This window comes from Mucilaginibacter pocheonensis (assembly GCF_031456535.1).
GTDB classification, from domain to species: Bacteria; Bacteroidota; Bacteroidia; order Sphingobacteriales; family Sphingobacteriaceae; genus Mucilaginibacter; species Mucilaginibacter pocheonensis.
The window spans coordinates 519,045-576,715 of record NZ_JAVDUU010000004.1 but is presented as its reverse complement, the minus strand read 5'-3'; the positions used below and the strand labels follow the sequence as shown (position 1 = coordinate 576,715).

The 57,671-nt window shown below is 43.3% G+C and carries 43 protein-coding genes (1 of these 43 only partly in view); 37 read left to right on the top strand and 6 right to left on the bottom strand.

The annotated features are described in order from the left end of the window. Window positions 1-29: 29 nt before the first annotated feature. From J2W55_RS20610 to J2W55_RS20485, 26 genes are all read left to right on the top strand, one after another. Window positions 30-596 carry a gluconate 2-dehydrogenase subunit 3 family protein gene (locus J2W55_RS20610; RefSeq protein ID WP_310100276.1) on the top strand — a complete coding sequence of 189 codons (567 nt, stop codon included), beginning with the start codon at window positions 30-32 and terminating at the stop codon, window positions 594-596. 90 nt (window positions 597-686) lie between these two features. After that, complete coding sequence (locus tag J2W55_RS20605; RefSeq protein ID WP_310100273.1) at window positions 687-1,838, top strand: Gfo/Idh/MocA family protein; 1,152 nt, start codon at window positions 687-689, stop codon at window positions 1,836-1,838. A gap of 6 nt (window positions 1,839-1,844) precedes the next feature. Then, window positions 1,845-2,897 carry a sugar phosphate isomerase/epimerase family protein gene (locus J2W55_RS20600; protein ID WP_310100270.1) on the top strand — a complete coding sequence of 351 codons (1,053 nt, stop codon included), beginning with the start codon at window positions 1,845-1,847 and terminating at the stop codon, window positions 2,895-2,897. Window positions 2,898-3,078: 181 nt separating this feature from the next. Next, window positions 3,079-4,386, top strand: coding sequence for an MFS transporter (locus J2W55_RS20595; protein WP_310100268.1), 1,308 nt, complete (start codon window positions 3,079-3,081; stop codon window positions 4,384-4,386). 137 nt (window positions 4,387-4,523) lie between these two features. Continuing rightward, on the top strand, window positions 4,524-4,967 hold the full coding sequence (locus J2W55_RS20590; protein ID WP_310100265.1) for a c-type cytochrome: 444 nt from the start codon (window positions 4,524-4,526) through the stop codon (window positions 4,965-4,967). A 29-nt stretch (window positions 4,968-4,996) separates the two neighbouring features. Further along, on the top strand, window positions 4,997-6,247 hold the full coding sequence (locus J2W55_RS20585) for a nucleoside permease (protein WP_310100263.1): 1,251 nt from the start codon (window positions 4,997-4,999) through the stop codon (window positions 6,245-6,247). A 5-nt stretch (window positions 6,248-6,252) separates the two neighbouring features. After that, window positions 6,253-7,146 carry a hydroxypyruvate isomerase family protein gene (locus tag J2W55_RS20580; protein WP_310100259.1) on the top strand — a complete coding sequence of 298 codons (894 nt, stop codon included), beginning with the start codon at window positions 6,253-6,255 and terminating at the stop codon, window positions 7,144-7,146. A gap of 50 nt (window positions 7,147-7,196) precedes the next feature. Continuing rightward, complete coding sequence (locus J2W55_RS20575; RefSeq protein WP_310100256.1) at window positions 7,197-8,072, top strand: sugar phosphate isomerase/epimerase family protein; 876 nt, start codon at window positions 7,197-7,199, stop codon at window positions 8,070-8,072. Between the two features lie 18 nt (window positions 8,073-8,090). Beyond that, window positions 8,091-8,864 carry a 3-keto-disaccharide hydrolase gene (locus J2W55_RS20570; protein WP_310100253.1) on the top strand — a complete coding sequence of 258 codons (774 nt, stop codon included), beginning with the start codon at window positions 8,091-8,093 and terminating at the stop codon, window positions 8,862-8,864. A 151-nt stretch (window positions 8,865-9,015) separates the two neighbouring features. Continuing rightward, window positions 9,016-9,810 (top strand): NIPSNAP family protein, encoded by a 795-nt coding sequence (locus J2W55_RS20565; RefSeq protein WP_310100250.1) that lies wholly within the window; start codon window positions 9,016-9,018, stop codon window positions 9,808-9,810. A gap of 237 nt (window positions 9,811-10,047) precedes the next feature. Continuing rightward, window positions 10,048-11,292, top strand: coding sequence for an efflux RND transporter periplasmic adaptor subunit (locus J2W55_RS20560; RefSeq protein WP_310100247.1), 1,245 nt, complete (start codon window positions 10,048-10,050; stop codon window positions 11,290-11,292). Window positions 11,293-11,401: 109 nt separating this feature from the next. Beyond that, on the top strand, window positions 11,402-12,859 hold the full coding sequence (locus J2W55_RS20555) for a TolC family protein (RefSeq protein ID WP_310100245.1): 1,458 nt from the start codon (window positions 11,402-11,404) through the stop codon (window positions 12,857-12,859). Between the two features lie 56 nt (window positions 12,860-12,915). Then, complete coding sequence (locus J2W55_RS20550; RefSeq protein ID WP_310100242.1) at window positions 12,916-13,581, top strand: ABC transporter ATP-binding protein; 666 nt, start codon at window positions 12,916-12,918, stop codon at window positions 13,579-13,581. A gap of 22 nt (window positions 13,582-13,603) precedes the next feature. Then, window positions 13,604-14,839 carry an ABC transporter permease gene (locus J2W55_RS20545; protein ID WP_310100239.1) on the top strand — a complete coding sequence of 412 codons (1,236 nt, stop codon included), beginning with the start codon at window positions 13,604-13,606 and terminating at the stop codon, window positions 14,837-14,839. 23 nt (window positions 14,840-14,862) lie between these two features. Next, a complete protein-coding gene (locus J2W55_RS20540; RefSeq protein WP_310100236.1) occupies window positions 14,863-16,053 on the top strand; it encodes an ABC transporter permease in 1,191 nt (396 codons plus the stop codon). Between the two features lie 21 nt (window positions 16,054-16,074). Next, window positions 16,075-17,445: a sigma-54-dependent transcriptional regulator gene (locus J2W55_RS20535; protein WP_310100233.1), complete on the top strand. Its 1,371-nt coding sequence runs from the start codon at window positions 16,075-16,077 to the stop codon at window positions 17,443-17,445. Further along, the gene (locus tag J2W55_RS20530; protein WP_310100230.1) at window positions 17,429-18,730 is read left to right on the top strand and encodes a sensor histidine kinase; all 1,302 of its coding nucleotides are present in this window, start codon (window positions 17,429-17,431) and stop codon (window positions 18,728-18,730) included. The genes J2W55_RS20535 and J2W55_RS20530 overlap by 17 nt, the downstream gene beginning before the upstream one ends. Before the next feature lie 124 nt (window positions 18,731-18,854). Beyond that, the gene (locus J2W55_RS20525; RefSeq protein WP_310100227.1) at window positions 18,855-20,429 is read left to right on the top strand and encodes an MFS transporter; all 1,575 of its coding nucleotides are present in this window, start codon (window positions 18,855-18,857) and stop codon (window positions 20,427-20,429) included. A 120-nt stretch (window positions 20,430-20,549) separates the two neighbouring features. Beyond that, window positions 20,550-21,860 (top strand): hypothetical protein, encoded by a 1,311-nt coding sequence (locus J2W55_RS20520; RefSeq protein WP_310100224.1) that lies wholly within the window; start codon window positions 20,550-20,552, stop codon window positions 21,858-21,860. 18 nt (window positions 21,861-21,878) lie between these two features. Next, complete coding sequence (locus J2W55_RS20515) at window positions 21,879-24,080, top strand: outer membrane protein assembly factor BamB family protein (protein ID WP_310100221.1); 2,202 nt, start codon at window positions 21,879-21,881, stop codon at window positions 24,078-24,080. 108 nt (window positions 24,081-24,188) lie between these two features. After that, window positions 24,189-25,406: a glycoside hydrolase family 88 protein gene (locus J2W55_RS20510; protein WP_310100218.1), complete on the top strand. Its 1,218-nt coding sequence runs from the start codon at window positions 24,189-24,191 to the stop codon at window positions 25,404-25,406. 28 nt (window positions 25,407-25,434) lie between these two features. After that, window positions 25,435-26,040, top strand: coding sequence for a TMEM175 family protein (locus J2W55_RS20505; protein ID WP_310100216.1), 606 nt, complete (start codon window positions 25,435-25,437; stop codon window positions 26,038-26,040). Window positions 26,041-26,193: 153 nt separating this feature from the next. Further along, window positions 26,194-26,799 carry an RNA polymerase sigma factor gene (locus J2W55_RS20500; RefSeq protein WP_310100213.1) on the top strand — a complete coding sequence of 202 codons (606 nt, stop codon included), beginning with the start codon at window positions 26,194-26,196 and terminating at the stop codon, window positions 26,797-26,799. 91 nt (window positions 26,800-26,890) lie between these two features. Then, window positions 26,891-28,102, top strand: coding sequence for a FecR family protein (locus J2W55_RS20495; RefSeq protein WP_310100210.1), 1,212 nt, complete (start codon window positions 26,891-26,893; stop codon window positions 28,100-28,102). A 284-nt stretch (window positions 28,103-28,386) separates the two neighbouring features. Then, window positions 28,387-31,791, top strand: coding sequence for a TonB-dependent receptor (locus J2W55_RS20490; protein ID WP_310100208.1), 3,405 nt, complete (start codon window positions 28,387-28,389; stop codon window positions 31,789-31,791). Window positions 31,792-31,814: 23 nt separating this feature from the next. Then, the gene (locus J2W55_RS20485; RefSeq protein WP_310100206.1) at window positions 31,815-33,347 is read left to right on the top strand and encodes a RagB/SusD family nutrient uptake outer membrane protein; all 1,533 of its coding nucleotides are present in this window, start codon (window positions 31,815-31,817) and stop codon (window positions 33,345-33,347) included. Window positions 33,348-33,389: 42 nt separating this feature from the next. Here J2W55_RS20485 and J2W55_RS20480 read toward each other — a convergent pair whose 3' ends face one another. Further along, window positions 33,390-34,004: a trimeric intracellular cation channel family protein gene (locus tag J2W55_RS20480; RefSeq protein WP_310100204.1), complete on the bottom strand. Its 615-nt coding sequence runs from the start codon at window positions 34,002-34,004 to the stop codon at window positions 33,390-33,392. Between the two features lie 67 nt (window positions 34,005-34,071). Further along, window positions 34,072-35,307, bottom strand: a complete 1,236-nt coding sequence (locus J2W55_RS20475) for a dicarboxylate/amino acid:cation symporter (protein ID WP_310100200.1) — start codon at window positions 35,305-35,307, stop codon at window positions 34,072-34,074. Window positions 35,308-35,367: 60 nt separating this feature from the next. On the opposite strand from J2W55_RS20475, the gene J2W55_RS20470 reads away from it, so the two are divergent. Then, entirely contained in the window at window positions 35,368-35,949 is a 582-nt protein-coding gene (locus tag J2W55_RS20470; RefSeq protein WP_310100197.1) for an HD domain-containing protein, read from the top strand. A gap of 11 nt (window positions 35,950-35,960) precedes the next feature. Next, window positions 35,961-36,839 (top strand): YitT family protein, encoded by an 879-nt coding sequence (locus J2W55_RS20465; RefSeq protein ID WP_310100193.1) that lies wholly within the window; start codon window positions 35,961-35,963, stop codon window positions 36,837-36,839. Between the two features lie 226 nt (window positions 36,840-37,065). Here the strand turns inward: J2W55_RS20465 and J2W55_RS20460 are convergent, their stop codons facing one another. From J2W55_RS20460 to J2W55_RS20445, 4 genes are all read right to left on the bottom strand, one after another. Continuing rightward, window positions 37,066-38,109, bottom strand: a complete 1,044-nt coding sequence (locus J2W55_RS20460) for an adenylate/guanylate cyclase domain-containing protein (protein ID WP_310100190.1) — start codon at window positions 38,107-38,109, stop codon at window positions 37,066-37,068. Then, window positions 38,109-38,486, bottom strand: a complete 378-nt coding sequence (locus J2W55_RS20455) for a response regulator (protein WP_310100185.1) — start codon at window positions 38,484-38,486, stop codon at window positions 38,109-38,111. The genes J2W55_RS20460 and J2W55_RS20455 overlap by 1 nt, the downstream gene beginning before the upstream one ends. 45 nt (window positions 38,487-38,531) lie before the next feature. Further along, on the bottom strand, window positions 38,532-39,884 hold the full coding sequence (locus J2W55_RS20450) for an ATP-binding protein (RefSeq protein WP_310100183.1): 1,353 nt from the start codon (window positions 39,882-39,884) through the stop codon (window positions 38,532-38,534). Between the two features lie 138 nt (window positions 39,885-40,022). Next, window positions 40,023-40,898 carry a helix-turn-helix domain-containing protein gene (locus J2W55_RS20445; protein ID WP_310100181.1) on the bottom strand — a complete coding sequence of 292 codons (876 nt, stop codon included), beginning with the start codon at window positions 40,896-40,898 and terminating at the stop codon, window positions 40,023-40,025. 145 nt (window positions 40,899-41,043) lie between these two features. Here J2W55_RS20445 and J2W55_RS20440 point away from each other — a divergent pair, with 145 nt between their 5' ends. The 9 genes from J2W55_RS20440 to J2W55_RS20400 all read left to right on the top strand — a co-directional run. Beyond that, window positions 41,044-44,286: a DUF1553 domain-containing protein gene (locus J2W55_RS20440; protein ID WP_310100180.1), complete on the top strand. Its 3,243-nt coding sequence runs from the start codon at window positions 41,044-41,046 to the stop codon at window positions 44,284-44,286. Between the two features lie 5 nt (window positions 44,287-44,291). Next, window positions 44,292-45,806, top strand: coding sequence for a DUF1501 domain-containing protein (locus J2W55_RS20435; protein ID WP_310100177.1), 1,515 nt, complete (start codon window positions 44,292-44,294; stop codon window positions 45,804-45,806). 139 nt (window positions 45,807-45,945) lie between these two features. After that, a complete protein-coding gene (locus tag J2W55_RS20430) occupies window positions 45,946-47,055 on the top strand; it encodes a twin-arginine translocation signal domain-containing protein (RefSeq protein ID WP_310100172.1) in 1,110 nt (369 codons plus the stop codon). Beyond that, window positions 47,010-48,386: a DUF2231 domain-containing protein gene (locus J2W55_RS20425; RefSeq protein ID WP_310100170.1), complete on the top strand. Its 1,377-nt coding sequence runs from the start codon at window positions 47,010-47,012 to the stop codon at window positions 48,384-48,386. Before J2W55_RS20430 ends, J2W55_RS20425 begins: the two co-directional genes overlap by 46 nt. A 211-nt stretch (window positions 48,387-48,597) precedes the next feature. Beyond that, window positions 48,598-50,547, top strand: a complete 1,950-nt coding sequence (locus J2W55_RS20420; protein WP_310100167.1) for a glycoside hydrolase family 97 protein — start codon at window positions 48,598-48,600, stop codon at window positions 50,545-50,547. A gap of 23 nt (window positions 50,548-50,570) precedes the next feature. Then, on the top strand, window positions 50,571-52,862 hold the full coding sequence (locus J2W55_RS20415; protein WP_310100164.1) for a glycoside hydrolase family 95 protein: 2,292 nt from the start codon (window positions 50,571-50,573) through the stop codon (window positions 52,860-52,862). A gap of 6 nt (window positions 52,863-52,868) precedes the next feature. Next, window positions 52,869-54,929 carry an alpha-galactosidase gene (locus J2W55_RS20410; RefSeq protein WP_310100161.1) on the top strand — a complete coding sequence of 687 codons (2,061 nt, stop codon included), beginning with the start codon at window positions 52,869-52,871 and terminating at the stop codon, window positions 54,927-54,929. 45 nt (window positions 54,930-54,974) lie between these two features. Next, a complete protein-coding gene (locus J2W55_RS20405; RefSeq protein ID WP_310100159.1) occupies window positions 54,975-57,179 on the top strand; it encodes an alpha-galactosidase in 2,205 nt (734 codons plus the stop codon). A 235-nt stretch (window positions 57,180-57,414) separates the two neighbouring features. Continuing rightward, window positions 57,415-57,671: the start of an alpha/beta hydrolase family protein gene (locus J2W55_RS20400; RefSeq protein ID WP_310100156.1), read on the top strand. Its footprint extends 826 nt past the window's final position; only the first 257 of its 1,083 coding nucleotides appear in the window; it begins with the start codon at window positions 57,415-57,417; its stop codon lies beyond the right edge, outside the window.

The window sequence follows — 57,671 nt, the reverse complement described above, 5'->3', positions numbered from 1 at the left end:
CTCACTAATTCAATAAATCAATAATAATCATGAATAGAAGAGAAGCTATAGGAAGGGTTGGTTTGATACTTGGGGGTACGGTAATAGGAGCCGAGTTTTTTATCTCGGGCTGTAAGTCAACCTCAAAAAAAGTTAACGAACTGTTTGATCAGGATAACGTTGCTTTTTTTAACGAGGTTGGCGAAACCATTTTACCTGCTACCAATACCCCCGGCGCTAAAGCGGCCGATGTGGGCAATTTTATGGCATTAATGGTTCAGGATTGCTACAAACCGGAGGACCAGAAAATATTTGTTAAAGGTATTGCTGACCTTGACGAAGCCAGTAAAAAGAAGTTTGGCAAAAAGTTTATGGAAGCCGATGCAAAACAACGTACCGAGCTGCTTACCAGCCTTGATGCCGAGCAAAAAGCTTATACTAAAACCAAAAAGCCGGAAGATCCTAACCATTATTTCAGGATGATGAAAGAACTTACTTTGCTGGGTTTCTTCACATCAGAAGTTGGTGCAACCAAGGCCCTGCGTTATGTGGCCGTACCCGGACGTTATGATGGCTGTGTCCCTTATAAAAAAGGCGATAAAGCCTGGGCTACATAAAAAATTAGTTATTAGTTGATGAGGTGAGTGGAGAATGGTTATGAACTAAGCAACCACTCACCAGCCAACTTAATCAACCCCCTACCAAAAATGAAATTAAGATTAGGAATGATCGGCGGCGGTCAGGGCGCGTTTATTGGCGCTGTGCACCGTATTGCCGCCCGTATTGATGGCGAATATGAACTGGTTTGCGGCGCTTTTAGCAGCAACGCAGAGAAGTCGCAGGCCAGCGGTTTATTGCTGGGGCTGCCAGCCAACCGCATATATAATTCGTATACCGAGCTTATTGAAAAAGAAAAACAGTTGCCAGAGGATGAGCGTGTACAGGTGATTAGTATTGTAACACCAAATCACGTGCATTTTGACCCTACAAAAATGGCGCTGGAAAATGGTTTCCATGTTGTTTTAGATAAGCCTATGACCTTTTCACTGGCCGAAGCTAAGGAACTGGAGAAAGTAGTAAAGGCAACTGGTAAACGGTTTTGCCTTACCCACACCTATACAGGCTATCCTATGGTTAAGGAAGCCAAGCAACTAATAAAAGCGGGAAAATTAGGAACTATCCGTAAGGTGTATGTTGAGTATCCCCAGGGATGGCTCAGCAGCTTTCTGGAAGGCGATGATAATAAACAGGCTTCATGGCGCACTGACCCTGGTAAAAGCGGTATCGCCGGAGCCATGGGCGATATAGGCACTCATGCCTTTAACCTGGCCGAGTATGTGACCGGTTTAGAGGTTACCCAAATTTGCGCCGATATCAATATTGTAGTTGAAGGCCGCAAACTGGATGACGATGGCGCGGCACTGCTTAAATTCAATAACGGCGCAAGTGGTGTGCTTACCGCTACGCAAATTGCAGCAGGCGAAGAAAATAATGTTAAAATTCGCGTTTATGGTGAAAAAGGCGGGTTAGAATGGCATCAAAGTGACGCCAATTCGTTAACGCTGATGTATACTGATAAACCAATGGAAGTATGGCGCACCGGCGGTGGCTACACCAGCTCGTTTGCCCAGCATAATACCCGTACGCCCGCGGGCCACCCCGAAGGTTACCTGGAAGCATTTGCCAACCTGTACCGCAATTTTGCCCTAACGGTAAAGGCAGGTATCGAAGGCAAAACCGCTTCGCCCGAAGAATTGGATTATCCCGGTATAAAAGAGGGCGTAAGGGGTATGGCATTTATTGAAAATGTAATAGCATCTGGCAAATCGGATAAAAAGTGGACTGAATTTTCTATTTAAAAAATTATGACAACTATAAAAGGACCAGCCATATTTATAGCGCAGTTTATAGGCGACGCGGCACCATTTAACAGTTTGGAGTCTATTTGTAAATGGGCAGCCGGCCTGGGTTACAAAGGCGTTCAATTGCCAACCAATGACAGCCGGTTTATTGACCTGCAAAAAGCCGCCGAAAGTAAAACCTATGCCGATGAAATAAAAGGCATTGTAAATGCAGCGGGATTGGAAATAACAGAACTATCAACCCACCTGCAAGGGCAATTGGTTGCGGTTAACCCTGTTTATGATTCGCTTTTTGATTCTTTCGCACCCGAGGCCTATCATAACAACCCGGTTGAAAGACAAAAATGGGCCGTGCAGCAGGTAAAATATGCAGCACAGGCTTCCAGAAATTTAGGGCTTAATGCTTCCGTTACTTTCAGTGGAGCCTTGCTTTGGCCAATGATGTACCCATGGCCGCAACGGCCAGCAGGTATTGTGGATACTGGCTTTGACGAACTGGCCAAACGCTGGACGCCTATACTGGATGTGTATGAAGAGAACGGCATCGACCTTTGCTATGAGATACATCCGGGCGAAGATCTGCATGACGGTATCACTTATGAAATGTTTTTAGATAAAGTAAACGGCCATAAAAGAGCAAACCTGCTGTATGATCCGTCGCATTTGGTATTGCAATGTCTTGATTATCTGGAGTATATTGATTTATATCACGAACGCATCAAAATGTTCCATGTAAAGGATGCTGAATTTAACCCTACCGGCAGGCAGGGTGTTTACGGCGGTTACCAGAATTGGATAGACCGTGCCGGGCGTTTCCGCTCATTGGGAGACGGACAGGTTGATTTTAAAGGCATATTTAGTAAACTAACCCAGTATGATTTTAAAGGATGGGCGGTGTTGGAATGGGAGTGTGCACTAAAGCATCCTGAAGATGGCGCCAGAGAAGGCGCAACATTTATTAAAGACCACATCATCAGGGTTACAGAGCGGGCATTTGATGATTTTGCTGCATCAGGTTCTGATGACGCATTTAACCGGAAGACGCTGGGAATATAAACAATAAAAGCGTGCATTGTGAACGATAGCAGGGCAATCGCATATTGTGCAGGTTTAACTTGCACAGTTCGCGATTGCTTCGTTGTTCCTCCCCGCAATGACATAAGTTGATAAGCGAGAAAAATAAAAGCCTATATTTGGTATACCAATTAACCAATTAACAAAACCTAATTATCTTTAAATGCAAACCATTAACCGTACACAGCTTTTCAGGGCCAGTTGCCTATCCCTGTTGGTAACATCATTATCATTTGGCATACGTGCCGGCATCCTCAATGATCAGGGTGTAAGATTTCATTTGAATGCCTCAGAGCTGGGCACCATTGCTGCAACGGCATTTTGGGGTTTTCCACTGGCTATTATAGTTGGCGGGTTCATTGTTGATATCATCGGCATGAAGAAATTGCTGGTATCGGCCTTTATTTTTCATTTAATAGGCATCCTGCTTACCATTTTTGCTAACGGATACTGGACTTTGTTCCTGTCTACCTTAATGATTGGCATTGCCAACGGTACGGTCGAAGCTTCTTGTAATCCTTTGGTTGCGTCATTATACACAGATAATAAAACCACTAAGCTTAATCACTTTCACCTTTGGTTTCCGGCGGGTATCGTTATTGGCACCCTTATCGTGTTCGGGCTGGATACAACGCTCGCACATGGTGCATCGCCAAAGCCATACTGGATATCACAACTGGAAGTAGCCCTTATGCTTATTCCAACACTTATTTACGGTTTCCTTTTTTCTAAGTTAGAATTCCCGGTTACGGAAAGAGTATCGGCGGGTGTAAGTACCAGCGAGATGTACAAGGCGCTGGTTAATCCATTGTTCCTGTTCATGATCGTGTGTATGTTTGGTACAGCAATTACAGAATTATTTACCAACCAATGGACGGATGTACTGTTTAAAACCGTTACCGACAATGCTATCCTGATCCTCACTTTTGTAGCTTCTGTACAAGTGTTGGGCAGGGCATTCGCGAGTCCTATTGTTCACCGTTTGGCTCCGCAGGGCGTATTGCTTATTTCGGCGGTTCTGTCGGCGCTGGGTATTTATCTGATGGTTCACCTGCATGGTGATGCTATATATTTAGCAGCTGTTGTTTTTGGATTAGGGGTTGCTTTTTTCTGGCCTTGCATGATAGGCTTTGTAGCAGAGAACCTGCCACGCACCGGAGCCGTAGGATTAAACCTGATGGGTGGAGCGGGTATGTTTGGCGTATCAATTTATATGATATTTATGGGTGGATATTATGATGGCATTATGGCTCAGAAACTTCCGCCCGGGGCCAGTTTAGATGCCTATCGGTCTGCAGCAGCGGGTACAGATATGGCTAAAGCTTTTGATGCGGCCCGGTCGGCTGCAGGGCCCGAAGTGTTAAATACTACGCTTATTATCCCTGTGGTACTGATAGTTGCATTTGCCGGGTTAGTATTTTATATGCGCGGAAAGAAAAAAAGTGCACCTTTAAACACAGTTACTGTGTAAAAAGTACACCATTTTAGTATAAAAATTGTATTTTTCGCTCACATTAATCACAATTAAAATCAGTCATAAAACCGTCAGAAACAATAAACTAAAACAGATATGATACTGACAGGTTATTATTAAAAACAAAATTACGTATGAAAAAGGCATTTTTTATTCTTGGTATCTGCGCGGTAATCAGCGCATGCGGCGGCAATTCATCACAAAATTCGGGTGGTAGCGACAGTACACAGGCAGCAAATCAAACTGCAAAGGCAACCAACTCTGACGCTGATACCAACGCTACAAAAACCGGTACCGAAAGTGCGGGCGGATCAGCAGGTTCAGCAAAAGGCGAAAGCTTAATAGCCGCAGCAGATTGCAATACCTGCCACAAGGTTGATACAAAGGTTATTGGGCCGGCATTTCAGGATGTTGCAGCTAAATATCCTGCTACTGAAGCAAATATTGAAACACTTGCCAAAAAAGTTATTGATGGTGGCAAAGGTAACTGGGGCGATATTCCAATGACTCCACACCCAACCGTGTCATTAGAGGACGCGAAGGAAATGGTTAAATACGTTTTATCGTTAAAAAAATAACCTGAGTTTATCCACCTTATAAAATAGTTATGACCACTGGAATCAGGGTAAAACTTTCTGCAATGATGTTCCTGGAGTTTTTTATCTGGGGAGCATGGTTTGTTACGATGGGTACATATTTAACGGTAACATTAAAAGCTACAGGTACTCAAAACGCAGGCGCTTATGCAACACAATCATTAGGAGCCATTATAGCTCCTTTTGTAATAGGGCTTATTGCCGATAAATACTTTTCGGCACAAAAAATATTAGGGGTATTGCACTTGCTTGGTGCGGCATCTCTTTTTTATGCAACTACTATTACTGATTTTGGCAAGTTTTATCCGAATATATTGTTTTACATGATCATTTACATGCCAACACTGGCATTGGTAAATTCGGTATCATTTAAGCAAATGCAAAACCCGAGTAAGGAATTCCCGCCCATCAGGGTATTTGGGACTGCAGGGTGGATTGTTGCCGGGTTGATCATCGGCTGGCTTGGATGGGAAAAGACTGGCTCACTGGTGCTTACCTTCAAAATGGCCGCCGGGGCTTCTTTTATTTTAGGCTTGTTAAGCTTTACTTTGCCTGATACCCCTCCTGTAAAAAAAGGCCAGAAAACATCCTTCGGCGACATTATTGGCCTTGATTCTATTGGTCTGCTCAAAAATAGGTCATATCTTACTTTTTTTCTGGCATCGGTAGCAATATGTATCCCGCTGGCATTTTATTACAATTTTACCAACCCCTTTTTAAATGAAGTAGGTATGACAGCTGCCGCCGGTAAACAATCCATGGGGCAAATGTCAGAGCTGCTGTTTATGGCTGCAATGCCTTTGTTCTTTGTAAGGCTTGGAGTAAAGAAAATGCTTGCGGTAGGTATGTTAGCCTGGGTATTGCGTTATATATTCTTTGCTTATGGCAATGTTGGCACTAATTACTGGATGCTGATAGCTGGCATTGTAATGCATGGTATCTGTTATGATTTCTTCTTTGTTACCGGACAAATTTATACCGATAATTTGGCCGGCGAACGTTTTAAAAGTGCAGCGCAAGGTTTTATTACTTTGGCAACTTACGGCGTAGGGATGCTTATCGGTTCTTACATTTCAGGACCAATAGTTGATAACTGGAAAACATCAGCCACCACACATGATTGGCAAACTATCTGGCTTATACCAGCCGGAATTGCAGCTGTGGTATTAATACTATTCCTGCTATTATTTAAAGATAAAACCAGCATGGCAACTCAAAAGGGTTTAGATATACAGGAGCCCTCTGCACAAACCGAGATATAAACAACATGGCATCAAATCAAAACAGAAGATCGGCTATCAAAAATATGCTTGCCGGTACCGCCGCTATAACTGCGTCGGGCGTAATTACTTCATTTACACAAAAAGAACAACACAAAGAGATGTTACCCGATACTCTTAAAGGCAATATTAACCATGCGGTATGCCGGTGGTGCTATGGCGATATTACGGTTGAACAACTTTGCGTAGCTGCTAAAGACATTGGTATTAAAGGTATTGACCTGGTTGGCCCTGCCGATTGGCCAACGCTAAAAAAGCATGGCCTGTACTCGTCTATGTGTAATGGTGCAGAAATTAACCTGACCGATGGTTTTGGTGATAAGCAGTTCCATGCCCAGTTGCAAAAAAACTATTCAGAAATGATTCCGAAGGTTGCTGCTGCCGGTTATAAAAATCTGATCTGTTTTAGCGGCAGTCGCCGTGGTAAGGACAATGAAACCGGATGGAACAATTGTGTAGAAGGTTTGAAGCCTTTGGTTGCCCTTGCCGAAAAACATAATGTTGTGCTGGTAATGGAGCTGTTGAACAGTAAAATTGACCATAAGGATTATCAGTGCGACAGGGTATCCTGGGGCGCAGAGCTTTGTAAACGACTTGGATCTGAAAACTTTAAACTGCTGTATGATATTTACCATATGCAGATAGATGAAGGCGATGTGATCCGTAACATCCGCGAACATCATCAGTACATAGCGCATTACCACACAGGAGGTGTACCCGGTCGTAATGAAATTGACGATACCCAGGAACTTTATTATCCAGCTATTATGAAAGCTATTGTAGGAGTGGGGCATAAAGGATATGTGGCGCAGGAGTTTATCCCGAAGCAGCCAGATCATATCGCCTCGTTACGCAAGGCGGTACATATTTGCGATGTTTAAACCTTACGCACTGAATTTGCTCTAATACTACATAAACCAAACGAATATACATGACAACCAGAAGAACGTTTTTAGCACAGGCAGGATTAATTACAGCAGGTGTGATGATAAAACCAAATTTTTTATCGGCCAAAGGTAGCAATGGCGCCGGGCTGCAATTATATAGCTTACGCGATCAGTTACCAAAGGATGTAAAAGGTGTAATAGCCAAGGTAGCTAAAGCCGGGTATAAAGAAGTTGAAACATTTGGGTTTAATAAAGAAACCGGCTATTGGGGCTTACCTGGTAAGGACTTTAGTCAGTTACTTAAAGATAATGGCCTGCGCACCCCAAGCGGTCATTACGGGCTTGATCAATACTTTGGCGAAGGCAAAACTGACGACCTGAAAGCTTATATTGAAGTGGCTAATACCATAGGACAAACCTATATTATCATCCCTTCGTTAAATCATAATTTTATAAAAACGGTTGACGATTGTAAGGCGGTAGCCGAAAAGATGAATAAGATTGCCGAGATCTGTAAAGCATCAGGTTTAAAACTGGGTTACCATAACCATAACTTTGAATGGCATCCTGTTGGCGATACTACTTTTTACGATGTAATATTGAATAATACCGACCCCAAGCTGGTAAGCATGGAAATGGACCTATACTGGGTGGTTCGTGCCGGACAGGACCCTGTGGCCATATTTCAGAAACATCCCGGCCGTTTCACCTTTGTACATATCAAGGACAGGGATAAAACCAACGCTAACCTGAACACCGAAATTGGCAATGGTGATATTGATTTTAAAACTATCTTAAGTAAAGCCAAACTTGCCGGTATTAAACACTTTATTGTTGAGCAGGAAAACTATACCAACATTGATCCTTACGTAAGCATCACCCAAAGTGCATCTTACTTAAAAAATACGCTTCACATTTAAACCAATTATAATATCTATATGAAATATTCAATTATATTAACAGCGCTTTTGACCGGCAGTTGCTTTATGGCAAATGCGCAGCAAACAGCAAAACCCGAAGACACCGAAACCTGGGAGCCGATACCAAAAGTGGTTACTCCGGGGAAGGTGTTAGGCGAAGCCCCATCTGACGCTATCGTTCTTTTTAATGGTAAAAACCTTGACGAGTGGGTATCTACAGAAGATAAGACCCCCGCTCAATGGAAAGTTAAAAGCGATGTTTTAACCGTTGATAAAACTAAAGGTAATATTGAAACCAAAAGATCATTTACCAATTACCAGCTGCATATTGAATGGCGCGTTCCGGCAAATATTACAGGAAGCGGTCAGGGACGCGGTAACAGCGGTATATTTTTAGCATCATTAGGTAAAGGCGATGCTGGCTATGAACTGCAGGTTTTAGATTCCTACAATAACAAAACATATGTAAATGGTATGGCCGGCAGTCTTTACAAGCAGGCTATCCCTTTAGCAAACCCAGGTCGCAAACCAGGTGAGTGGAATGTGTATGACGTGGTTTGGACAGCACCTGTATTTAACGAAGATGGTTCTGTAAAATCGCCAGCTAAGGCAACTGTATTTTTTAATGGCGTAGTGGTTGAAAACAACTTTGAACTTTGGGGGCCAACCCAATACATAGGCAAGGCAACTTATGAGGGTAAAAAACATGGCGCCGCGCCAATAAAATTACAGGCACACGGCGACAAAAGTGAACCGCTTAGTTTCAGAAATATTTGGGTTCGTGAATTGTAACCTGTCCGTTATTGATATTAAAAGGCCTGTAAATTTAACTTACAGGCCTTTTTTATAAATGTATCACAATCAGCCCTAAATGAAATAAAAATGTGACAATCACTTTTTTATAAATGTGGCGAAATTAATTGATTTGAAACTATCTTTATACATGAAATCACTTTACAAAACCCGTTACTCGCTGTTCACGATCATTCTGTTTTTTGTCCTGGGCATGTCGGCATCATCTGCTTTTGCGGCCAAGAAATATTATTATCAGCTTAAAATATATCATTACAAAACCCAGGCACAGGAAGGCCGTATTGAACGTTATTTGGAACAGGCTTACATACCCGCGTTACACAGGACGGGCATTAAAAATGTTGGTGTATTTAAACCTGTAAAACAGGATACCGCGGACATGCGCATTTATGTTTTTACTCCATTTAAATCCGTGGATAAGCTAATTAATATTGACAAAGAATTGTATGCCGACACCAAATATTTAACCGACGGTGAAGATTACATAAATGCCGATTATAAAGAGGCTCCTTATAACCGTATTGAAACATTGGTATTGCAGGCATTCCCTGGTATGCCTGCACCGGCGGTACCCAATTTAACTGGTAATAAGGCCGATAGGGTATATGAGCTGCGCAGTTATGAGAGTGCCACCGAAAAATACAATTTTAATAAAGTGCGTATGTTTAATGACGGCGACGAAGTGGGGCTTTTTAAACGTCTTGGCTTTAATGCCGTATTTTACTCAGAAGTTATAGCCGGCACACATATGCCCAACCTCATGTACATGACCACTTTTAATAATAAACAAGATAGGGACAAGCATTGGGAAGCTTTTAATAATGACCCGTACTGGAAATCCCTGTCGGCAAAGGCCGAGTATAAAAATAATGTTTCGCATGCGGATATAACGTTCCTTTATCCAACCGCTTATTCTGATTTTTAATCTCCCCGCAATATATTTATTTCAGCTTCAGCGTTTCGCTGAATTCTATATTCAGGATAGTAAAAAGCCGTAGTTTTTTTAAACTACGGCTTTTTTATGCCCCGATCCAATTGTCCATAAACAAAAAAAGTGTCCGGAATCGATCACTTTTTGAAAATAAAAAAACTACAACTTGTTGATAATTAATTATTTAATGTTGGTATAGCTCTTGCAAAATCCTTGTTCAAAAGTACAGCAATGGATAAGGAAATTACGCTTGAGGTAACATCACAAAAAAGAAAAAAAGCGGCGCTGGTTGGGTTCATTGTTATAGCAGGCTTAGTGCTGGCTATATTTACGTTGCGGAGCTTCATCAAGTCGTCAATAAACCGGTCTGAAATTACCACTGCTGTAGTTGAAACAGGTAATATTGAAAATACCATCAATGCTACTGGCGAGGTGCTGCCGGAGTTTGAAGAGATCATCACCAGCCCCATAAACGCTTCTATAAAAAACGCGTTAATGGATGCCGGCAATAAAGTAAATGCCGGCCAATCCATTATTACTCTTGATAAATCGGCAACTCAAACCGAGTATGAAAAGCAAAGGTTTCAGTTAGAGTCAAAACGCAATGAGATCAGTAAGCTAAAGCTTGATCTCGGGAAAAGTTTTTACGACATCCAGTCTAATAATGATATTAAACAACTGCGTATCAGCGATCTGACCGATGCCGTTGAAAATGCCAAACGCCTGTACAAAGCGGGAGGCGGTACACGCGAAAATATTGAACAGGCCGAACTTAATTTAAAAGTAGCCCGGTTAGAAAAAAAACAACTGGAAAATGAAATAAAGAACAAGCAGCAAACTATGCGCATAGAGATCAAGGAGGCCGAAATAGCCGCGGCTATTCAAGCAAATGATCTGAACGAACTGTTGCGTAAACTGAAGCTGGCTAATGTGGTGGCCACCCGCAAAGGGGTAATCACTTATGTAAACAAAAACATTGGCGCCAATGTACATGAAGGCGAAACGTTGGCCCGCATTGCCGATTTGGGTAGTTTTAAAATTCAGGGCAGTATATCTGATAACTCCCTTGATGATTTGCATGCCGGTATCCCGGTAATTATACGTATTAACGATAATCAATTACGCGGTCACGTAACCAACGTATCGCCTTCCATCCAAAACAGTATCATCTCTTTTGACATACAACTTGACGACCGCTCCAATAAGCTGCTTCGTCCGAATATGAAAGTAGATGTTTTCCTGGTGACCGCAACCCATAATAAAGTTATGCGGGTAGCCAATGGCCCGGCATTTAAGGGCTCTAATCTGCAGGATATTTTTTTAATAAACGGCACAAAGGCCATCCGACGGACAGTTCACATTGGCCTTACCAATTTTGATTTTGTAGAAATAAAAGACGGCGTAAAACCCGGCGATGTAGTGATCACCTCAGATATGAGTGAATATAAAAACTCAACAGAAATAACTATTAACTGATATAAGCCACTCAGCTCCCCGTGGGAAGGGAGTTCTTCATAACATTAAATCCTCCTGCCGGTTGGTGGGAGGGTTTGAGTGGGTATCAGAAGATATATAATTAGAAAGAATGAAATTTTTATATACTATATTATTATTAACAATAAGTTCGGCTGCATTTTGTGGCGGCGCTAACGATACGCTGCGATTAACACTGCAGCAGGTGGTTGAGCTGGCCAAGGCAAACTCCATAGCGGCCAAACAGGCCGCCACCGTGCGCGAAACCAAATACTGGGAGTATCGTACTTACAAATCGAACTACCAGCCGCAACTGGCTTTGAGCGGTACCCTGCCTGATTTTAAAAAAACCTTTTCGCAAACACTACAGCCTGATGGTACCATATTGTTTCAGCCGGTTCATAACGATAATTCGGCGTTAAAGCTTGATTTTAGCCAAAGCATTACCGCTACGGGCGGTACCATTTACGGCACAACCCAAATGCAGCGTTTTACTGATTTTGACAGGCATAATATACTGTACAATGGTGTTCCGTATAGCATTGCATATGCACAGCCGCTCTTTCAGTTCAACAAGCTAAAGTGGGACAAAAAGATAGAGCCGTTAAAATATAACGAGAGCAAACAGGCCTATATCGAAGCTCAGGAGAATATAGCCGTTACGGTTGAGGGATATTTTTTTGATCTGTTGCTGGCTCAGGTTAACTTGCACGTTGCCGAAACCAACTACACCAACACCCAAAAAATAATGGCCATAGCCAATACAAAATTTGAGTTAGGAAAAGTATCAAAAAACGACATATTGCAATTAAAATTAGAGCTTATTAACGCTAAAAAGGCCGTAGGGACTGCCAAACGTGATATAGAGGTTGCTACTCTTAACCTCAGAAGCTATACGGGGCAGGAGGGCGATAGCAAAATTGTACTTATGGTACCCGAAAATATAAGCCGCATGAGTGTAAACTCAGACAAGGTTTTGGCCGAGGCCTATGCCAACCGCTCTGATGCTATAGCCTTTTTAAGGCGTATTGCCGAAGCCAAAAGGGACGTGGCCAAAGCCAAAGGCGAAACCGGCCTGACCGCCACGCTTAATGCTAATCTGGGGTTTTCAAATACATCTTCCAGCATTACGGGGGTATATAATAACCCGCAAAACCAACAAATAGTGCAGCTAACCATGTCTGTACCAATACTTGATTGGGGCAGGTCAAAATCGCGTACTAAAACGGCATTGGCCAACCAGCAGCTTGTTGAATATACGGTAGAGCAGGATAAGCAAACCTTTCAACAGCAGATAATAACCCAGGTATCGCTTTTTAATGTGATGAAAGAACAGTTGGTGTACACCGCCGAAGCAGATAGTATAGCATCGGAGAAATATCATATAGCCAGTGAACGCTATGTGCTGGGCGACTTGAGTATTACTGATCTGGGCATAGCCTTTCGCGAAAACGACCAGGCCAAGCGCGACTATATAACTTCGCTCCGTGATTTTTGGGGGGCTTATTATCAGTTGCGCTACCTGTCATTATATGACTTTGAAAACAATCAGAAAATAACTTATCAATAAATTAAAAACCACTTGTTTACAATGACTAATCCACTCACCATTCACCACTCACTAATATGATACGTTTACAAAACATTGAAAAAGTGTACCGTACAGACACTATTGAAACCCTGGCTCTTAATAGCATTAACCTTGATGTTGCCAAAGGCGAATTTTTATCCATCATGGGTCCTTCGGGCTGTGGTAAAAGCACATTGCTCAATATCATTGGTTTGCTTGATGCGCCTTCAAAAGGCGAGATCAAAATAAGCGATCAAAAAACCGATCATTTATCTGATAAACAGTTGGCGCAGTTCAGGAACAAAAAGCTGGGCTTTATTTTTCAGAGCTATCACCTTATTAATGACCTGCAGGTACTTGACAATGTGGAGCTGCCGCTTTTGTACCGCAGCACAACCGCTAAACAACGTAAAGCGCTGGCTACCGAGGCATTGGAAAAGGTTGGCCTTGCTAACCGCATAAAGCATTTCCCTACCCAGTTATCAGGCGGGCAAAGACAGCGTGTGGCTATAGCGCGTGCCATCGTAGGTCGCCCTGAAATTATACTGGCCGATGAGCCAACCGGAAATCTTGACAGCGCTATGGGTAACGAGATCATGGATATCCTGATCAATTTAAATCGGAACGAAGGCACTACCATTGTTATGGTAACACATGATGAAAATATGGCTCATAAAACCCACCGGTTGATGCGTTTGTTTGACGGCTCGCAAGTTCAATAAATAACTGCTTAAAATTACCACCATGCTTAAAAATTACTTTAAAATAGCTATAGCGGTATTGCGCAGGCGTAAGTTCTTTACGTTTATCAGCTTGTTCGGCATCAGCTTAACGCTTACCGTACTGATGGTGCTTGCCGCTTTTATTGAAAAGCTTACCAATCCGGCTTACCCGGCAGATAAAAATAATCGGTCACTGTATATCAAGCGGTTAACTTATACTTCAAAAAAGGGATGGATAAATAGTAGCGGATCGTCGTTTTATTTTTTAACCCACTATGCAGGCAGTTTAAAAACACCGGTTAAATTGGCTATTGTTTCCAGAAATAACTCATCTAATGCTTATGTGAATAATAAAAAAATAGTTATCGATATTAAGTACACCAATGCCGACCTATGGGATATAGCCAATTACCAGTTTGTTGAAGGTAAACCATTTACCACCGATCAAATTAAAAAGGCCGACCGTGTAGCTGTGATCTCTGAGCGTACCCGGAAAGAGTATTTTGGCGATGTTGCTACAGTGGTTGGTAAATTCATTGAAGCTGACAATATAAGCTACAGAGTAACCGGCGTGATTAAGAGTGTCCCCGAAATAGAAGAAGTTTTTTATGCCAATATGTTTCTGCCCTATACCGTAGCTAAGGACGATTATAGAAATAAAGAGTTTATGGGAAACTACTCAGCGGTATTGCTGTCGCCCTCTGAACAGATGGTAAAAAAGATGCGCACAGAGTATGAACAAATGGTTGCCAGGATACCATTGCCTGATAAGACGTTTGATGCCCTGCACTCCAACGCCGACTCGTATTTTGAAACCTATACCAGGCAACTTTTTGGCAATCCTGATAGCACGGGGTATGTACGCTTTATTGTTTATACAAGTTTATTTGCTTTGCTGTTTATGTTGCTGCCTACTGTAAACCTGATTAACGTAAACATTACACGCATTATGGAGCGATCTTCCGAAATTGGTGTGCGCAAAGCTTTTGGGGCCTCATCAAAAACATTAGTTTATCAGTTAATTGTGGAGAATATTATACTCACCATATTCGGTGGCATTATTGGCGTTATACTTACCATGATCATTTTGCAGCTTATTAACAGCAGCGGGCTACTACCCGATCTGGATTTGACCATTAACCCTTTGGTATTACTTTATAGTTTGCTAGCCTGTTTGTTTTTTGGCCTGCTATCAGGTGTGTACCCGGCCTGGCGAATGTCAAGACTTGATGTAGTAATGGCCTTAAAGGAGCAATAATTTAACCTTTAATCAGAAATTTTATGATAAAGCATTTATTCAAACTCATCTGGAATAAAAAGAAACAGAATTTTTTATTGATCACAGAAATGTTCATTTCGTTCCTGGTGATCTTTGGGGTGTTTGCCTCGTTGGTATATTATTATCGTAACTACAAAAAGCCAATGGGTTTTACTTATGATAATGTGTGGGTTATTAATTACCAAAATGCTAAACAGTTTCACAGTACTGATTCGGTACTGCAGTACTATGCAACCCTTGTCGCTATGTTGAAAAATATGCCACAGATAAAGGCGCTTAGTTTTGCATCCGGTAATGTTCCGTTTACCAGTAGTATCAATACAACCGGACTTAATTATAAAGGAAGAAACTTAAGTCCGGTTAACTTTTATCAAACCGGCGATGGCTATCGTGATGCCTTCAATTTGAATTTGCTGGAAGGGCGTTGGTTTAATCAGCAGGATCAGGTAAGTACTTACAGGCCGGTTGTTATCAATGCTGCGCTCAGGGAACGTTTATTTGGAAATGGCCGGGCTGTTGGGCAACTGATAAATGATAATGCTAATTCTGTTGTAAAAAAGATAAAGATAATAGGCGTTGTACAGGATATGAAAGATAAGGGCGACTATTTACCATCAGGCATGGCACTTTATAATCGTATCGATACCGGCGCGATGCGTTATATGGGGCAGCTGATCATAAAAGTATCGCCCAATGCCGATGCCGCTTTTGAAAGCAAGCTGTATAAAACTGTGGCCAGTTACATGAAAGATGCATCGGTTGAGATCGAGCATTTTTCAAAAAAGCGGGAAAACACCAACAAGAGTACTTTAATACCCATAATTATACTTTGCATTATTGCCGGTTTTTTGATCATTAATGTTGCGCTGGGGCTCTTTGGGGTTTTATGGTACAACATCAATCGCCGCCGAGGCGAGATTGGCTTGCGCAGGGCGGTAGGTGCCACCGGCAGTTCAGTTTCTGCACAACTGATTCAGGAGTCGATGATCCTGGCAACTTTCGCTCTCATTATAGGAACTTTCTTCGCGGTGCAGTTCCCTATATTGAACGTGTTTGATATTGCGGCAAGTACCTACATCATTGCTATTGTACTGGCTGTGCTATTTATTTATCTGCTGGTTTTCCTATGTTCGTTGTATCCGGGCAAACAGGCCGCTGCAATTTATCCGGCGGTAGCTTTACATGAAGAATAATTACGATATTAACCTGCTATTATGATATTGGTTATTGATGATGACATAGCTGTACGAACCTCGCTGACGCTGTTGCTGAAAAGCGAAGGGTATGATGTGCTGTGTACTGAAAACCCTGGAGATGCTTTAAAGACAATCAGGAAAAATACTCCGGAACTTATAATTCTTGATCTGAATTTTTCCATAGATACTTCGGGGAGCGAAGGTATGGCCCTTCTTGAAAAAATAAAGCAGATAGGGACTATTCCTGTAATATTAATAACCGGCTGGGGCAGTATTGAACTGGCCGTAAAAGGAATGAAAATAGGAGCCAGTGATTTTATTAATAAACCCTGGAGTAATGAGCACCTCTTGCAATCTGTTAAAACTTTGCTTGATCTGCAGGGTAGTAAAACCGAACACCGCACGCGCAAACAATTAGACAAAACCTATAATTTTCAGCACATTATTGGTGAGGATCCTAAAATGCTGGATATCCTTGAAACCATAGGCCGTGTAGCGCCAACAGATGCCTCTATCCTGATCATGGGTGAAAGTGGTACTGGTAAAGAGCTGATTGCCGAGGCTATTCATCAGAACAGCTTAAGGCGTAATAAACCATTTATCAAGGTAAACCTCGGAGGCATATCAACTTCATTGTTTGAGAGCGAGATGTTTGGCCATATTCGCGGTGCCTTTACTGATGCCCGCTTTGATAGGATGGGCCGCTTTGAAATGTCAAACAAAGGCACTATTTTTTTGGATGAAATTGGTGATCTGGACGCCAGCAGTCAAGTAAAATTGTTACGTGTACTGCAGGACCGCACTTACGAGGTGCTGGGCAGCAGTCGCACCAAAACTGTTGATGTAAGAGTAGTTTGCGCCACCAACAAAAACTTGAACGAAATGGTGGGCAAGGGTACTTTTAGGGAAGACCTGCTCTATCGCATCAACCTGATCACCGTTTACCTGCCCGCCCTGCGCGAGCGACCAAAGGATATCCCATTATTGGTTAATTTTTTTATAAATAATTTAAAAGAGATCTATAACAGACCGGGATTATCAGTAGCCGCCAGCGCTATGAAATGGCTGCAGCAGTTACCCTTGCCCGGCAACATCAGGCAACTGAAAAATTTGGTGGAACGTTCAATACTAGTTAGTAAACACAATGAATTGAGTATTGATGACTTTCGGTCGCAGCTGGAGCTGTCGCCGGTAAAAAAAGGAAACGCGCAATTGCCCGGCGTGGGTACCCTAACGCTGGAAGAGGTAGAGGTTGAGATGATAAAACGGGCAATGGATCATCATAAAAATAAAATAAGCAGGGCAGCGGCGGCCCTGGGGCTTACGCGTAGCGCCTTGTACCGCCGGTTAGAAAAATACCAGATCCCATTCGATGAAACTGAGGACTAAATATGTTTTATTTGTTGTTATACTGCACCTGATAACCTTGGTGCTTACCTATTTTATTTTCGATCAAAACAAAATTTTCTTTATTGTTTCAGAGGTATTTATCATCGTTTCTTTAATAATATCGTGGCAGCTTTACCGGCAATTGATACAACCTTTAAAGTTACTTATGCAGGGTGTTGATGCCATTAAGGATAAAGATTTTAATGTTAAATTTTTATCAACCGGTAAGCATGAAGTTGATGAACTGATAAATGTTTATAATCAAATGATGGATGAGTTAAGAACGGAGCGTACCCGGCAGGAACAGCAACATTTTTTTTTGGAGAAACTGATACATACATCCCCAACCGGTATCATTATACTTGATTTTGATGACCGCATTCAGCAGGTAAATCCCAAAGCTTTACAATTACTAACTGCAAATGAAGAGCAATTACAGGGCAATTCCATTCATGAGTTGCAGCATCCGCTGTTTAAGCAGATAGGAGAACTAAAATCAGGAGAAACGGTAGTAGCCAGGTTTGATGGTGTGAGCTCGTTCAAACTCCAAAAATCGCACTTTGTAGACAGGGGATTTTCGCGTCATTTTATTATGATCGAAGATTTGACAGCCGAAATTCTGGCGGCCGAAAAAAAGGTATACGGTAAAGTGATCCGCATGATGGCGCACGAGGTTAACAATACCATCGGCCCGGTTAATTCCATTATGCAATCGGCTATGAGCACAGACCAGCTTTGGGAAGGCCATGAGTTTGATGTTTTAAAAGACGCGTTGCAGGTAGCTATGGATCGCAACCAAAACCTTAACTTGTTTATGCGCAACTTTGCCGACCTTGTAAAGCTGCCTTCAGCTAATAAACAACCCATCATACTACAACACCTTATTAATTCTGTTACCATACTTATGAGTGCAAAGGCGTATGAAAACAATGTGGTTTTTGAATTTACGCTGCCGGATGAGGATATATATATTGATGCTGATCAACAGCAATTAGAACAGGCGCTCATAAACATTGTAAAAAATGCCATTGAGGCTATTGATGAACGCGGTGTGGTAAGATTTACGGTTTTGCCTGCCGAAAAAAAGTTGGTGATCAGCGATACAGGAAAGGGTATCAATGCCGATCAACACGCTAATTTATTTTCACCCTTCTTTAGCACAAAAAAAGACGGACAGGGCATAGGTTTAACTCTGGTAAGGGAAATACTGTTAAATCATGGCTTCGAGTTCAGCTTAAAAACCACGTCCGAAAGGCAAACAGAATTTACCATTCATTTTAACTAAAACTGAAGCTCATAAGTTTCCCATCGCAACCTGTTCTCTGTCGCAATCGCCCCTGTATATTGTCATATACTCACCCCGGGTATCTTACCGGTAAGCGCTAAATTTGTTGTAAAGCTAATAAGTTATGGATGTGGAAGAAACCCTGCAAACTGGTGCTTCAACTATGGCCGGGAGCAAAAAATGGATAGCTCTGGCAGTACTTGCATTGCCAACTTTGCTTGTATCAATGGACACTACTGTTGTATATCTGGCATTGCCTTTAATAAGCGCGGCCCTTAAACCGGGCAGCTCCCAGCAACTATGGATCACTGACATTTACGGCTTTATGGAGGCGGGGCTGCTGATCACTATGGGTACGCTTGGCGACAGGATTGGTCGCCGGAAACTGCTTTTAATTGGAGCGGTAGCATTTGCCATCGCATCAGCCATAAGCGCGTTTTCCAAAGATGCAGGCTTATTGATCGCCGCCCGCGGACTTTTAGGTGTTGCAGGTTCAACGCTGCTTCCGTCAACGCTTTCTATGGTCCGTAACATGTTTCATAACGAGGCTCAGCGCACTTTCGCCATTGGGTTATGGACTACCTGTTTTTCAACTGGTACCATGCTTGGGCCGCTGGTGGGCGGTTTTTTATTGAGCCATTTTTGGTGGGGTTCGGTGTTTTTAATGGGGGTACCGGTAATGGTGCTGTTTCTGATACTCGGCCCGCTCTTGCTGCCCGAATTTAAAGACCCCGGTAAATCAAGCCTTGACCTGCGGAGCGTATTACTGCTCATTATTTCTATTCTTCCAGTTGTTTTCGGCATTAAGCAAATAGCCGAATATGGTATGGCATTTATATTTGTGCTGCCTGTTATTATAGGGTTGGCCCTTGGTGTTGTTTTTTTCAGGAGGCAAATGAAATTGGCTGAACCGTTGATAGACCTGAACCTTTTCAGGATACCCCGGTTTGGTATAGCCATGACCACGCTTCCGGTATGTCTTTTTATGTGGGCTGGTATATTTGTGTTTGTGGGCCAGTATTTGCAGCTGGTAATTGGTTTAAGTCCTTTCAAAGCTGGGTTATGGACGCTGCCGGCTGCAGTTTTTAGCACCGTAATGTGCATGTGTGCCGCATTGCTGGCAAAAGCAATCCGTAAAAATGTGTTAATTGTGGGCGGGTTGGTAACCATGGCTATAGGCCTGGCTTTGTTAACCCGGATAAATAACAACTTGCCGGTATTCCTCATCGCTACTGTTTTACTGTCGGCAGGTTGTGGTTTGGTGGTTACGCTAAGTACAGATATGGTCATGACCTCGGCCCCGCCAGACAAAGCCGGTACCGCGGCCGGTGTATCTGAAACCAATACCACATTGGGTGCGTCGTTTGGTATTGCCCTGCTTGGCAGCATTGGTATGGCGGTGTATCGTAATAGTATGGCGGGCATTACTGTGAACGGCATAGGGCAAAAAACACTTAGTATTGCCCAAACTACCTTAGGGGCAGCGGTAAAAGTATCAGATCAGTTGCACAATCAGGCTGGCCGGCGACTTGCAGATCTCGCACAGGCCGCGTTTATACAATCATTCCGGGTTACGGCAGGTATCGCTGCGATATTTATTTTAATTATCGCGGTTGTGGTGGCTATATTGTTTTCGCGATTAAAACGCAGGGGTTTAAACCATCAGCTGGCTAATGCTCAGGCACCTTCAAAATTATAAAAGTTAGTACACCGTTCAATAAATATCTTCTGAGTACCAGTCATATATACCGGGCTTTGCTTTATTAAACAATGTAATTATTATCTTGTTCAACATTTACTTGAACTGGATAATTTTGACATGAGAAAACTACTGCTTTTTTTACCTGTACTTTTTATGCTTTCATGCGGCAACGATCCGGCACGCGAACTTGAGAACACAAAACTGAACAGACTGGCCGTTGAATATGTAAAACTGGGCTTAACCATTGGTCAGTACGATGCCGACTTTGTGGATGCTTATTATGGGCCCGATTCGTTAAAACCTAAGCAGGAAGCCGCTAAAGAATTTCCTAAGGATAGCCTGCTGGCTGACGCCAATAGCCTGATGAACGAATTAAAGGTAATTGCCACTTCGTCGCAGGTTGATACCAATAAAATGCGGGCCAGCTGGATGGCCGGTCAGCTGATAGCTTTTAGTCGCCGTATCAGAATATTCTCGGGCGAAGAACGTCCCTTTGACGAAGAATCAAGGGAGCTTTTTGGCGTTGCTGCACCGGTATATACAGACGATTATTTTAAACCAAAAATTGATTTACTGGATAGCATTTTGCCCGGTAAAGGCAGGGTGAACGACCGTTTTCAGAAACTGGCCAATAAGTTTATCATCCCAAAAGATAAACTCGATACGGTTATAAAAACTGCCATAGCCGAAGCCCGTAAACGAACGCTGGCTCATTATAAATTACCTGCCGGCGAAACTTTTACATTGGAGTATGTAACCAACAAGCCCTGGAGCGGTTATAACTGGTACAAGGGCAATTATAAAAGCACTGTACAAATCAATACAGATTTAAAAGTGTTTATTGACAGGGCTATAGATGTAGGCAGCCATGAAAGTTACCCGGGTCATCATGTATACAATATGCTGCTGGAGAAACACCTGTACCATGATAAAGGATGGGTAGAAATATCGATGTATCCTTTGTTCAGCCCGCAGTCATTAATTGCGGAAGGTAGTGCCAATTATGGTATTGAAGTAGCCTTTCCGGGCGATGAAAAAATAAAATTCACCAAAAATGTGTTGTTGCCGCTCGCTGGTTTAGATACTGCCGGTATTGATCTGTACTTTAAGGCTTTGGCAATTAAAGGTAGTTTAAATTACGCCCGCAATGAGGCGGCAAGGGGATTAATTAATAATACGATGTCGCGGGATAAAGCCATGAATTATCTCACTAAATACTGCCTTATGAATGACGAAACAGCCAATAAATCCATCAGCTTTATAAAGAAATACCGCAGCTATGTGATCAATTATAACTACGGGCAGGACCTGGTAAAAAGCTATATTGAAAGAAACGGAGGAACGGCCAAAGCGCCTGAAAAACGCTGGGAATTATTTGGTAAGATATTGAGTCATGAAATTGAACCTGCAAGCCTGATCAATAAATAACTATCAAAAACCATTGTTATGAAGATCAAGCTGCTTTTATTGGGCTTTTTATCAATTGTTTATTGTTCCTGCAAAAATGAGAAGGCTGTCAGGTTTGCTGATTATAGCAGCTGGCAAACCTATGCAGGTACCAAAGAAGGAAACCGTTATTCCTCAAATGAGCAGATCAACTTAAACAATGTGAGCAAGCTAAAAGTGGCGTGGACCTATAGCACAAACGATAGAGACACCGGCAACCATAGCCAGAACCAGTGTAACCCTATTGTGGTTAATGGTATACTTTATGGCACCAGTCCAAAACTTAAGCTGTTTGCTTTGAATGCAGCTACAGGCGTACAAAAGTGGCTGTTTGACCCGGCAAAAGGCGATACTACAAATAACGGCGACCCGATGGCCTACTATAAGGTGAGCCGGGGTGTAATTTACTGGCAAAATAACAATGGCGGCGAGAAACGCATTTTTTACAGTGTGGGAGCTAAAACCTTTGCCATTGATGCGGAAACCGGCAAGCCGGTAAAAATTTTCGGAAAAAAAGGGTACATCGACCTCACCAAAGATCTTGGACGGGATACAAAATCATTTGTGGCCGGTACAACACCAGGCGTAGTTTACAAGGACCTGCTTATAGTGGGCACACGGGTAGCAGAATCTGCAGACGCGGCGCCAGGACATATCAGGGCTTACGATGCGCGTAATGGCAAATTACGATGGATATTTCACACTATTCCACACCCGGGCGAAAAAGGCTACGAGACATGGAAAGATACCGCCGCCTGGAAAAAATTTGGAGGCGCTAACAGTTGGGCAGGCATGGCTTTAGATGAAAAGCGGGGTATCGTATTTATCCCGACCGGATCTATCGGCGGAGATTTTTATGGTGGATTCCGTAAAGGGAAAAACCTGTTCGGCAATTCTTTATTGGCACTTGATGCAGCTACCGGAAAACTAAAGTGGCACTTCCAGGTAGTACACCATGATCTGTGGGACCGTGACCTGGCGGCCAATCCTAACCTGGTGACCATAACCCATAACGGAAAGCAAATTGACGCGGTGGCGCAAATTACCAAACATGGTTACATATTTATGTTTGACAGAACTAATGGCAAACCCATATTCAGGATAATTGAAAAACAGGTTCCTGGTATGGCCCTGCCTGGCGAGGAACCCTGGCCAACGCAACCTATCCCAACCTTACCCGAGCCTTTTGCAAGGCAGATGTTTAACCCCGAGGATGTAACAAATATATCACCGGAAACGCACAAGGATATGCTTCAAAAGTATAATCAGGTTAAAAACAGGCTGATGTTTACACCTCCGAGCAAAGCGGGCGGCTGGATATTCCCCGGGTTTGATGGCGGGGGCGAATGGGGCGGCGCCGCGGTTGATCCCGAATCAAAGATCATGTATGTGAACAGCTCAGAACTGCCCTGGGCGCAGGTAATGATCAATGTGCCCAAGGTTACTAATGATCAGTCGTTAAAAGGCATGGGACAGGTTATCTACAACAAAAATTGCCTGGCTTGTCACGGCCCGGAGCTAAAGGGTAATGGTACATCATACCCATCATTAGTTAATATTGGCAAAAAGTACAAAGAAGAACAGTTGAGCAGGATCATAGCCAGCGGACGTAATATGATGCCATCGTTTAAACAGATCTCCGCGGCCGATAAAAAGGCGCTGCTGGCATTTTTACTGAAACTTCCTGATGCTAAAGCCACTAAAGTAATAGCCAAAGAACCAACTGGTAGCCGAATCGCGAGCACCAAACTCGAGAAAAATATGGTAGACGAAGTGCCTTATGCTATGGCCGGCTACAACCGTTTTTTGGATAAGGATGGCTACCCTGGCATAAAACCGCCCTGGGGAACCCTTAACGCTGTAGATCTCACTTCGGGAAAATTGTTGTGGAAAGTTCCTTTAGGCGAATATCCGGAACTTACAAAAAGAGGGATTCCGGCTACCGGAACAGAAAATTACGGAGGTCCGCTGGTAACCAAAGGCGGCCTGGTATTTATAGCGGCTACTAAAGACGAAAAAATACGCGCTTTTGATAAAAAAACCGGCAAAGTGTTGTGGCAGACCAAATTGCCGGCAGCGGGTTATGCTACCCCTGCGACGTATTCAATAGATGGTAAACAATATGTGGTGATTGCTTGCGGTGGCGGTAAGATCGGCAGTAAATCGGGCGATCAGTACGTTTGCTTTGGATTGGGGAAGTAATATGAGATGTCCGTTAAGCGGCTTTTACAGGTAAATGCAATTACAGCTTGAAATTTGATGCAAAATTTGCACTTTTACGGCCTGCCAAATCAACTATAAATACTTTTTATGAAATTAAAACTGCTGCCTGTTATTGTTTGTACCCTTTGTTTATGTGCATTTAGTTCGGGTTCATTTGCCCAGGTTGATTTTAAGCCGCAAAAAGAACTGTTATCAGCTATCAAAAAAAACTTTAAGGATGCAGATGCTCAATATCAGTTCCTGGCTAAGCAGATAGGACCGGAGGAGTTTCCCAAAACATATCACCCTAATACCAATAACCAGGAAAACAGTGCGTCCGACTGGTGGTGCAGCGGTTTTTACCCAGGCACTTTATTGTACCTGTATGAGCAGGACCATAATAAGCCATTACTTGCCGAAGCTAACCGCATATTAGGTGTGCTTGCAAAGGAGCAATTTAATACCCACACGCATGACCTGGGTTTTATGATGTATTGCAGCTTTGGCAATGCCAACCGTATTGAACCAAAACCGGAGTATAAAGAAATACTGATCAATAGCGCCAAATCGCTGTCTACCAGGTTTAATCCAACCGTGGGGTGCATCAAATCATGGGATTCAAAAAATCCGTCGGATTACCTGGTGATCATTGATAACATGATGAACCTGGAACTGCTGTTTTGGGCCACCCATGAAACCGGCGATTCCAGCTATTATAAGATAGCGGTAACTCATGCCAATACCACCATGAAAAACCATTTTAGGCCCGATTACAGTTCATACCACGTTATCAACTATGATGCCCAAACAGGAGCAGTTAAGGAGAAGAAAACAGCCCAGGGCTTTGCCAATGAATCGGCCTGGGCACGCGGACAGGCCTGGGGTTTGTATGGTTACACGGTAATGTATCGCGAAACCAAGGATAAAAAATACCTTGACCAGGCGCAACACATCGCGCAGTTTATATTAACAAACCCCAATTTACCGGCAGACAAGATACCGTATTGGGATTATAACGCCAACAACATTCCCAATGCCCCCAAAGATGCTTCGGCAGCAGCGGTAGCGGCCTCGGCATTGCTGGAGCTATGCCGTTATGCCGATAATGGCAAAGGGCAGGAATATTTTGATGCGGCGCAAACTATGCTGAAATCATTATCATCACCAACATACAAAGCAGCGGCCGGCACAAACGGCGGGTTTATATTAAAGCATAGTGTAGGACATTTGCCTGCGGGTACCGAAATTGATGTTCCTTTAACCTATGCGGATTATTATTTTGTTGAAGCGATGAAAAGGTATAAGGAGTTTGGCGTTACAAAGTAAACTGTGGGCGCAATAAATTTAAAAGTATATGGCTTTTGGCAAAGGTAGGATAGAGGCTTTTAGTGATGGCGTAATCGCGATAATCATCACTATTATGGTATTGGAATTGAAAGTGCCGCACGGAGATAGCCTCGCGTCGCTAAAACCGCTGATCCCGGTTTTTATGAGCTATGTTTTAAGTTTTATTTACGTAGGGATATATTGGAACAATCACCATCATATGATGCATATTGTGCGATCGGTGAACGGAACTGTATTATGGGCCAACCTGCACCTGCTCTTTTGGTTGTCGCTCATTCCCTTTGTAACTGGCTGGATGGGCGAAAATCATTTTACGCAGATACCGGTAGCTTGTTATGGCGTGGTGCTTGTCATGAATGGCGTGGCCTATTCCATATTAGAAAAGGTACTGATAAAGCACAATGGTAAAAGCTCACTCATTGCTGATGTGTTAGGCCGCGACTGGAAAGCTAAAAGCTCGGTAGTTATTTATGCCCTGGCGGTAGGCCTTTCATGGGTTAGCCCTGTTATAAGTTTCCTTTTATATGCTGTAGTAGCAGCGGTATGGTTTATACCCGATAAAAGGATCGAAAATAAGCTAAGTCAGCAGCCTTCTGAAAGTAAAAAGCAATAAATTGATTACGCGTAAATTGCCACTTTGAACCCCGGGTGGCTAAAAAGAATAAACTTTATCACAATAATACTGTTATAGCACCTGTTTTATTTATTTAAAACGGTGAATTAAGGTTTTATAAAGGTTTATGATTTGCCATTATTACACTTACCTATGTTTGATATTGCCCCGTTAAATGAGAGAGAACTGCTGATACAGGTGGCTTCGGGCAATGAACATGCCTTTCGTCAGTTATTTATAGCATATCACCAGCAATTAGGTGTACATATGTTACGTATAACAAACATTCCTGAACTGGCCGAAGAGGTGGTACAGGATGTGTTTGTTAAAATATGGCTTACCCGCGAGACATTAGTAGGCGTTGATAATTTTAAGGCCTATCTTTTTGTGATCTCCAAAAACCATGCATTAAATTGTTTAAAAAAGCTGGCAAAAGAACGCGTACTGATCAAACAGTTAGAAGACAGCCGTGCAGATGCTGTTGTTCCTGAGGTTGGTGGCACTAACATGTATTATAATTTATTGGATGAGGCTATTGACCAGCTGCCTCCCCAGCAGCAAAAGGTTTACCTGCTTAGCCGCCATAGCAGGCTTAAATATACCGAAATAGCCGATCAGCTTGAGCTATCCCGCGAAACTGTAAAAAAATATCTGCAAATGGCCACAGCATCCATAACGGAGTATGTGCATGAGCATCTGGAAGTTATGGCGCTTTTGCTGATAGCCGTAAAAAGTTTTTTAATTTTTTTTAAAAACTGATACCCCCTTTTTTACCCTTTTGGTTGTCATAAGGGCGAGGTTTCCTCAGCTGCATTGCCAATTATTTACTTATGACAAACGTTTACCAATTATGAGTGCATTGAATGCAAGGTTAAGTTACCTTTTCAATAGCTACTACAACCAAACAGCTACAGAACAGGAGAAAGACGAACTGTTTCAAATTATTAACTCATCAGCAAATGATGCACAGCTAACTGCACTTATTCATCAGGCCTGGAACGATCTTGAAATAACCGAACCGCTTTTTCATCCTGAAACAAGCATGGATATGCTTAACCGTATTTTAGATACCAACGCATCACCTGACGATATACCTCACCTGATTAAGCAAACTGATAATACCAGGTTATGGATAAAGTTGGGAGTTGCCGCCGCGCTCATGATTTTTGTGGGCTTTGGCGCTTATGTTTTTATCAACCAAAAAAAGCAGCGCGATGCAAAGAAAAATATAACCCAGGCCAAGCCTATGCATGACGTTTTGCCGGGAGGCAATCGGGCGTTATTAACCCTTGCTAATGGTAAAACGATTTATCTTGACAATGCACATAATGGCGTATTAGCTAAGGAAGGTGATGCGCAAATAAACAAAACCCGCGATGGGCAGCTGGTATATGAAGGTGAACATAATGACACAGCCAAGGGCGCGGCAGTAATGAACACTGTATCAACACCCAGGGGCGGGCAATATCAATTGGTGCTTAACGATGGCAGTAAGGTTTGGCTAAACTCGGCTTCGTCACTTAGTTTTCCGGCGGTATTTACAGGTAAAACAAGGGATGTTGAAATTACCGGCGAAGCTTATTTTGAGGTGGCCAAAAATGCAGCTATGCCTTTTAGGGTCAAAACAAACAACACCATGGTTGAAGTATTAGGTACCCACTTTAACGTGATGGCCTATAATGATGAATCGGTAATGAAAACTACCCTGCTGGAGGGGGCTGTTAAAATAAGCAATAATCAATTCACAAGTATTTTAAAGCCGGGGCAGCAGGCATCGCTTAATCAGAACGGCCAGATCAGGGTGGTTGATAAAGCAGATGCGGAGGATACCGTGGCATGGAAAGACGGTTTGTTTCAATTTACCGATGCCAGTATCCAATCAATAATGCGCCAGGCCGCCCGTTGGTATGATGTTGAAGTAAGCTATCAGGGCGAGATACCGGTGCGCGAGTTTTCGGGCCGCATATCCCGGAACGTAAAGGCGTCGGAACTGTTGAGCATGCTTAAGTATGCAGGAGTTAATTTCAAAATAGAAAACAAGCATATAACAATAATGCAATAAGCGCTATTGATCAGGAGCTTATTGATACAAACAATAAAACAACCAATTTTTCACTTTTAACAACCCTATGATGGAAGAAATACCAAAAATAAGTTAGCCCAGGGACGGATCCAGTTGCCCTTATTTTTTTGCTTTTTGTGATGTGATCATTAATACAGACAGTAAAAAAATGGCATAAAAAAACCGGGAAGTGTTCGCTGCACTCGCCCGGCTAAATATCTGGGTCCCAAAAAAATGCAATCAACGAATTGAAAGTTAATGTTTAACCCAAACTCTACAAACTTATGAATTTTAATTCTAAGGCCACGCCTTTGGTATGGCCTCAATTATCCAAAATTATACTGGCTATGAAGCTCACAGCTCTTATTATAATTGCTGCGCTTACTAATGTTAGTGCAAAAAGTTATAGTCAAATAGTCACCCTACATCAAAAAAACGCCACCGTTGAAAAAGTACTGCGGTCAATTGAAAAACAAACAGGCTATCATTTTTTATATGATAAGAAAGATGTATCAAAAAATGGCGAAATTAATATTGAAGTAGCAGGTGTATCACTTGAAGAAGCTCTTAAACAATGTTTTAAAGATCAGCCTTTAACCTATAAGATCTTTGATCAAACAATTGTAGTTAAAAGGAAAGAAACCGAGGCGGTTACCAATACAGTTAACGCGCTGAAAGTTCAGGGAACGGTAAGCGATGCCAAAGGCCCCCTGCCGGGTGTAAGCGTTAAGGTTAAAGGATCAGATATAGGTACAGTTACCGATGTAACGGGTAAATACACCTTAAACGCTCCTGATGGTAATGGCACGCTGGTGTTTAGCTTTATTGGTTATACCACAAAGGAAGTTCCAATCGCTAATAAAACACAGCTTGATGTTACATTGACCGAGGCGCCGAAAGCGTTAAACGAAGTAGTGGTAGTAGGTTATGGTACACAGAAACGTGTAGACCTTACAGGTTCTGTTGGCAGTGTTAATGCAAAACAACTGCAGGACAGGCCGGCTATTAACGTGGAGCAGGAACTTGCGGGTAAAATTGCAGGGGTAAACGTATCAACCAACTCCGGTGCTCCGGGTGGCGCTACCAAGATCCGTATCCGCGGTTACAGTTCAATCAACGCCGCTACCGATCCTTTATATGTAGTTGACGGAGTTGTTTGGACAGAAGGCGGCAGCTCGCTTAACCCGAATGATATTGAAACGATTGACGTATTAAAAGATGCTTCATCAACCGCTATATATGGTACCCGTGGCGCAAACGGTGTAATTTTGGTTACAACCAAGCGCGGTAAAAAGGGTGGCACGGTTAGTTATGACGCCTATGGGAGTATAAGTAATATGGCTAAAGAACTGCCGGTATTAAATGCCGAGCAGTTTTTGCATGTGGAGGACGTTTCTTACGCCAATATTAAAAAATATGACCCAACCGGCTGGGCAGCGGGCAAATATGCCGATGACGATCCGGTTAAGATCCGTACAGCGCTTATCGGAAAGCTTTTTGATTCCAATCTGAAACCTTTGTATGATGTTGACTGGCAAAAAGCAACCACCAGAACGGCGTATAGCCAAAACCATAACGTAACATTTACCGGCGGGAGCGACAATGTTAACTATGGCTTGTTCTTAAACTATGCCGATGATGAAGGTATTATATTGAACAGTTATCAGAAACGTTATAACGCCCGTTTAACTGTTGATAACCAAATAAAGCCCTGGTTAAAGGTAGGTGCTACTTTCAATTATAATAATTCGGAAAGGCGCGCTGCTGATGACGGAACCGGTGGTAACAATATACCCCGTATGCTTATTGAAATGATCCCGATTGTTCCAATAAGATATCCTGATGGATCATATGGAAAAAGGACAGATTACCCGAACATGGAAGGCGGAGACAACCCGGTTGCACAGGCCAATGAGGTATATAATCTGTACAGAACGCGTGTTTTTAGCGGTAACGGTTATTTAAACTTAAACCTTGCCCCGGGGCTTGAATTCCGTAGTACGCTTGGGGTTACCACATCCTCTAATTATGACCCGCATTTTTCAAGCGGATTAGTAGGCGGTGCAACTCCTGATCAGAGTAACAGTTCGGCTTCTATAAATGAGCGTAACGATACTTTCTGGCAATGGGAAAACCATTTTACCTATAACAAGGTGTTCAATAAGATACATTCATTAAATGTAGTGTTAGGTACCGAGCGTCAGAATTTTAATGAGCTTAGTGTGGGTTCATCAACATCGGGCTTAGCTGATAATTATTTTCAGTTTAATAACCTGGGTGCAGGGGCGGTTCCCGGAACACCTGCATCAGCCTATTTCGCATGGCAGATGCAATCATTTTTTGCCCGGGTAAACTATGGCTATAAAGATAAATATTTGTTAACAGTTACCGGTCGCGAAGATGGTTCTTCACGCTTTGGCTCGGGCAGTAAATATGGCTTTTTCCCTTCAGCCGCGTTGGCATGGCGGGTATCGCAGGAAGACTTTCTGAAAGACAACAAAACGATATCTGATTTAAAACTGAGATTTAGTTATGGCTTAACAGGTAACTCTGAGATAGGGCAGTACCGTTCACAGGCACTGTTGCCAATAGGCAGCTATCCGTTTGGTGGTAACCGTAATTCGGCCACTGTGATTGATACAGAGAGCCCCGGTAACCCCGACCTGCAATGGGAAAAAACATCAGAATATAACGTTGGTTTAGCATTTGGTTTGTTTAACAACAGGATCACTTTAGATGCCGATGCCTACGTCAAAAAAACAAAGGCGCTTTTACTTAACGCTCCCTTACCCGAATCAAGCGGTTTTTCCAGTGTTTACAAAAACATAGGCAGCTTGCAAAATAAAGGTATCGAGCTGACACTGAATACTGTTAACATAAAAACGGATAACTTTAGCTGGAATACAACATTCAATATATCGTTTCTTAAAAATAAGATCCTGCGTTTAGGTGAAGCGAACGACGATATTTTTCTTGATCCAACCTTCCTGTCGCAGTTTAACCTGTTACGTGTAGGACAGCCTGCCAGCGTTTTTTATGGTTACAAAGTATTGGGTACATGGGGAACGGCAGAAGCGGCTGAAGCAGCTAAATACAATATGCTGCCCGGCGACCTGAAAATTTTAGACAAGAACGGTGACGGAAAGATAACTGTTGATGATAAGGAAATTTTAGGTAAATCAACACCATCTGGTTATGGCACATTTACTAACACGTTCCGTTATAAAAATCTTGATCTTGGCGTGGAACTTCAGTTTAATTATGGTAACCAGGTCATGAATTTAACCAGGCACTCTGGTCAGGACCGTACCGGGCAGGCTAACAGCTACGCTACTGTATTGAACGCCTGGACTCCTACCAACCAAAATACCAGTATAGCCGAAGACAGGCCTGCGTATGTGTACTATTCAACCGAAATTTATTCAACTAAGGTAGAGACCGGCTCGTTCATTCGTGGCAGAAACGTAACCCTTGGTTATACTTTCCCAACCTCAATAACCAATAAAATTAAACTGAGCCGTTTAAGGGTTTACGCGCAGGCACAAAACCTGTTCCTCATTACAGGGTACACTGGGTATGATCCTGAAACATCAACCTATAACAGCAGCAGTAATTTTACACAGGGCATACAGTTTTATGATTACCCTAAGCCAAGAACCTTTTTACTTGGTTTAAATGCAAGTTTTTAATTAAATACCTAAATAAGCAGATTATGAAATTTAATTTAAAAAAATATAAGGCCGGTTTGGTAGCGCTAATTGTTATAGCAAGCACCACCGGTTGCAAAAAGTATCTTGATGAAGACAGCAGGAGTAACTTTACGCAGGATAATTATTTTACCACCGCCAATCAGGCCCGCACGTTTGTAAATGGCATTTATGGCGGATACATCAATAACATTAACTATGGCCTATACCTGTTTCAAAACGGTGATGCCTATGGCGAAGCTCCCTTTATAACCCTGGAACTTTTTGCCGGGCATACTACAACGCTTGGCCAAAGTACAAACAACAAAAAAGTAATAAATCAAAATACCGACCCTACCAACCCGGGCTTTGAAACTGTTTGGAAAGGCTGTTATACAGCTATTGAAGAATGCAACATTGCCCTGGCACGCATCCCGGCTATTAGCATGGATGATGCTACAAAGAATGCCATGCTTGGCGAGGTTTACTTTTTAAGAGCATTTTATTATTTCCATTTGGTAAGGTTGTATGGTGATGTTCCGTTGCTTACTGAGCCCGTTGATATTAAAAGCCCGCTTTTATATCCGGAGCGCACACCAAAAGAACAGGTTTATAATTTGGTAGTAAATGATCTGCTCGCGGCCGAAAAATCAGGCTTGCCAAATACTGATCAAACCGGTAAGGCATCATTAGGGGCGGTTCATACGTTGCTATCCAGCGTTTACCTTACCATGGCTGGTTATCCGCTGCAAAAAACAGAAAATTATGCAAAGGCCGCTGCCGAGGCGCAGCAAGTATTATCATTATACACTTTGTTTGATAATTATGCCTATTTGCATGATAACCCACATAAAAACCAGGGCGAACTGATATTTCAAAGTCAATACCTGGTAGGGGTGGCCACTAACGCTATAACACAATTAACCGTTCCTTTTAACCTGCAGGTAGGTGCATACGGCGACCATCTTGGCGCGATGATACCAACTGACGACTTTTTTAAAAGTTATGAGGCCGGTGATAAACGTACCGAAGAAAAACAGTTTTATTTCTCAAAATATCCAGCTTCAGACAATCCAAAAGACACTATTAATTTTGGCGAGCATTGTCTTTATAAATACTTTCATGTAGAAAGTTCTGTAGCAGGCACCGCCAACAGCGGGAAATGTGATGAAAACTGGACATTTTTACGTTTACCCGAAGCGATGCTGATTTATGCCGAAGCTTCAAATGAAGTGAGCGGTCCTACTGCCGAAGCGTACGCCCAGGTGAATAAAATAAGGGCCCGGGCTAACCTTGCTCCGTTGAGCAATTTATCAAAAGATCAGTTTCGGCAGGCTATATGGAAGGAACGCTATCATGAGCTTGCTTACGAGAATAAAGCCTATTTTGATATCCAGCGTACACATCAGGTATATGATGTTAAGCACAATACATTTGGGCCGGCAACTTCAACTCCAAATGAACAGGGAGTTACCATGAAGGAGCAATACTATCTGTGGCCGGTTCCGCAGCGCGAAAGAAATACAAACACAAAACTTACCCAAAACACGGGTTGGTAATAAAAAAGAAAACGGCTGCCTAAAAAGGCAGCCGTTTTCTTTTTAATGCCACTCTTCGTGATATACAAATTTTGGCATTTGCCATTTATAGCGGATGGACAGCAACCGTAAAGCAAGGCCAATAATGCACGCCAAAACAATGGCAATACCCGCGCTAATACCAAAATATTCAAAGCCCAGGTAAGCCGCCCCAGTAACTATCGATGCGCTGGCATAAATTTCTTTATGAAATAGCAATGGAATATCGTTACACAATACATCGCGCAGTACACCGCCAGCGCAGCCAGTGATCATGCCGCTTAATAAAACTATGGTGGTGGGCAGGTTTATTTGTTGCGCTATCTGGCAGCCAATAATGGTAAAAACAACTAGACCCAGCGCATCAAGGTACAAGAACAGTTTTTTTAGCTTGGTCATGATAGATGCGATAAAGGCGGCAAGTATGGCAGCCGCCGCGGTGATCAGCAAATACTCGGGATGCTCAACCCAGCTCATAGGGTAGTGGTTAAATAAAATGTTACGTATGGTGCCGCCCCCTAACGCTGTAACCCAGGCAATGATACAAACGCCAACCCAATCCATATCGCGCCTGCCGGCGGATAAGGCAGCAGTCATGGCTTCGGCAGTGATGGCTATGATATATAAAATATGCAGCATAATTTGAGGAACAGGTGATAAGGTACCCGTTTAACAAATATAATTATTTGACCCATTAAATCCTTTGCTACTCTTGCGCCGGCTGCTGCACGGTTTTAATCCAGTTTTTACCCTCGGTAAAGCGCGTTACCAGCATAGCGGCAACGGTGTCGCCCGTGGCGTTTAAAAGGGTGGCCATAGGGTCAACCAGGGTGCCGATGATCATGGCGGGAGGGAGCGCCTCTGGCGGAAAACCATAAGCCGATATAAATAACAATTCGCCTATATAACCGCCATTAGGTATGCCACCCTCTACAAGGCTCACTAAAACGGTCATGGCCAGGGCTATAACTATGGTATCGGCGCTGTTAAAACTTTTACCAAACAACGCAAACACCACAACCATTTTTACAATGGATGATATGCTGGAACCATCCTTATGCAACGTGCCCCCAAGTGGTATGGTTACATTGGCAATTATATCCGGAATACCTATTTTTTTTGCGGCATCAAGATTTGCCGGTATAGTGGCAATACTGCTGCAGGTACCAACCGCAGTGGCCGATGGTATGATATTGTTGCGCCAGTATTTTTTTACCCCGGTTATGCCACCGGCAATAAACGCGTACAGGCTAAAAATAGCTACAAAATAAAACGCGCCAACTCCATAATACAGTGTCATGGACCGCGCGTAGCCACCAAATAATTGCGGTCCAAAAACGCCCACCTGGTAAGCAAAGTAGGCCCCCAGGCCTATTGGCCCCAGTTTCATGATCAGTATAAATATATTTTTAAACACCTCATTACCGCTATGTAAAAAGCGGGCAAAGGCCACGCCTTTTTCTCCCGACCGTAAAGTGGCAAAACCTATCAATACCGAAAAAATGATCATGGCAAGCATGCTTTTTCTCGACAGCAGTTCATAAAACTCACCGGTAGTGAATAACTGGGTAAGCTGATCGCCAAATGGCTTTTTAACAATATTTTCGGTTATTGGGCTGGCCACCAGGTGTTGGTGTATAGGGAATATAGCTGCGGCTATGATGGTTAAAATGGCTGCTATAAGCACTGTTGAAACAAATACCAGCGAGGTGATACCTAACAGGCGCCCCAGTTTTTTTGAGCCATCGAGCCCGGCAATGGCCGATGCTATGGCAAAAAAAACTAAAGGAACTACGGCGGTAAACAGCAGGTTAAGGAAAATATCGCCAATGGGTTTTAATAATTCAACTCTTTTGCCCAGGAACAGCCCGGCGATGCTGCCTGTAATAATGCCGATCATGAGCAGTATGATACCCTTGTAATTTTTGAACCAGCTATTCATTTGGCTAATATAACCGTTGCAGAACAATTTAATATATTAGCGATCAATTTTAACGTCATAATGCAGATTGAACAGGCCAGGGAATTTATACTGAACAAATTAAATAAAGAACTTCCTGAACACTTTTATTACCATAACGGCGCACACGCTATAGATGTATATACAGCATCAAAACTGATTGCGGAAAGCGAAGGGATAGGCGGGCATGAAATAAGTTTGTTGCTCACTGCAGCACTGTATCATGATTCGGGTTTTTTATTAGGCGGTCAAACAGATCATGAATTACGATCATGCGAAATTGCACGTTTAAATTTGCCCCGGTTTGGATATTTGCCCGAAGATATTGAACAGATATGCGATATTATTATGGCTACCAAAATGCCCCAGAGCCCGCATAACCATTTAGGTGAAATTATTTGTGATGCCGATTTGGATTATTTAGGCAGGAATGATTTTTTTGTACTCAGTAAAAAGCTATTTTCGGAGCTTGTAATAACTAATGGTTTAAAAACGGAACAGGAGTGGAATGAGCGGCAGGTTGCTTTCCTTCGGGATCACCATTATTTTACCAAAACAGCTATTGCGCTGCGTGGACCTGCAAAGCAGCAACATTTGGAAGAGATTATAGAAAAAACATTTTAAAAGGATAATTCATGACAAAAGCGGAACACAGTTTACCCGAAATAATTAAGGATGTAGTTACTGTAATAATCGGGATATTATTTTGCGGTTTTGCTTTAAAGGGCTTTTTGGTACCTAACAGTTTTTTTGATGGCGGTGTTACCGGCATATCGCTGCTTATTCATGAATTATACCATGTTAATATAGCCCTTGTTATTGTAGTGGTCAATATCCCGTTCATTATTATGGGGATGTTCCAGGTAAATAAATCATTCGCACTTAAAACTTTTGCCTGCGTCATTGCGCTGGGTATCTGTTTGCATTATGTAGAGTATCCTGTTATCACGTCTGATAAGCTGTTGGTATCAATATTTGGCGGGGTGTTTATGGGCCTGGGCGTAGGGTTATCCATACGTGGCGGCTGCGCATTGGATGGCATCGAGATATTGGCGCTTTATACTTTAAAACGCAGCAGTTTTACCATCAGCGAGATCATTTTAGGTATTAACATCATCATATTTTTAATCGCGGCTTTTAAGCTTGGCTTACCAACGGCGCTGTATTCCATCTTAACCTATTATACAGCTTCGCGTACCATTAGCTTTGTGATTGATGGCCTGGAAGAATATACTGCCGTGAATATCATATCGGGCCAAAGTGAAATTATTAAAGAAAAACTGGTGATGGAATTGGGTAGGGGCATTACCGTTTATAAAGGAGAGCGCGGTTTTTTAAAAGAAAGCTTTGATGTACACCAACCGGTTGATATTATTTTTACCGTTATAACCCGCTTTGAGGTACGCAGACTAAAAAACCTGGTACACAGTATTGATCCAAAGGCGTTTGTGTTTACCAACAGCATTAAAGAAGCCGCCGGAGGAGTATTAAAGAAACGCGTAAGGGAACATTGAGTGTGGTGAGTTGTCAGTAGTGAATGGTGAATAGTGGGTGGTGTGAGTGTGGTTAATGGTGAATAGTAAATGGAGTGACAGTTTACTTTGTCATCCTGAACGCAGTGAAGGATCTTCTTCTATATGCTTATAAGTTATCAAGAAAACTCACTACTTACCATTAACCATTAACCACTCACCACTCACCACTCACCATTCACCATTCACCATTCACCATTCACCACACTCAGCTCACCACCTCGTATATCTCCACCGGTTTAGCCTTGTTTTTTAGGGTCACCTCGCCAATTTTGTTAAGTTCAAATGATTCTTTGGCTTTTTCATAAACCTCGTCGGTAACAATGATCTGGTTAGCCTGCGCAACTGACTGCAGGCGCTGTGCCAGATTAACGGCATCGCCTATTACAGTATAATCCAATCGTTTTAGGGAGGCCGATCCTATATTACCTGATATCATCTCGCCCGAATTGATGCCTATGGAAACTTCGGGTTTAAAGGCCTTTTTGCCGTAAACTATCTCTTCCGCGGCGTGCATTTTGTCTCTCACGGCAAGGGCGGCGTCAATGGCGCGGTCAAGGTGATACTCACCTCGAAAAACTGCCATCACCGCATCTCCCATAAATTTATCAATATGCCCGTTTTGCGCAATGATCTCCTTCACCATCAGGTCAAAAAGTTTATTGATCAAACCAACAACGGTATTGGCCGGCACGTGTTCTGATATGGCAGTAAAACCGCATATATCAATAAATAAAACCGTAGCATCAACTGTTTCGTTTGACAGCAGGCTGGTTTCAAATTCCTTGCGGGTCATAAAGTTTAAAACATTTTCATCCACGTACATGCGCAGTATGTTGTTTTCCTTAATGGCCTGTAAGGTTTTTTTAAGTTCAACAACATGCAGGAGCGTTTTCTCGATGGTAATATCCAGGTCGTCAAAATTAACGGGCTTGCACACAAAATCAAAAGCGCCGCGGTTCATGGCTGTACGTATATTGTCCATGTCGCTGTATGCCGATACCATAACGGCCTTTAATATAGGGTTGGTTTCGGGCAATTTGGTAAGGAGGGTAAGGCCATCCATCTCGGGCATATTGATATCACTCAACACCACGTCAATATCAGGCTCCTCGGCCAGTTTTTTTAGTGCCTCATAACCATTTTGGGCAAATACAAAATCATATACCTTTTCCCTGATCTTTTTTCTGAATTTCTGTTTGATCAGTAACTCCAGATCAGATTCATCATCAACCACCAGTATCTTGGCCATTATTGTTCTATATGTTTTAGTTTTTCCTTTAAACTATTAAAATCAAGGGGCTTGGTTAAAAAGTCATTGGCGCCCAGCTCCATTGATTGCCTGTAATTATCATCATCGCCATACGCGGTTATCATCATTACAACCGGCGGTGGTTTTTCATAAGTATGCCTTATGTTTTTAAGCAGTTCCAAACCGCTCATGCCCGGCATATTGATATCTGATAAAATAAGTATCACTTCAGAATGATTTTTTTCGAGGTAGCTCATAGCCTCTTCGCCTGATAACGCAAAGTTGAACGTTATTTCACCGCTTTTGATCTCTTTTCTGAAACGTTGCATAAACAGAGGCTGTACATCCGCCTCATCATCAACAACCAGTATTTTCATATATTTATTGATACACCAAAGTTAAATTTTGTATTTATTTTTTTATTAATTAGCGGTGGTTGGAATAGTAATAATAAACCGCGCATATTCGCCTTCCGCGGTTTCAACCTTTAGCTCACCGTTATGTGCTTTAGTAATAATATCATAACTCATAGATAAGCCCAAGCCGGTTCCCTGCCCGGTAGGTTTGGTAGTAAAGAACGGCTGATAGATTTTATCCAATACCTTTTGCGGAATACCCATGCCATTGTCATCCACTGTAATTTCAACAGCAGTGCCTCCTGATGGGAGCGTTACTTTTTTTGTGCTTACGTTTACAGTTGGTTCATATCCTTCGCCTTTAAGTTTTTTCTTCTCGGCTACAGAATAAAATGAGTTGTTATATAAATTCAGCAATACGCGACCCAGGTCCTGCGACATGGCATCAATCAAACCTATGGTTTCATCAAAACTGGTTTTCATGCCCGCGTTAAACGATTTATCCTTAGCCCTTAATCCGTGATAACTTAAACGCAGATATTCATCGGCAAGGGCATTAATATCAGTAGGTTCCTTTTTGCTGGTGGTGGCCCTGGAGTGTTGCAGCATACCTTTTACAATGGCATCGGCACGTTTGCCATGCTGATTTATTTTAGCAAGGTTTTGGGTAATATCGTTCATGATCTCATCAGCCTCTTCCTTACTGTCTTCGGGCAGGTTTTTAAACACGCCCTCTTTAAGCTCATCCAGCAGTTCAATACTTACCTCGCTAAAGTTGTTTACAAAATTTAAAGGGTTTTGTATTTCATGAGCAATACCCGCGGTAAGCTCGCCAAGCGAAGCCATTTTTTCCTGTTGTACCAATTGCGCCTGGGTGCTTTTTAATTCGGCCAGGGTTTGCTGCAGTTCCTCTTTTTGCTTGGTAAGTTCGGCGGTGCGCTGTTTTACCTCGCCTTCCAGGTTAACTTTCATAGCGGCCATCATCCGGTTCTGCTCTTCTTCATCGCGGCGCTTTTTGCGTTCAATTTCAAGTGCCTTGTTTTGCCTGCGGTTAATGAACCACATAGCGCAAAACCATAGTACGGCAAATCCCTTGGCACTTTCAAAAAAGTCGTTATAATCATTATGGAAATTAACAAACAGCTTTTCTATAATATCTGAAAGAAACGATATGGCAGCATAGGGCAATACCGATGTTGCCAGAGGTCGCTTGGTTTTAAACTCATCCCTTAAAAAAGGTAAAGCTATAAGGCCAAATACCAGCAAATGACTTAGCATTGAAAAGATCAGGGCACTGGCACCATCGTTAAAAGTAAAGGATAAGCATATAGAAGCTATGGAGGCCCAAAACGCAAACTGCAGGTAGCGGTCCCATTCGCTTTTTATGCCTTCGGTTTTTAATGTTTTGCGTAGTTGCATAACCAGAAAAAACGCAATGAAAGGTGAAAATCCAGCACTCATAAAAAAAAGTTAGCACCGTTTAAGGTGCAGGGTTAAAAGGCAACAATTTAAAACTAATATTTTAATTGAACTAATTCTATTTACTTAACAAGCCTGTTATATGACCAGGCTGTGTTTTTTATAGGAACTGGGTGTTTGCCCTGTTATATTTTTAAATATCCGCGAAAAATAAGATAAATTTTCAAATCCCGTTTCTGTTGCTATTTCATAAAATGGCATGTCGGTGGTGGTTAATAATAACTGCGCCCGTTCAATTCTTTTTGACTGTATGTAAGTTAGCGGACGCTCGCCCGTGTTTTCATAAAACAGCCGCGAAAAATAATCGGGATTGTGATTGGCCCGCTTGGCCAGGCAGGCTACGGTAATATTTGATTGTAAGTTGGTTTGAATATAATTAATGGCATCAGATATTTTGGAGTGGATGGTGCTGTTATCTTCCATCAAAAAAAGCTCAGGCGTTAAAAACCTCGATATCAGCTGTAATAATATGCCATAAGTTTCCACAAAGGCCGACACCGGCATAAACTCGTTTTGCTCACTAAAGGTTTTTAAGATAGGCCGTTTTTCATACACGTTTGGATTATAGGAGGTATGTAAACCCCTGTTAGGATTTAAGTGTAGGATTTTTTTAAAGCAGTTAATATCATCCTCAGTCGCTTTTAACTTAAAAATATTTCTGTTCGATGAAAACAGCGACGAGCCATCTGCAGAGTCTTCTGCAAATGAAATGTAGTACTGGCTTAAATAGCTATCGCAGTAATAACTGCAGGTGGTAAAACTGGGCACCAGGTATATGTAGCCATCTTCAAGGTTTAATACCTCGGCGGCATTGTATAGCTTTCCTTCGCCGCCATCAATTAAGTACAGGCGGTAAAAGGTGCTGGTTACGTTTTTATAATTCCAGTTTTTGTTCAACTTAACATGATCAGTGTTAAGCAAGGTGAATGTCGACCTGAAAATGTGTTTATTCATGATTATAAGGCATTTGCAATTTACACAAAATCACGGTTTATTTAATAAAAAGTCGGGTTTGTGCAAACTTAAGTTGTATTTGTGAAATTTTTACTGGTTTGCACCATGTAGCTTTATAAATTATAAACCGGATAAATTTTACTTCATGCGAAGGCTTTTTTTTATACTGCTTAGTGCCGTATTGGTATTGGGGGCAGGTATGTACTTTTATTCATCATCAGTTGATTTGCCGCCTGATGTGCAGGAGGCTTATAATGCCTTGCCCAGCTCGCTTGATTATAATATTGACGTTAAACCCATACTTTCTGATAAGTGCTTTGCATGCCACGGTCCTGATAAGGCAAAGCAAAAGGCTGGCTTAAGGTTAGATATAGCCAAATTTGCATATGCTGAGCTGCCCGAGGATAAAGGAAAGGTTGCCATTGACCCCGGAAATTTAGAGGGAAGCGAGTTTTTTCATCGCATCCTGTCTGCTGATCCAAAATATATGATGCCCTCGCCCGAATCGCACCACACACTTACCGCTACTGAAAAAGCAGTACTGATCAAATGGATAAAGGATGGCGCTAAATATAAGCCGCACTGGGCCTTTGTAAAACCGGTAAAACCGGATGTTCCTGAAATTGACCAAAGTGGTTGGACCGTTATTAATCCTATTGATAATTTTATTTTGGCAAAATTGCAGCAAAAAAAGCTGCAGCCATCCAACCAAGCGGATAAGGAGTTGCTGCTGCGCCGGCTTTCGTTAGATTTGACCGGCTTGCCGCCCACAGTAAAGGAAATAGATGATTTTTTAAAGGATAACTTGCCCAATGCTTATGAAAAACAGGTTGACCGCCTGCTAAACTCCCCGCATTATGGCGAAAAAATGGCCGTGGACTGGCTTGACGTTGCCCGCTATGCTGATTCGCATGGTTATACTGTTGACAGGTTAAGGGACATGTCGCCATACCGGGATTGGGTTATTAAGGCATTTAATACCAATTTCCCCTACGATAAATTTATCCAGTGGCAGCTGGCCGGCGATCTGATGCCCCATCCAACGCGCGACATGATCATCGCCACCGCGTTTAACCGCAATCATCCGCAAAATATGGAGGGCGGTATAGTTGAAGAGGAGTTTCAAGCCGAGTATGTAATTGACCGCACCAATACTTTTGGTACGGCTATGCTGGGCATGTCTGTTGGTTGTGCCAAATGCCATGATCATAAATTTGACCCCATATCGCAAAAGAACTACTACCAGCTTTTCAGCTTTTTTAATAATGTTAAAGAGGCCGGCCAAATTTCGTGGGACGATGCCCTGCCAACGCCCACATTAATGCTGCCAACCAGGCAAAAAGAAAAGGTATTGCAATATATCAATAACGAAATTTTACAGGAGCAGCGCGATATAACCAAAACAGAAAGCAACGCTGCACCTGGTTTTGAAAAATGGCTGAACTCCGGCGATTATAAAAAATTGGCTGGCAGCAAAATACCTGTTAATGGTTTACAGGCTTATTACACTTTTGATAAAGGCAATCTGGTTAGCAGCGCTAATAGTAAAGATATTGGCGTAATGAAACGGGAAACAGGTTTGCCGGGAGATAAGGTGATGTTTCAAAACAAAGATAATGGTAAGGCAATTGTACTCAATGGCGATACCTGGCTTGACCTTAAGCAGGTAGGGGTGTTCAGAAAATCAGAGCCTTTTAGTATTGGTATCTGGGTAAATATTCCAAAACAACTTACCGAAGGTGTTATTTTCCATAAAAGCAGCGCCGAGCGCCTGTACAATTTCAGGGGATACCACCTGTATCTCAAAAACAATAAACTGGAGCTTAATATGGCTCATACAGGTCCGTCAAATGCTATTACAAAAATTAGCCTGGCCAATGTTCCGCGCGATAAATGGATCCAGTTAACAGCAACTTATGATGGCTCATCAAAGGCAGCGGGCTTTAAGCTATACATGGATGGCGCCGAAATGAAAATGGAAACCACTATGGACCAGCTTACCAAAGATATACTGTTTGCCGGCAACGGCACACAGCCGGGTTTGCAAATTGGCGGATGGTGGCGCGGCCGCGGTTTTAAGGATGGCAAGGCCGATGATATTACTGTTTACGATCGCACCCTAACGCCTTTTGAGGTAAAAACACTGGCGCAAAAGGCAAACTGGGCAACCATAGCCGGTAAAAATAAGACTGCATTATCTGCCGATGACATTAGCACGCTCAAATCCTACTATTTAACCGCGGTTGATGCGGATGTACGGGCCGAGGAGCAAAAATTGAAAACACTGCGTACAGCATTGTCTGATTCAACCGAGAATATTGATGAGCTGATGGTGATGCAGGAAATGCCAAAGCCTAAGAAAACATTCCTGCTTAAACGGGGCAATTATGATATGCCCGGCGAGCAGGTTTATCCCAATACGCCAGAAGCTATTTTGCCATATCCTAAAAACCTCCCTAAAAACCGGTGGGGGTTGGCGCAATGGGTAACCAATCCGCAAAATCCTTTGGCCGCGAGGGTAGCGGTTAACCGGATCTGGCAAAACTTTTTTGGAGTAGGTATAGTAAAAACCTCCGAAGATTTTGGCAATCAGGGCGAAATGCCAAGTCACCCGGAGTTGCTTGACTGGCTTGCGGTTAAATTCATGGAATCGGGATGGAACGTGAAAGCTTTAAATAAGCTCATCGTTATGTCGGCAACCTATCGTCAGGATTCAAAAACAAATAAAGCGGCTCTTGAAAAAGATGCGGAGAACCGCTTCTTATCGCACGGGCCTGCTTACCGGATGACTGCCGAAATGATACGCGATAACGCGTTAATGGCCAGCGGGCTTTTAAACACCCAAATAGGGGGAAAAAGTGTAAAACCATACCAGCCCGAAGGGCTTTGGGAAATAAATAATACCACTTATACTCCTGATACCGGCAAGGCAGTTTACCGCCGTAGTTTGTATGTGGTCATCAAAAGATCGGTACCCAATCCCACGCTTTCCATGTTTGATGCCCCATCGCGCAGTTACTGTATTATGCGCAGGCAGCCAACCAATACGCCTTTACAGGCTCTGGTAACCCTTAATGATCCTACGTTTATTGAAGCTTCCAAAGTTATGGGGGTGCAAATAAGCCGGGCAAGTGACAGCCGCGCTGCTATAAAAGAAACTTACCGCAAGCTTACAGGCCGCACGCCATTGCCCCGCGAGGTTGATCTGTTGCTTGGCTTGCAACAGGTGGAGCTTAAAAAATTCAAAGAACATCCCGAAAAAGAAAGCGGCTGGCTAAACACCGGGCAATATAAAGTTGATAAAAAAATGGATAGTGCTTTAATAGCAGCCAATACGGTTGTTGCCAGTACTATATTAAACTCAGATGCATCATTAACCAAAAGATAAAAGGTATGTCAAACTTTCATCATGATGAGGAGTTCAGGCTGCATACACCTGAATTTAACGAACTTAATAAAAAACTGGACAGGCGCCAGTTTTTAACCAAAACCTCACTCGGCCTTGGCGCACTGGCCGCGGGCACGTTGTTTGGCAATAGCCTTTTTGGGAGTTCGCCTAAAATTGCCCAGGCCGCTTCGGGCGATCTGGAGGCTGATATTTTACGGGCCTTGCCGCATTTTGCCCCAAAAGCAAAAAGGGTGGTGTACCTGTTTCAAAGCGGCGGACCGTCGCAGTTTGAGCTTTTTGACTATAAGCCCAAACTAACTACCATGTTTGGCCAAAACCTGCCCGACTCGGTACGTAAGGGACAAAGGCTTACCGGCATGAGCGCTAATCAGAGCGCGTTGCCAATGGTGCCATCTTATTACAAATTTAACCAGCATGGCCAAACACAAACCTGGATGAGCGAGCTGATGCCCCATACCGCGCAGGTGGTTGATGATCTTTGTATCATCAAGTCTATGCACTCCGAGGCTATTAATCACGATCCGGCTATTACATTTTTTCAAACAGGGAACCAGCTCCCCGGCAGGCCGTCAATAGGTTCGTGGATCAGTTATGGGCTGGGTTCTGATAACCAAAACCTGCCAACATTTATTGTGCTGGTTTCAAAGAACGGACAAAAAGATCAGCCCCTTTATTCCAGGTTGTGGGGTAATGGTTTCCTGCCATCCAAACACCAGGGCGTACAATTCAGGGCCGGTAAAGATCCCGTTTTGTATTTGAACAATCCCGAAGGCTATGATGGTAAAGACCGGAAAGAGATGCTGGAATATCTTTCAAAGCTAAACCAGCTGCAAAATCAGGCCTATGGCGATCCGGAGGTGGATGCGCGCATATCGCAATATGAAATGGCCTACCGCATGCAAACTTCCGTACCCGAGGTAATGAGCACAGCCGATGAGCCCGACGAGGTTTTTGAAATGTACGGGCCCGACAGCCGCGATTCCGGTACTTATGCGGCCAACTGTTTGCTGGCCCGTAAACTGCTTGAAAAGGATGTGAAGTTTGTACAGCTGTATCACCAGGGATGGGACCAGCACACCGGTTTGCCCGCAGGTATTGCAACCCAGTGCAAAGCAACCGACCAGGCAACGGCAGCGCTGATCAAAGATTTGAAAAGGAGGGGCCTGCTGGAGGATACGCTGGTGATTTGGGGAGGCGAATTTGGCCGCACCGTTTATTCGCAGGGCAAACTGCAGGCCAATGATTATGGGCGCGACCATCACCCGCGTTGCTTTACCATGTGGATGGCCGGCGCTGGCGTAAAAGCAGGCTTAAGCTATGGCGAAACCGACGATTTTAGCTATAACATTGTGAAAGATCCGGTACACGTGCATGATTTTCAGGCTACGCTGATGTACCTGATGGGTATTGATCATGAACGGTTTACCTATAAGTTTCAGGGCAGGCGCTTTCGCCTTACAGATGTTGAAGGAAAAGTTGTAAAAGATATATTGTCTTAAATAAGCGTGGGAAAGTGTGACATAGTAATTTAAAAAAGAATTAATAATGCAATTAGATCATACTTTTTTTTCTATTCTCTTGATTTTTAACGCTGGATTCTTTTCCTTTATGTCCGAACAATTTAACATAATATAAATCATGGAGAAATCGAGAAGAAATTTCATAAAAAATACTGCCATCGCATCAGCTTTAGTAGCCACTGCGCCTGCAAAAAGCTTTGCTATATTACATAAAGATATGCAACCAGACGACCAAACCATAGGCCACGGCGGCTTTACCTACAAAGCCGATAAAAGCTGGGCAAAAATTAGCGTTAATAGCAACCCCCTGGCCAATTGCCACGAAATGGTACAGGACAGCAAGGGCCGCCTCATTATGCTGGGCGACCACACACACAACAATATCCTGATATTTGACAAGTCGGGCAAGTTGCTTGATTACTGGGGCACATCACTGCCAGGCGGGCATGGTTTAACCATTAGCAAAGAAGGCGGCGAGGATTTTTTATTGCTTACCGATTGCGGCTGGGCTTTGGACAGAACGGGCAACAATTACGGTCAGTCTGGTCAGGTGTTAAAAACCACGCTTGATGGCAAACTGATATTTGCTATTGGCCACCCGCGCACAATAGGGATATACAAGGATGATGAACTGTTTAAACCTACAGAAACCGCGGTAGCACCCAATGGCGACATCTATGTGGCTGATGGTTACGGTTCTGACTATATTATCCATTACGATAGTAAGGGACAGTATATCCGCCATTTTGGTGGTCACCACAATACCAATAAAGACCATAACCTGGTAAATGCGCATGGTGTAACTGTTGATACCCGCGACAAAAACAACCCAACCCTCATCTGCACATCGCGCGAAGAAAACTGTTTTAAAGTATTTACCCTCGATGGTAAATTTATCAAGCGTATAGATATGCCAGGCATGTACGTATGCCGGGCGGTAGTTAACGAGCAAAATATATATGCGGGCGTATGCTGGTCAAAAAATGCCGAGGGAAAACGCTTTGATTACTCGGGTTTTGTAACCGTGCTCGATGCCAATAACAAAGTAGTGTCAAATCCTGGCGGGGCCGCGCCGGTTTATAAAAATGGGGTTTTACAGCAAACGCTGCAGGCTGCCAATCCAATTTTTCAACATGGCCATGATGTTTGTATCGACGAAGATAAAAATGTGTATGTGTGCCAATGGAACGCCTACCACACGGCGCCGGTAAAATTAACGCGTGTATGATATTAGGGAGTATAACTGAATTTTCGGGCCATCTGCATCCGCTTATTGTTCACCTGCCTATAGGCTTTATTTTGCTGGCGGTTATTTTTGATATTTTATCGTATTCAAAAAAATATGCCAATTTAAGCCAGGCTGTACCGGTAACCTTACTTACCGGTTTTATATCGGCGGTTTTGGCCTGTGTTTTCGGTTATATTCTCTCCCTGTCTGGCGATTATGATCAGGCTACATTAAGTCATCATAAATTTTCGGGCATTATGCTCGCGGCTGTTTCAGGGCTGCTGTATTTCATGTCGACCGACAGGGTAAAGCAGGAAATGCGCATCCCCGGTAAAATGTTTTCGGTATTACTTGTTGGCCTTATTTTGCTGATGAGCTATAGCGGGCACCAGGGAGCAAGCCTTACCCATGGCAGCGATTACCTCACCATGCACACCCTGATGCAGGAGGTGCGGGATAAACCGGCCAGTGTTCAAACCGCCATGATATATGAAGATGTGGTTGCGCCTATCCTTCAAAAAAAGTGCGCGCAATGCCACCAGGGTGGTAAGCAAAAAGGCCGGTTTTCGGTTGAAAGCCTGCAAACCTTGCTAAAGGGAGGCAAAACGGGAGCGGCAGTGGTGGCGGGTAAGCCCAATGAAAGTGAGTTGTACAAACGGGTAACACTTGATCCCGAACATAAAGATTTTATGCCTGCTGACGGTAAACCTCCGCTTACCAAAACCGAAGTGCAAATTATTAAGTGGTGGATAGGGCAGGCCAATGCCACAGAAGGCAAAACTATAGCCCAGCTTAAAAACACGGATGCCATTAAACCCAAAATAGGCGCATACTTAGGCTTTAATAAAGATACTGAAGGCGAAGGCGATGAAAAAGGTTTTATACAGGCCATTAACCCGGATATCCCTTTGCAGGCCGATACTTTGCGGGTTAACCATTTGCGCGCAAAGGGCCTCATGGTACGTATAATGCTTAAAAAACCGCTAATGCTTGATGTAACCCTCCCGGCCAATTCGGGAGTAAAAATAGCCGGCATCAAAGACGATCTGGCTCCGCTTGCCAAAAATATCATCTGGCTCAATTTATCGGGTAACAATTTTACGGATAGTGATCTCACGCTGCTCAGATCATTTACCAACCTGGAAAAATTGCGGATCGAAAAAAATCCGGTAACCGACGGGGTTAGCAATGACCTGGTATCGTTAAAACACCTGCAGGCCGTTAACTTAAATGAAACCAAAATTACCGGGCAGGCAGTAGCCAATTTGCAAAAAAATCCGGCGATAAAAAGGATATATACCTGGGGCACAGCGGTTAAGCAGGCAAATTAAAAGTCGATATCAGCCTGAATAAAAAGGTTTCCTGTAAACAGCCGGGAAACCTTTTTTTATTCCCTGTCTTATAACTGGCCTTTTCCGTAATGTTTTTCTTACAATCATAAATTAAATGTTACAATGACAGGGAAATTTCTTAAGATTGTTGAGCATAACCAATTGATGATCGCTGTGCTATAAAAAAGCATAAACCGAAACTTATTTAATAATGAACAAAAGAATTGTACTTACCTGCGCATTAATTTCAATTACTTTTAAACTGTTTAGTGCCCCGATAGAACTTTTATCGCCCGATAAACGAATAAAAGTAACTATCGACCTGAAAAGTAAAATAACTTACGCTGTTGCCTTTAACGGGGATGTGATATTAAGCGATTCATACCTGCAATTAAATTTAGATAAACAAAAGCTTGGCGAAAACCCGGTGCTTATTAAACAAGCTGTTTCAACAGTGAACAGCGTGTCGCACCCAATTGTGCCGCTTAAAAACAGTACAGTAGTTAATAACTACAATTTGTTAAGGCTCAGCTTTAAAAACAATTTTAGTGTGGAGTTCCGCGCTTATAATAATGGCATAGCTTACCGGTTTATCACCGGCAAAAAAGATTCTGTCATTGTAAACAGCGAGGATGCGCATTTCAATTTTAATGATAATGTAGAAGCATCATACCTGGAAACCGGCAGCTTCCAAACTTCGTATGAAATATTGTATGCGAAAAAGGACCTGAGCCAGGTTAATAAAAGCAAAATGGCTGTGCTGCCTATTTTGTTTGATAATAAAAAGTACAAGGTCATGATTTCGGATGCCGATCTGAATGATTACCCGGCCATGTTTGTAAAAGCCGGTAGCGACAGATCAGTTGATGCCGTATTCCCAAAAAATCCGATAGAATTTGGCCCCGACGGCGACCGCCATTTAAAGTTGCTTAAAGAAGCGCCATACATTGCCAAAACCGCGGGTACCCGCACATTTCCATGGCGTTTTTTACTGATCACGGATAAGGATACCCAAATTCCGGAAAATGAAATGGTGTACAACTTGTCGGCCCCAAACCAGATCAAAGATACGCAATGGATAAAGCCGGGCCAGGTAACCTGGGAATGGTGGCATAATGCCTATGTATATGGTGTGGATTTTAAATCGGGTTATAACCAGGATACCTATAAATATTATATCGACTTTGCCTCTGCTCATCATATCCCATACATTTTAATGGACGAGGGTTGGGCCAAAACCGTTGAAAACCCGTTTATCCCAAACCCTACCATAAACCTGCAGGAGCTGATAGCCTATGGTAAAAGCAAAAATGTAAGGATCATTCTGTGGTTTAGTTGGTTAACGGTACAAAACAACTTTAATATATTTGAAACCCTGCACAAATGGGGCATAGCCGGCTTAAAGATCGATTTTATGGAACGCAGCGACCAGTGGATGGTTAATTATTACTCACGCGTTGCCAAAGAAGCCGCCAAAAATCAGTTATTAGTTGATTTTCACGGAGCGTTTAAGCCTGCCGGGTTAGAGATAACCTATCCCAATGTGTTATCATATGAAGGGGTGATAGGCATGGAACAAAATATTGGCGGCGGCCTGGCCACGCCAAACAATAATGTTTTTTTACCCTACCTGCGTAATGCTGTAGGCCCTATGGATTATACGCCGGGCGCCATGCGTTCGGGGCATCCTAAGGATTACAGGGCAGATTGGCCTAATGTGATGAGCATTGGTACCAGGGCGCATCAAATATCAATGTACATTGTATTTGAAAGCGGTTTGCAAATGCTGGCCGATAACCCATTCAACTATCTGCGCGAGCATGAGGCTACCGCGTTTATAACCAGCGTACCGGTAACGTGGGACGAAACAAAAGTGCTTGCCGGTACAGCCGGTGAATTTATTGTAACCGCTAAAAGGAAAGGCGATAAGTGGTTTATAGGCGCAATGACCAACAGTAAGGCGAGGGATATTACCATTAACACCGGGTTTTTAAAACCGGGTACCAACTACACCATTACCCTGATCAAAGATGGCGTGAACGCTGACATCCAGGCGATGGACTTTAAACAAATAGTAAAAAGTTTAAAAGCCGGCGAAGATATTAACATAAGCATGGTACAGGATGGCGGCTGGGTGGCACGTATTGAACCTGTAAAGTAGGTAACCTCAATCCTGTTTTAAAAATGATAAAAAAGATAGTTTACCTTTCCATATTTATAACGCAAACGGTATTTGCCTGTGCGGTAAATGCGCAGCAAACAAAACCGGGTCTGCACCAGCAAGGCCTGGTTTTGTGGGACAATAAACCGGCCAAAACGTGGATGACAGAGGCCTACCCCATGGGGAATGGCCGCATTGGCGGGATGGTTTTTGGCGGAATTGCACAGGAACATATACAATTTAACGAGTTAAGTTTATGGACCGGCGACGAAAATGAGACCGGTGCATATCAGGCTTTTGGCGACCTGTATATTGATTTTCAGGGTAAAGACTCTACCCGGCAGGTTCCGGCAAACTACCGCAGGCAACTGGATATAAGCAAGGCCGTTCAGCAAATAACCTATACTGATGACGCCATATCTTTTAAACGAGAATATTTTTGCAGTTTCCCCGATAAGGTGATGGTATTGCATTTCACCGCCGATAAAAAGGGCGCTTACTCAGCCATTATTAAGCTTAATGATGCGCATAATGCAGCGGTTACTGCCGATGGTGCTTCGCTTCAAATTGCCGGTAAGCTTGAAAATGGTTTGGCATATGATGCAATGGTCACGGTAAAAACAGAAGGCGGATCGGCTGTGGTTGAAGCAGATGGCAAGGGCGGCTCGCAACTTAACGTAAAACAGGCTGATGCCTTTACCATATTACTTTCGGCGGCTACAGATTATAGCAATGAACGCAGCCGTGGCTGGAGAAATGGGGCGCCCCAGGCAAAAGTAAAGCAAGCTTTATCGGCAGCTGCATCCAAATCATACCAGCAGTTATTGAGCGCTCACGTTCAGGATTACCAGGCCCTGTTTGGGCGCGTTGCCATAAACCTGGGGAATACCCCGAAAGAGCGGGTTTTGCAGCCCACTTACCAGCGCCTGCTTGGTTATAAAAAAGACGGCGACCCACAATTGGAGGCCCTGCTTTTTCAATATGGCAGGTATTTGCTCATCAGCTCGTCGCGCAAAGGCGGTTTACCAGCCAATTTGCAGGGAGTGTGGAATGCAAGCAACAACCCGCCGTGGCGGAGCGATTATCACTCCAACATCAATATACAGATGAATTACTGGCTGGCTGAGCCCACTAATTTATCGGAATGCCATTTTCCTTACCTCAATTACATCAACAGCATGCGCGAAGTAAAAAAGGAAAGCACCCGGAAGGAATACCCCGGCGTACGCGGCTGGACGGTTAAAACCGAGAACAATATTTTTGGCGGCTCCAGCTTTTTATGGAACACCCCCGGCAGCGCCTGGTATATGCAGGGCATTTGGGAGCATTATGCTTTTACAAAGGACAAGGCATATCTTAAAAACTTCGCGTACCCCATAATTAAAGAAGTAGTTGAATTTTGGGATGATCATTTAAAACGCCGGCCCGACGGAACATTGGTTTCGCCGCTGGGCTGGTCGCCGGAGCATGGTCCTACCGAAGATGGGGTGACCTATGATCAGGAGATTGTTTATGACTTGTTCACTAATTATATGGAAGCCGCTGATGCTTTAGGTATCGACAATAAATACAGGGCCCATGTAGCCGATATGCGCGATCATTTGCTAAAACCTAAAATAGGTAAATGGGGCCAGCTGCAGGAGTGGGAAACAGACCGTGATGATCCGAAGGATACGCACCGGCATTCGTCAAATCTTTTTGGATTGCACCCCGGCAGGCGCATAAGCACCATTAAAACGCCTGAGCTGGCAAAAGCGGCCAGGGTAAGCCTGCTGGCACGCGGTGATGTATCTACCGGCTGGTCAATGGCCTGGAAAATAAACTTTTGGGCACGCCTGCAAGACGGCGACCATGCTTATAAGATCCTGAAAAACTTTATAACCCTGGTTGGCGGCTCCGGTGTAAACTATAACGAGGGCGGCGGCATATACGCCAATCTCTTTTGCGCGCACCCGCCGTTCCAGATTGACGGGAACTTTGGATACACGGCAGGTGTAACAGAAATGCTGCTTCAAAGCCAAACCGACGAAATTCAGTTATTACCGGCGTTGCCCAAAACATGGGCTACGGGCAGTGTTCAGGGCTTGCGGGCGAGGGGCGATTTTGAAATTGCCGATATGGAATGGAAAGGCGGCAAAGTTATTAAACTGACCATACGGTCATTGGCCGGGGGCGACTGTAAGCTCCGCGTGCCAAACGCTTTAAAAACCAATATTAAAGTTTTAAAAAGCAATAAAGCCGTTAATGATTTTGGCTATAGTTTTAAAACACAGGCCGGCGGGGTGTACAATTTTACGGCAGGTAATCAGGAGTAGTATTTAATGAATGGTTTAATAAAAATTACCGGTAAACTGCTGTTGGCATTGCAATTATTGCTGGCTGCCACGCTTTCCGTTTCTGCCCGTGCGGCGGGGCCGGTTGATGGCAACCAGGTCACCATCCCCTATGGATCGGGCGGTCGCATCGTGTACAATCTGAACAGCGGCATTTACCAGGTTTACAAAGGTAAAACCATTGTTTTTTCAAATACCGGCTTAACAGCCAGGGTAAATGGCATACAGGTATCGTCAAAAAACTATTCATTAAGGGAGTATAAAAAATCGCCCATTGCCGATGGTTTTGGGAAGGGCTTCAAATATACAATCCTGTTAAGTGGAAACAGGCTTACCAAAACGGCGCAGGTATTTTACGTTTATCCCGGCAAGGAGTTTTTTATTACGCAGGTTATATTGTCGGGCAAAAACCTGAGCAGCAATTCCATTGTGCCGTTTTCAGGTAATATTCCTGCCGTAACGGGCGATCCGCGCAGCGTATTTGTCCCCTTTGACAATGATACTTTTATACGTTACAACGCAAAGCCATTTACAGCACCTTTTAGCAATACCAGTGCCGAGGTTGGAACGGTTTATGACAATAATACCCGTAATGGCTATGTAGTAGGTTCTATAGAGCATGAGGTTTGGAAAACCGGCGTCCGCACCGCGGCAAAGACCGATAGCGGCAATACCGTTGAGGCCTGGAGCGGGTATACAGAAGAAAGCGTAACGCGTGATCATATTACGCATGGCGACGTAAGGGGCGACATCATATCATCGCCAAAAATTTTTGTGGGCTATTTTAACGACTGGCGCACCGGCATGGAGGAGTATGCCAAGGCCAACCGCATTGCCGAAACACCTTACGTGTACAACTGGACAAAACCTACGCCCGTGGGCTGGAACAGCTGGGGTGTAATGCAGGATAAGCTCACTTATGAGAAGGCCACTAAGGTTGCTGATTTTTTTGCCGATAGCCTGGCCGCCTTTCGTACAGGTAACACTGCCTTTATCGACCTGGACTCGTATTGGGACTTCATGCTGAAAGGCGGTTTGGAAGGCGATTACAGTAAGTTAAAGCAATTTGCCGATTACTGTAAAAACAAAGGCCTGCAACCCGGAGTGTACTGGGCGCCGTTTACCGACTGGGGCTGGAAGGACGGCCCCGACAGGAAAGTACAGGGCAGTAACTATACTTATGGCCAGTTATGGACAAAGGTGGGCACCGGCTATCATGATATTGACGGCGCCCGCGCTATTGACCCAACCCATCCGGGTACCAGGCAGCGTATTGATCTGGTCATCGGCAAGTTAAGGGAATGCGGTTTTAAAATGATCAAAATTGATTTTCTGGGCCACGCCGCTGCCGAGTCAACTCATTTTTATGATACTACGGTAACCACCGGCATGCAGGCTTACCGCAAGGGCATGGAGTACCTGGTTGATAAGCTGGGCAATCAGATGCTTATTTATGCCGCCATATCGCCAAGCCTGGCCACTGGCAGGTATGTGCACACCCGACGCATTGCCTGCGATGCCTTTAAAAGCATAAAAGATACCCAATATACGCTTAACAGCGTAAGCTACGGCTGGTGGCAAACCTATTTGTATAATTATATTGATGCCGACCACGTAGTGTTATCAACCGAAACAGAAGGAGCCAACAGGGCGCGCATGTTATCGGCCATTATAACGGGCACATTTATTACCGGCGATGATTTTTCGGAACACGGGCAATGGAGCAACAGGGCTAAAAAGTGGTACCAGGACGCCGCCATACTCCAGGTGATCAAAAACGGCAAAGCCTTTAAACCGGTTGAAGGCAATACAGGCGAGAACGCATCCGAAATGTTTACTCAAAAAATTGGAAATAGTATATATATTGCCCTGTTTAATTACGGCAGCAATGCTAAAACCTTTGTTATTGATGCTAAACGGCTGGGCTTAAGTCCAGCAAATTCATATAACCTGCATGAGTTATTGCAGGGCAATATTGTGCACAAGACGCCGGAGCTTAAGCTTGATGGAGCTGATGCCGCATTGTATAAATTAGAGATAGAAAAATAAACGATATACTAACCTTACTTATTTACACCGAAACAACCCGATAAAGTGAAAAAAACTTTCCTGAATCATTTAATGCCTTTTTGCCTGGCAGTTACAGCCACTTTTGCTGCAGGCAACAGTTTTGCGCAAACGGTAACTATTCCAGTTGAAACTCAAAACAACGCGCTGGTACTACAAACAGATGCCGGTAAAAATCTTAAAATGATTTACTTTGGCGCAAAGCTCAGCAATGCCGCAGAGTATGAGCGGATCCAGAAAATGTACAACCAGGCCGATGATTCGGGTATCCTTAACTCGGCTTATACGCCGTCGGGTTCTGCAAACCTGGCCGAACCTGCCATAACGGTTACCCATGCCGATGGTAATAAATCATTAAACCTGGTTTATGTGAGCAATGTTGTTAAGAAAGTTGACGACGATATATCCCTGCTAACCGTTACCCTCAAAGATCCGGCTTATGATTTTGAGGTAAAACTGTATTATAAAACTTACTTTAAAGAGGATGTTACCGAGCAATGGTCGGTTATAAAACATGGCGAAAAGGGGGAGGTGATACTTAACAAATACGCGTCGGCCAATCTTAACCTCAAAGGCAATGGCTTTTGGTTAAAACAATACCACGGCAACTGGGCTATGGAAATGCAGCCCGAAGAAGCGAAGCTTACTCATGGCATTAAAACTATAGACAGCAAACTGGGTACACGGGCCAACTTATATGAACCATCAATGTTCATGGTATCAATGGATAAGCCGGCTACCGAGGATGAAGGTAAGGTGCTGCTTGGTGCGTTAGAATGGTCGGGCAATTTTAAAATTGACCTGGAGCTCGATGTTGCCAATAATTTAAGGGTGATAGCCGGTATTAATAATGCGGCTGCCGAATACCACCTGAAGCCGGCCCAGGAATTTGCAACCCCGGCATTGGTTTATACTTTCTCAAACCAGGGCAAGGGCGATGCCAGCCGCAAGCTGCAGCGCTGGGCCCGCCAATATAAAATTGTGGATGGCGAGGGTTCAAGGCTTACATTGCTCAATAACTGGGAATCAACTTATTTTGATTTTAACGAGAGCAAACTTGCTGAGTTATTAAGGGATACCAAAAAATTAGGTGTTGATTTATTTTTGCTTGATGATGGCTGGTTTGGCAATAAACATCCGCGTAATAATGACGACGCCGGGCTGGGCGACTGGCAGGAGAACAAACAAAAATTGCCAAATGGCATCAGTTCCCTGGTAAAAGAGGCGCAGGCCAATGGTGTAAAGTTTGGTATATGGATTGAACCCGAAATGGTGAACCCGGCCAGTGAATTGTATACTAAACATCCTGATTGGGTAATTAAACAACCTAACCGCCCCGAAAAATATTTCCGTAACCAGTTGGTGCTTGACCTCACCAACCCTAAAGTGCAGGATTTTGTTTTCAGTATAGTTGACGGACTGTTCACTAAAAATCCTGACCTGGCCTATATTAAATGGGATTGCAACGCGGTTATTTATAACGCCTATTCTGCTTACCTTAAAAAAGACCAGTCGCATTTGTATACTGATTACGTTCTCGGCCTGTATAAGGTGCTGGAGCGCATCCGGGCAAAATATCCCAAAGTGCCGTTAATGCTATGTTCGGGCGGCGGCGGCCGTGTTGACTATGGCGCGCTTAAATACTTTACCGAGTTTTGGCCAAGTGACAATACCGATCCATTGGAAAGGGTATTTATACAGTGGGAGTATTCTTATTTCTATCCGGCAATTACCAGTTCAAACCATGTTACTGACTGGGGAAAGCAGCCTATCAAATTCAGGACCGATGTAGCTATGATGGGCAAACTGGGTTTTGACATCGTAGTTAGCAAGCTTAACGAGCAGGATTTAAACTATGTTCATGAGGCGCTAAAGCATTATGATGCCCTTAAAGATGTGATATGGCATGGCGACCAGTATCGTTTGCAAAGCCCGTGGGATAATGACGTTGCATCAATTATGTATGTTGATGGTGCAAAATCAAAAGGTGTAGTATTTAATTACCTGGTAAATAACCGGTACGGTACAGGAACTAAAGTGCCAGTCCGTTTAAAAGGCCTCGATCCTCAGAAAAAATACCAGGTTAAAGAAATTAACCTGTACCCCGGCTCAAAATCATCATTGGATAATGACCTGGTCCTGAGCGGTAACTTTTTGATGACCGTTGGCATAAATCCCGATGTGAGAAGCGGCAGGTCAAGCGTGGTTTTGCAGCTGGATGAAGTGAAGTAATGATCACTGTAAGATAGCCCAACTAAAGAGGAGTTCGCTCAATTTCGATAGTGGAGATAAATGGAAAAATTATGTTATTGAATTTAATAAATGGCCAAGTCAAAAAAATAAAATAGGATTTTGGATAGCAGGCTTAACTATAACGTTGCACGATTGGAAGTGATATAAAATGGAATAAAAAGTCGTGCATTATATTGAAACTTTCTATATTTAGTTATCAATTAGCTCCCACATCATGCCGAAGACCAAACCAGATATAAGGTTCACTGCGCTTTTATTTTTATTGATGATGAATGCCGTGATCGCATTTGGCCAGGCAGAGAACTACCCATTGCCAGACAAAGTAGCCCGGGATTTTAAAGATCTATTGAACCGCCCGATGGTGGACCCGAAGCCCCGGTTCGGCAACGTAAGCATGGGTTCGATACAGGTAGATACCGGGAGTATCTATACCGAAGCCAACGAACGCATGCCGGTGCTTATTTATAAACC

What these genes read in the sequence shown, in the direction of transcription:
- J2W55_RS20610 (WP_310100276.1), top strand. Translation starts at nt 30, where the DNA reads ATGAATAGAAGAGAAGCTATAGGAAGGGTTGGTTTGATACTTGGGGGT.
- J2W55_RS20605 (WP_310100273.1), top strand. Translation starts at nt 687, where the DNA reads ATGAAATTAAGATTAGGAATGATCGGCGGCGGTCAGGGCGCGTTTATT.
- J2W55_RS20600 (WP_310100270.1), top strand. Translation starts at nt 1,845, where the DNA reads ATGACAACTATAAAAGGACCAGCCATATTTATAGCGCAGTTTATAGGC.
- J2W55_RS20595 (WP_310100268.1), top strand. Translation starts at nt 3,079, where the DNA reads ATGCAAACCATTAACCGTACACAGCTTTTCAGGGCCAGTTGCCTATCC.
- J2W55_RS20590 (WP_310100265.1), top strand. Translation starts at nt 4,524, where the DNA reads ATGAAAAAGGCATTTTTTATTCTTGGTATCTGCGCGGTAATCAGCGCA.
- J2W55_RS20585 (WP_310100263.1), top strand. Translation starts at nt 4,997, where the DNA reads ATGACCACTGGAATCAGGGTAAAACTTTCTGCAATGATGTTCCTGGAG.
- J2W55_RS20580 (WP_310100259.1), top strand. Translation starts at nt 6,253, where the DNA reads ATGGCATCAAATCAAAACAGAAGATCGGCTATCAAAAATATGCTTGCC.
- J2W55_RS20575 (WP_310100256.1), top strand. Translation starts at nt 7,197, where the DNA reads ATGACAACCAGAAGAACGTTTTTAGCACAGGCAGGATTAATTACAGCA.
- J2W55_RS20570 (WP_310100253.1), top strand. Translation starts at nt 8,091, where the DNA reads ATGAAATATTCAATTATATTAACAGCGCTTTTGACCGGCAGTTGCTTT.
- J2W55_RS20565 (WP_310100250.1), top strand. Translation starts at nt 9,016, where the DNA reads ATGAAATCACTTTACAAAACCCGTTACTCGCTGTTCACGATCATTCTG.
- J2W55_RS20560 (WP_310100247.1), top strand. Translation starts at nt 10,048, where the DNA reads ATGGATAAGGAAATTACGCTTGAGGTAACATCACAAAAAAGAAAAAAA.
- J2W55_RS20555 (WP_310100245.1), top strand. Translation starts at nt 11,402, where the DNA reads ATGAAATTTTTATATACTATATTATTATTAACAATAAGTTCGGCTGCA.
- J2W55_RS20550 (WP_310100242.1), top strand. Translation starts at nt 12,916, where the DNA reads ATGATACGTTTACAAAACATTGAAAAAGTGTACCGTACAGACACTATT.
- J2W55_RS20545 (WP_310100239.1), top strand. Translation starts at nt 13,604, where the DNA reads ATGCTTAAAAATTACTTTAAAATAGCTATAGCGGTATTGCGCAGGCGT.
- J2W55_RS20540 (WP_310100236.1), top strand. Translation starts at nt 14,863, where the DNA reads ATGATAAAGCATTTATTCAAACTCATCTGGAATAAAAAGAAACAGAAT.
- J2W55_RS20535 (WP_310100233.1), top strand. Translation starts at nt 16,075, where the DNA reads ATGATATTGGTTATTGATGATGACATAGCTGTACGAACCTCGCTGACG.
- J2W55_RS20530 (WP_310100230.1), top strand. Translation starts at nt 17,429, where the DNA reads ATGAAACTGAGGACTAAATATGTTTTATTTGTTGTTATACTGCACCTG.
- J2W55_RS20525 (WP_310100227.1), top strand. Translation starts at nt 18,855, where the DNA reads ATGGATGTGGAAGAAACCCTGCAAACTGGTGCTTCAACTATGGCCGGG.
- J2W55_RS20520 (WP_310100224.1), top strand. Translation starts at nt 20,550, where the DNA reads ATGAGAAAACTACTGCTTTTTTTACCTGTACTTTTTATGCTTTCATGC.
- J2W55_RS20515 (WP_310100221.1), top strand. Translation starts at nt 21,879, where the DNA reads ATGAAGATCAAGCTGCTTTTATTGGGCTTTTTATCAATTGTTTATTGT.
- J2W55_RS20510 (WP_310100218.1), top strand. Translation starts at nt 24,189, where the DNA reads ATGAAATTAAAACTGCTGCCTGTTATTGTTTGTACCCTTTGTTTATGT.
- J2W55_RS20505 (WP_310100216.1), top strand. Translation starts at nt 25,435, where the DNA reads ATGGCTTTTGGCAAAGGTAGGATAGAGGCTTTTAGTGATGGCGTAATC.
- J2W55_RS20500 (WP_310100213.1), top strand. Translation starts at nt 26,194, where the DNA reads ATGTTTGATATTGCCCCGTTAAATGAGAGAGAACTGCTGATACAGGTG.
- J2W55_RS20495 (WP_310100210.1), top strand. Translation starts at nt 26,891, where the DNA reads ATGAGTGCATTGAATGCAAGGTTAAGTTACCTTTTCAATAGCTACTAC.
- J2W55_RS20490 (WP_310100208.1), top strand. Translation starts at nt 28,387, where the DNA reads ATGAATTTTAATTCTAAGGCCACGCCTTTGGTATGGCCTCAATTATCC.
- J2W55_RS20485 (WP_310100206.1), top strand. Translation starts at nt 31,815, where the DNA reads ATGAAATTTAATTTAAAAAAATATAAGGCCGGTTTGGTAGCGCTAATT.
- J2W55_RS20480 (WP_310100204.1), bottom strand. Translation starts at nt 34,004, where the DNA reads ATGCTGCATATTTTATATATCATAGCCATCACTGCCGAAGCCATGACT.
- J2W55_RS20475 (WP_310100200.1), bottom strand. Translation starts at nt 35,307, where the DNA reads ATGAATAGCTGGTTCAAAAATTACAAGGGTATCATACTGCTCATGATC.
- J2W55_RS20470 (WP_310100197.1), top strand. Translation starts at nt 35,368, where the DNA reads ATGCAGATTGAACAGGCCAGGGAATTTATACTGAACAAATTAAATAAA.
- J2W55_RS20465 (WP_310100193.1), top strand. Translation starts at nt 35,961, where the DNA reads ATGACAAAAGCGGAACACAGTTTACCCGAAATAATTAAGGATGTAGTT.
- J2W55_RS20460 (WP_310100190.1), bottom strand. Translation starts at nt 38,109, where the DNA reads ATGGCCAAGATACTGGTGGTTGATGATGAATCTGATCTGGAGTTACTG.
- J2W55_RS20455 (WP_310100185.1), bottom strand. Translation starts at nt 38,486, where the DNA reads ATGAAAATACTGGTTGTTGATGATGAGGCGGATGTACAGCCTCTGTTT.
- J2W55_RS20450 (WP_310100183.1), bottom strand. Translation starts at nt 39,884, where the DNA reads ATGCAACTACGCAAAACATTAAAAACCGAAGGCATAAAAAGCGAATGG.
- J2W55_RS20445 (WP_310100181.1), bottom strand. Translation starts at nt 40,898, where the DNA reads ATGAATAAACACATTTTCAGGTCGACATTCACCTTGCTTAACACTGAT.
- J2W55_RS20440 (WP_310100180.1), top strand. Translation starts at nt 41,044, where the DNA reads ATGCGAAGGCTTTTTTTTATACTGCTTAGTGCCGTATTGGTATTGGGG.
- J2W55_RS20435 (WP_310100177.1), top strand. Translation starts at nt 44,292, where the DNA reads ATGTCAAACTTTCATCATGATGAGGAGTTCAGGCTGCATACACCTGAA.
- J2W55_RS20430 (WP_310100172.1), top strand. Translation starts at nt 45,946, where the DNA reads ATGGAGAAATCGAGAAGAAATTTCATAAAAAATACTGCCATCGCATCA.
- J2W55_RS20425 (WP_310100170.1), top strand. Translation starts at nt 47,010, where the DNA reads ATGGAACGCCTACCACACGGCGCCGGTAAAATTAACGCGTGTATGATA.
- J2W55_RS20420 (WP_310100167.1), top strand. Translation starts at nt 48,598, where the DNA reads ATGAACAAAAGAATTGTACTTACCTGCGCATTAATTTCAATTACTTTT.
- J2W55_RS20415 (WP_310100164.1), top strand. Translation starts at nt 50,571, where the DNA reads ATGATAAAAAAGATAGTTTACCTTTCCATATTTATAACGCAAACGGTA.
- J2W55_RS20410 (WP_310100161.1), top strand. Translation starts at nt 52,869, where the DNA reads ATGAATGGTTTAATAAAAATTACCGGTAAACTGCTGTTGGCATTGCAA.